The sequence below is a fragment of the Pseudomonas helleri genome (genome assembly GCF_009600315.1).
GTDB lineage: Bacteria > Pseudomonadota > Gammaproteobacteria > Pseudomonadales > Pseudomonadaceae > Aquipseudomonas > Aquipseudomonas helleri_A.
The window spans coordinates 1-48080 of sequence record NZ_WIWC01000041.1; the positions used below are offsets into that span (position 1 = coordinate 1).

General features: G+C 58.0%; 40 protein-coding genes and 2 tRNA genes. 16 read left to right on the forward strand and 26 right to left on the reverse strand.

The features are described 5' to 3' along the window. The first annotated feature begins 246 nt into the window (after positions 1-246). Positions 247-1269 carry a DUF1338 domain-containing protein gene (locus tag GHN86_RS19115; RefSeq protein WP_153381524.1) on the forward strand — a complete coding sequence of 341 codons (1023 nt, stop codon included), beginning with the start codon at positions 247-249 and terminating at the stop codon, positions 1267-1269. Positions 1270-1333: 64 nt separating this feature from the next. Here GHN86_RS19115 and azu read toward each other — a convergent pair whose 3' ends face one another. Continuing rightward, a complete protein-coding gene (gene azu, locus GHN86_RS19120; protein ID WP_153381522.1) occupies positions 1334-1780 on the reverse strand; it encodes an azurin in 447 nt (148 codons plus the stop codon). A 331-nt stretch (positions 1781-2111) separates the two neighbouring features. Here azu and GHN86_RS19125 point away from each other — a divergent pair, with 331 nt between their 5' ends. Next, a complete protein-coding gene (locus GHN86_RS19125) occupies positions 2112-2318 on the forward strand; it encodes a hypothetical protein (RefSeq protein WP_153381520.1) in 207 nt (68 codons plus the stop codon). 328 nt (positions 2319-2646) lie between these two features. Here GHN86_RS19125 and GHN86_RS19130 read toward each other — a convergent pair whose 3' ends face one another. The 8 genes from GHN86_RS19130 to rnr all read right to left on the reverse strand — a co-directional run bounded on the left by GHN86_RS19130 (position 2647) and on the right by rnr (position 12433). After that, positions 2647-4953, reverse strand: a complete 2307-nt coding sequence (locus GHN86_RS19130) for a YgiQ family radical SAM protein (protein ID WP_153381518.1) — start codon at positions 4951-4953, stop codon at positions 2647-2649. A gap of 137 nt (positions 4954-5090) precedes the next feature. Further along, positions 5091-6485, reverse strand: a complete 1395-nt coding sequence (dnaB, locus tag GHN86_RS19135) for a replicative DNA helicase (protein WP_016783319.1) — start codon at positions 6483-6485, stop codon at positions 5091-5093. A gap of 136 nt (positions 6486-6621) precedes the next feature. Further along, on the reverse strand, positions 6622-7068 hold the full coding sequence (rplI, locus tag GHN86_RS19140) for a 50S ribosomal protein L9 (protein ID WP_003439047.1): 447 nt from the start codon (positions 7066-7068) through the stop codon (positions 6622-6624). Positions 7069-7087: 19 nt separating this feature from the next. Beyond that, positions 7088-7984: a hypothetical protein gene (locus tag GHN86_RS19145; protein ID WP_153381516.1), complete on the reverse strand. Its 897-nt coding sequence runs from the start codon at positions 7982-7984 to the stop codon at positions 7088-7090. Positions 7985-8020: 36 nt separating this feature from the next. After that, positions 8021-8251: a 30S ribosomal protein S18 gene (rpsR, locus tag GHN86_RS19150; protein ID WP_003171373.1), complete on the reverse strand. Its 231-nt coding sequence runs from the start codon at positions 8249-8251 to the stop codon at positions 8021-8023. 28 nt (positions 8252-8279) lie between these two features. Continuing rightward, the gene (gene rpsF, locus GHN86_RS19155; protein WP_003439045.1) at positions 8280-8705 is read right to left on the reverse strand and encodes a 30S ribosomal protein S6; all 426 of its coding nucleotides are present in this window, start codon (positions 8703-8705) and stop codon (positions 8280-8282) included. Between the two features lie 297 nt (positions 8706-9002). Then, positions 9003-9770: a 23S rRNA (guanosine(2251)-2'-O)-methyltransferase RlmB gene (gene rlmB, locus GHN86_RS19160; protein ID WP_153381514.1), complete on the reverse strand. Its 768-nt coding sequence runs from the start codon at positions 9768-9770 to the stop codon at positions 9003-9005. Continuing rightward, on the reverse strand, positions 9767-12433 hold the full coding sequence (gene rnr / locus GHN86_RS19165) for a ribonuclease R (protein ID WP_153381512.1): 2667 nt from the start codon (positions 12431-12433) through the stop codon (positions 9767-9769). The genes rlmB and rnr overlap by 4 nt, the downstream gene beginning before the upstream one ends. Positions 12434-12657: 224 nt before the next feature. Between rnr and GHN86_RS19170 the strand changes: the two genes are divergently transcribed. The 8 genes from GHN86_RS19170 to GHN86_RS19205 all read left to right on the forward strand — a co-directional run bounded on the left by GHN86_RS19170 (position 12658) and on the right by GHN86_RS19205 (position 21373). Continuing rightward, positions 12658-12744, forward strand: a tRNA-Leu gene (locus tag GHN86_RS19170). 165 nt (positions 12745-12909) lie between these two features. Further along, positions 12910-12996, forward strand: a tRNA-Leu gene (locus GHN86_RS19175). A gap of 206 nt (positions 12997-13202) precedes the next feature. Beyond that, entirely contained in the window at positions 13203-13709 is a 507-nt protein-coding gene (locus tag GHN86_RS19180; RefSeq protein WP_323369477.1) for a sigma-70 family RNA polymerase sigma factor, read from the forward strand. Continuing rightward, positions 13702-14676, forward strand: a complete 975-nt coding sequence (locus tag GHN86_RS19185) for a FecR family protein (protein ID WP_153381510.1) — start codon at positions 13702-13704, stop codon at positions 14674-14676. The genes GHN86_RS19180 and GHN86_RS19185 overlap by 8 nt, the downstream gene beginning before the upstream one ends. 113 nt (positions 14677-14789) lie before the next feature. Then, positions 14790-17567, forward strand: coding sequence for a TonB-dependent receptor (locus tag GHN86_RS19190; RefSeq protein WP_153387137.1), 2778 nt, complete (start codon positions 14790-14792; stop codon positions 17565-17567). Between the two features lie 8 nt (positions 17568-17575). Further along, on the forward strand, positions 17576-18673 hold the full coding sequence (locus GHN86_RS19195) for a cytochrome-c peroxidase (RefSeq protein WP_153387139.1): 1098 nt from the start codon (positions 17576-17578) through the stop codon (positions 18671-18673). 121 nt (positions 18674-18794) lie between these two features. After that, positions 18795-19820 carry an iron ABC transporter substrate-binding protein gene (locus GHN86_RS19200; RefSeq protein ID WP_153381503.1) on the forward strand — a complete coding sequence of 342 codons (1026 nt, stop codon included), beginning with the start codon at positions 18795-18797 and terminating at the stop codon, positions 19818-19820. Beyond that, positions 19820-21373, forward strand: a complete 1554-nt coding sequence (locus GHN86_RS19205; RefSeq protein ID WP_153381501.1) for an ABC transporter permease — start codon at positions 19820-19822, stop codon at positions 21371-21373. The genes GHN86_RS19200 and GHN86_RS19205 overlap by 1 nt, the downstream gene beginning before the upstream one ends. 128 nt (positions 21374-21501) lie before the next feature. Here GHN86_RS19205 and GHN86_RS19210 read toward each other — a convergent pair whose 3' ends face one another. From GHN86_RS19210 to GHN86_RS19265, 12 genes are all read right to left on the reverse strand, one after another. Beyond that, entirely contained in the window at positions 21502-23436 is a 1935-nt protein-coding gene (locus tag GHN86_RS19210) for a methyl-accepting chemotaxis protein (protein ID WP_323369476.1), read from the reverse strand. A gap of 133 nt (positions 23437-23569) precedes the next feature. After that, on the reverse strand, positions 23570-24865 hold the full coding sequence (locus tag GHN86_RS19215; protein WP_153381499.1) for an adenylosuccinate synthase: 1296 nt from the start codon (positions 24863-24865) through the stop codon (positions 23570-23572). A gap of 54 nt (positions 24866-24919) precedes the next feature. Further along, positions 24920-26107 (reverse strand): ATP phosphoribosyltransferase regulatory subunit, encoded by a 1188-nt coding sequence (locus tag GHN86_RS19220; protein ID WP_153381497.1) that lies wholly within the window; start codon positions 26105-26107, stop codon positions 24920-24922. 325 nt (positions 26108-26432) lie between these two features. Then, positions 26433-27311, reverse strand: coding sequence for a protease modulator HflC (gene hflC / locus GHN86_RS19225; protein WP_153381496.1), 879 nt, complete (start codon positions 27309-27311; stop codon positions 26433-26435). Next, entirely contained in the window at positions 27311-28492 is a 1182-nt protein-coding gene (gene hflK, locus GHN86_RS19230) for an FtsH protease activity modulator HflK (protein ID WP_153381494.1), read from the reverse strand. The genes hflC and hflK overlap by 1 nt, the downstream gene beginning before the upstream one ends. 96 nt (positions 28493-28588) lie before the next feature. Next, positions 28589-29890, reverse strand: a complete 1302-nt coding sequence (gene hflX, locus GHN86_RS19235; RefSeq protein ID WP_153381492.1) for a ribosome rescue GTPase HflX — start codon at positions 29888-29890, stop codon at positions 28589-28591. Positions 29891-29902: 12 nt separating this feature from the next. Next, complete coding sequence (hfq, locus tag GHN86_RS19240) at positions 29903-30163, reverse strand: RNA chaperone Hfq (RefSeq protein WP_003439025.1); 261 nt, start codon at positions 30161-30163, stop codon at positions 29903-29905. Between the two features lie 90 nt (positions 30164-30253). Further along, positions 30254-31234, reverse strand: coding sequence for a tRNA (adenosine(37)-N6)-dimethylallyltransferase MiaA (miaA, locus tag GHN86_RS19245; RefSeq protein WP_153381490.1), 981 nt, complete (start codon positions 31232-31234; stop codon positions 30254-30256). After that, positions 31234-33147, reverse strand: coding sequence for a DNA mismatch repair endonuclease MutL (gene mutL, locus GHN86_RS19250; protein ID WP_153381488.1), 1914 nt, complete (start codon positions 33145-33147; stop codon positions 31234-31236). The genes miaA and mutL overlap by 1 nt, the downstream gene beginning before the upstream one ends. Beyond that, a complete protein-coding gene (locus tag GHN86_RS19255; protein ID WP_153387145.1) occupies positions 33147-34556 on the reverse strand; it encodes an N-acetylmuramoyl-L-alanine amidase in 1410 nt (469 codons plus the stop codon). Before GHN86_RS19255 ends, mutL begins: the two co-directional genes overlap by 1 nt. A gap of 14 nt (positions 34557-34570) precedes the next feature. Further along, entirely contained in the window at positions 34571-35041 is a 471-nt protein-coding gene (gene tsaE, locus GHN86_RS19260) for a tRNA (adenosine(37)-N6)-threonylcarbamoyltransferase complex ATPase subunit type 1 TsaE (protein ID WP_323369472.1), read from the reverse strand. After that, the gene (locus tag GHN86_RS19265) at positions 35029-35889 is read right to left on the reverse strand and encodes an NAD(P)H-hydrate dehydratase (protein ID WP_153381486.1); all 861 of its coding nucleotides are present in this window, start codon (positions 35887-35889) and stop codon (positions 35029-35031) included. Before GHN86_RS19265 ends, tsaE begins: the two co-directional genes overlap by 13 nt. A gap of 62 nt (positions 35890-35951) precedes the next feature. Here GHN86_RS19265 and queG point away from each other — a divergent pair, with 62 nt between their 5' ends. Further along, the gene (queG, locus tag GHN86_RS19270) at positions 35952-37055 is read left to right on the forward strand and encodes a tRNA epoxyqueuosine(34) reductase QueG (protein ID WP_153387141.1); all 1104 of its coding nucleotides are present in this window, start codon (positions 35952-35954) and stop codon (positions 37053-37055) included. A gap of 76 nt (positions 37056-37131) precedes the next feature. Here queG and GHN86_RS19275 read toward each other — a convergent pair whose 3' ends face one another. Both GHN86_RS19275 and orn read right to left on the reverse strand, forming a co-directional pair. Then, positions 37132-37743, reverse strand: a complete 612-nt coding sequence (locus GHN86_RS19275) for a trimeric intracellular cation channel family protein (RefSeq protein ID WP_153381482.1) — start codon at positions 37741-37743, stop codon at positions 37132-37134. Between the two features lie 164 nt (positions 37744-37907). Continuing rightward, a complete protein-coding gene (orn, locus tag GHN86_RS19280) occupies positions 37908-38450 on the reverse strand; it encodes an oligoribonuclease (RefSeq protein ID WP_153381480.1) in 543 nt (180 codons plus the stop codon). Positions 38451-38556: 106 nt separating this feature from the next. Between orn and rsgA the strand changes: the two genes are divergently transcribed. After that, entirely contained in the window at positions 38557-39588 is a 1032-nt protein-coding gene (rsgA, locus tag GHN86_RS19285) for a small ribosomal subunit biogenesis GTPase RsgA (protein WP_122785089.1), read from the forward strand. Between the two features lie 62 nt (positions 39589-39650). Here rsgA and motB read toward each other — a convergent pair whose 3' ends face one another. Both motB and motA read right to left on the reverse strand, forming a co-directional pair. Beyond that, positions 39651-40649 carry a flagellar motor protein MotB gene (gene motB / locus GHN86_RS19290; RefSeq protein ID WP_153381478.1) on the reverse strand — a complete coding sequence of 333 codons (999 nt, stop codon included), beginning with the start codon at positions 40647-40649 and terminating at the stop codon, positions 39651-39653. Between the two features lie 3 nt (positions 40650-40652). Beyond that, entirely contained in the window at positions 40653-41504 is an 852-nt protein-coding gene (gene motA, locus GHN86_RS19295; RefSeq protein ID WP_153381476.1) for a flagellar motor stator protein MotA, read from the reverse strand. 163 nt (positions 41505-41667) lie between these two features. On the opposite strand from motA, the gene GHN86_RS19300 reads away from it, so the two are divergent. From GHN86_RS19300 to asd, 3 genes are read left to right on the forward strand one after another with little or no spacing between them, the layout of a single operon-like run. Beyond that, the gene (locus GHN86_RS19300) at positions 41668-43206 is read left to right on the forward strand and encodes an HDOD domain-containing protein (RefSeq protein ID WP_153381474.1); all 1539 of its coding nucleotides are present in this window, start codon (positions 41668-41670) and stop codon (positions 43204-43206) included. A 42-nt stretch (positions 43207-43248) separates the two neighbouring features. Beyond that, complete coding sequence (rhdA, locus tag GHN86_RS19305) at positions 43249-44076, forward strand: thiosulfate sulfurtransferase (protein WP_153387143.1); 828 nt, start codon at positions 43249-43251, stop codon at positions 44074-44076. Between the two features lie 9 nt (positions 44077-44085). Continuing rightward, positions 44086-44952 carry an archaetidylserine decarboxylase gene (asd, locus tag GHN86_RS19310; protein ID WP_153381470.1) on the forward strand — a complete coding sequence of 289 codons (867 nt, stop codon included), beginning with the start codon at positions 44086-44088 and terminating at the stop codon, positions 44950-44952. Positions 44953-45112: 160 nt separating this feature from the next. Here the strand turns inward: asd and serB are convergent, their stop codons facing one another. Further along, the gene (serB, locus tag GHN86_RS19315; RefSeq protein WP_194286265.1) at positions 45113-46327 is read right to left on the reverse strand and encodes a phosphoserine phosphatase SerB; all 1215 of its coding nucleotides are present in this window, start codon (positions 46325-46327) and stop codon (positions 45113-45115) included. Positions 46328-46459: 132 nt separating this feature from the next. On the opposite strand from serB, the gene GHN86_RS19320 reads away from it, so the two are divergent. Next, positions 46460-47998 carry an AhpA/YtjB family protein gene (locus GHN86_RS19320; RefSeq protein WP_323369471.1) on the forward strand — a complete coding sequence of 513 codons (1539 nt, stop codon included), beginning with the start codon at positions 46460-46462 and terminating at the stop codon, positions 47996-47998. The last annotated feature ends 82 nt before the right edge of the window (positions 47999-48080 follow it).

Below are 48080 nucleotides of genomic sequence, written 5' to 3' on the forward strand. Positions count from 1 at the left end.
CTTCGCTAACTGTTCGCTATGTCTCCGAACAAAGTGTTCGCGATGTCCCCGGTCCATACACTCCCAAAGGGAGAGGGAGCTGATTTACTGTTGCTTTTAGTCCCCTCTCCCTCCGGGAGAGGGCTAGGGTGAGGGGCTCTTCGTCCAGCCAGAAAAAACGGAATGACCCCGCTGCTTTTTTTCGCTTGCCGCCCCCGCCCTCAAACGCTTTGATAGACGCTCACCTCGTCACCAGAGCCCTGCCCCATGCCTGCCTTTGAAGGTTTGTTCACCCTCGTCGAATCCGCTCTCGGCCAACCTGCGGCCCAATGGCTACGCGACCATGTCGAAGTGCCCGACGCTTTGCAACACTTCAACTGGAGCGAACAGGCAGTGCATCGGGTCTGGCTGGCTGAAGCTCTTAATCTGTATTTACTGCACAAATTGGTCAATGCCGTGCCCGACGGTCTGCGCTACGTCGAAGAACAAGCGCAACAAGGTCGCAAAGTCGTGTTCGATCACGGCGCTATTCGGACCGTGGACTGGCCACACAACGGCCAACTGCCCCGTGGCCGTCAGGCATTTTCCCGAATACTGGAGCCCTTGGGGTTTACCGATGTGCGCACCTACCCACTGACCAAGCTGAATATGACCGGCTGGGGCTACCGGCAGATGGACCTGCCCGAGGATATTGCGCAATTCTTCGTCTCGGAATTACATCCCGGACGCTTTAGCGAAAAATTCCAGCAGGCCGTCAGCCGCGTGGTCGCCTCCAGCCTTGACCCTCTTCACGACGAACACGTGCACATCCTCGAACGCCTGCACCTCACCCAGCATTGCAGCCTGCAAGAAGCCAACAGGTTGTTACCCGCGCTCTACCGGGCGTTCGAGCGACAACATGGCGTAGTGTTGGAAACCGACTATCAATGCCTGCTCAACGAAAGCGCTGAAATGGCCTGGATTGCCACCGAAGGCAACAGTTTCAATCACCTCACTGACCGTGTGTCAGATCTACAAGCTTGCGTCACCCAACAACGCGAACTGCAACGGCCAATGAAAGACAGCATTGAGGTGTCCGCATCAGGAAGGGTCATGCAAACGGCTTATCGCGCCTGCACCGTGACGCGAGGTTTGATCGATGCGGGCGGTCAGCTTTGCGAACATTCAGTGCCAGGGTCGTTTGTCGAGTTCATTGAGCGCAAGGTCGACCCGGAGACGGGGCGTATCGACTTGAATTTCGACAGCAGCAATGCCCAAGGCATTTTCAAAATGACTGACTCAAAAGCCTGACCCGGAATGTAAAAAGCCCTGACAGCGCACGGCACGTCAGGGCTTTTGAGAGCGACCCGGATTCTTATTTAAGAACCACAGCGCCTTTCATCATCGAGTTGTGGCCCGGGAAGGTGCAGAAGAATTCGTATTCTTCACCCGCCTTGAGCTTCGATACATCGAAGGTCACGGAATCTTTCTCGCCAGCACCAATTACTTTGGTGTGAGCAATTACGCGCTCGTCGCCATCCTTGAGGTAGTTCTTGTCCAGACCGGCTGCAATCCCGTCTGTGGAGACAGCCTGCATGTCAGCTTTTTTGCTCAGCACCCAGTTATGGCCCATCACGTTTTTAGGCAAGTTGCCGGAGTGTTCCAGGTTAACGGTGAAGGTTTTGCACGACTTGTCGATGACAATTTCTTTGGTGTTGAATGACATTTGATCAGTCGAATCGACCGTCACTGCACACTCGGCTGCCAGCAAATGGCCGCTGGCCAGGGTCAACAGGGATACCGCAACAACTTTGGCAAACATGGTTTTTCTCCAAGGCAGGGTACAAAAAATCCATAATTTGTATACAGGTTGCACGAAAAGGGTCGCATTGCCAATGACCCACGTCATGCTTGTTGTGTATAAAAGACATTATGAACCCTCTAGACGAACCGCAAACGCTCAACCTTACGGCTTCACTGATCGATAACGCCCAACAGACCGCAGAATTAATCCACCTTGTGTTTTTTGAGCGGTGTAGAGTCGTGAAAGCCGCGCAAAAGATCGCCTTGCAAAAACCCAGCTAACGGCTAAGCACTAATACAGGGCAGAATACGCGCCGCTCAACTTCCCTTCGAGCCCCAGAGGATCGCCCATGGCCAAACCAAACTATAACTTCGCTAAGCGTCAAAGAGACTTGGCTAAAGAGCAGAAGAAAGAGGAAAAGCTCGCGCGCAAGAAAGCCGCAGCTGAAGAAGGCACTGTAGAGCCTGGCACTGAAGCCGATACCGACGTCGATGCTGAAGGTGAAGTGGTCGCTGAAAACACCGACACCCCAGAAGAAAAAGCTCCAAACGCGTAACCCACACGGCCCGGTTATCCACAACCCGGCCCACAGGATCTGTGATCAGGATCAGCAGCACGCCTGCTGATCCTCGCAGATAGCCTGAGCGCCCGTCAGACGCATCTAACTCCACATCCTTACTCAGCGACAGCTCATAGCCTACAAACGCGTGGCAGGCTTCCCAGCGCCCAGAATGCACAACGCCAGCCCGAAGGCTGGCGTTGCACACTTTCTTCCGTAGCAGCTGCCGCAGGCTGCGATAAGGACCGAAGGGCCTTCGCTCTAGAAAAAGCGCGACCCCTTCAGGCTCGATCGCATCCTTCGGCAGCTGCTACGAAATTATGGCTTAGCGCGGCACAGCTGGTTTACGGGTTGGCTTTTGGCCTTTACCACCCTTGGCCGCTTCATGACGCTCTTTGGCCGCCTGCTTGTTACGGGCAAATGCCGCAGCCTTGGCCTGCTCGCGTTTATCCCACGGGTTACCACCGTCGCTGGCACGTGGCGGCAAGCCAGTGTGCTGGGTCAGGATTTTGGTGGTCTTCTCTCCAGCCACTTTATGGCTGCCCACAGGCGTCGAATTTTTACGACGGGCACTTTGATAGCTGTCAGTGGCCGGCTGGTGCAATGGGATCAACTGATCTTTGCCCGAACCGATCAGGTCAGCACGGCCCATGCGGGTCAGTGCTTCACGCAGCATTGGCCAGCCTTTCGGGTCGTGGTAGCGCAGAAACGCCTTGTGCAGACGACGCTGCTCTTCGCTCTTGACGATGGTGACCGAGTCGCTCTTGTACGTGACCTTGCGCAGCGGGTTCTTGCCCGAGTGGTACATCGCGGTGGCGGTAGCCATTGGCGAGGGATAGAACGCTTGCACCTGATCCGCCCGGAAGCCGTTGCCCTTGAGCCACAGCGCCAGGTTCATCATGTCTTCGTCTTTGGTGCCGGGGTGAGCGGCGATGAAGTAAGGGATCAGGTACTGCTCTTTGCCTGCTTCCTTGGTGTACTTCTCGAACATGCGCTTGAACTTGTCATAGCTGCCAATGCCCGGCTTCATCATTTGGTTGAGCGGACCTTCCTCGGTGTGTTCCGGGGCGATCTTGAGGTAGCCACCTACGTGGTGCGTTACCAGCTCTTTGACGTATTCCGGCGACTCGACCGCAAGGTCATAACGCAAGCCGGATGCAATCAGAATCTTCTTCACACCCGGCAAGGCACGGGCGCTACGGTACAGCTGAATCAGCGACGAGTGGTCGGTGTTCAGGTTCGGGCAGATGCCAGGGAACACGCAGGATGGCTTGCGGCACGCGGATTCAATTTCCGGCGTTTTGCAGGCAATGCGGTACATGTTCGCGGTTGGGCCACCGAGGTCGGAAATGACGCCGGTGAAACCGGGCACCTTGTCGCGGATTTCTTCAATCTCACGAATGATCGACTCTTCGGAACGGTTCTGGATGATGCGGCCTTCGTGCTCGGTAATGGAGCAGAAGGTGCAGCCGCCGAAGCAGCCACGCATAATATTCACCGAGAAACGGATCATGTCGTAGGCCGGGATTTTTTCCTTGCCGTACGCCGGGTGTGGAATACGTGCGTAGGGCATGCCGAACACGTAGTCCATTTCTTCGGTGGTCATTGGAATCGGAGGCGGGTTGAACCACACATCCACTTCGCCATGCTTCTGCACCAGCGCACGGGCGTTACCCGGGTTGGTTTCGAGGTGAAGAACCCGGTTGGCGTGAGCATAAAGAACAGAGTCGCCACGCACTTTCTCAACCGACGGCAGACGGATCACCGTCTTGTCGCGGGTCATGCGCGGGCTGGCCAGAATTTGCACCACTTGGGCTTCGTTCGGGTCTTCAACCGGGCCTTTTTCCTGCTCGATGGCGCAGGCTTGAGTGTCCTGGGTGTTCACGTACGGGTTGATGATCTTATCGATCTTGCCCGGACGGTCGATACGCGTGGAGTCGACTTCGTACCAATCTTTAGGCGTATCGCGACGGATGAACGCAGTCCCGCGTACATCGGTAATGTCTTCAATCTTGTGGCCGTACGACAAGCGTTGGGCAACTTCGACAATGGCACGCTCGGCGTTGCCATACAGCAGGATGTCAGCGCAGGCGTCGATCAGGATCGAGTTACGCACACGGTCCTGCCAGTAATCGTAATGCGCGATACGGCGCAGGGACGCTTCAATCCCACCGAGCACGATCGGCACGTGCTTGTAGGCTTCTTTACAGCGCTGGCTGTACACCAGGCTCGCGCGATCCGGACGTTTGCCAGCCATGCCACCTGGGGTGTAGGCGTCATCGGAACGGATCTTTTTGTCGGCGGTGTAGCGGTTGATCATCGAATCCATGTTGCCGGCCGCGACGCCGAAGAACAGGTTCGGCTCGCCCAGCTTCATGAAGTCATCTTTGGACTGCCAGTTCGGCTGCGCAATGATGCCCACACGGAAGCCCTGAGACTCCAGCAAACGGCCAATGATGGCCATGCCGAACGACGGGTGATCGACATACGCATCACCGGTGACGATGATGATGTCGCATGAATCCCAGCCAAGCTGATCCATCTCCTCCCTGCTCATCGGCAGGAATGGCGCTGGACCGAAACATTCGGCCCAGTACTTCGGATAGTCAAATAGTGGCTTGGCTGCTTGCATGTCGATGACCGGTGTTGAGTGCAAAAAAGGGGCGCGTCATTTACTAAGAAATTCGCGGTCGCGGAATATAGCACAAAAAATAACCAATTCCGACGGCGATGGTCGGAATTGGTGGGTGCGGTTACAAACGCAACGACTTAGTCGTCGTCGAAGTTGTAACTGCCTGGCGCCAGGTTTTCGAAGCGCGTGTACTTGCCGATAAACGCCAGGCGCGTGGTGCCGATAGGGCCGTTACGCTGCTTGCCGATGATGATTTCGGCAATGCCTTTGTGCTCGGTTTCGGGGTGATACACCTCGTCCCGGTACACGAACATGATGACGTCGGCATCCTGCTCGATGGCGCCGGATTCACGCAAGTCGGAGTTGATCGGGCGCTTGTTCGGCCGCTGCTCAAGGGAGCGGTTGAGCTGCGACAGGGCAACTACCGGGCAGTTGAACTCTTTGGCCAGCGCCTTGAGGGATCGCGAAATTTCGGAGATTTCGTTGGTCCGGTTATCACCGCCCGAGCCAGGGATCTGCATCAATTGCAGGTAGTCGATCATGATCAGGCCGATGTCGCCGTGCTCACGCACCAGACGACGCGTGCGCGCACGCATTTCAGACGGGCTAATGCCCGCCGTGTCATCAATGAACAGCTTGCGGTCATTGAGCAGGTTGACCGCCGAAGTCAGGCGCGGCCAATCGTCGTCTTCAAGGCGACCCGCTCGGACCTTGGTTTGGTCGATACGCCCAAGCGACGACAGCATACGCATGATCAGCGATTCACCTGGCATCTCGAGGGAGTAAACCAGTACCGCTTTCTCGCTGCGCAATACGGCGTTTTCAACTAGGTTCATCGCAAAGGTGGTTTTACCCATCGATGGACGACCGGCGACGATGATCAAGTCCGCCGGCTGCAAGCCGCTGGTCATGCCATCAAGGTCGGTGTAGCCAGTGGACAGGCCGGTGATGGCGTTGTCGGTGTTGAACAGGGTGTCGATGCGGTCGATGGCTTTGGTCAGCAGGTCATTGACGCTGACCGGGCCGCCGGTTTTAGGCCGGGCCTCGGCAATCGCAAAAATCTGACGTTCGGCTTCGTCGAGAATCTCTTCAGCGCTGCGCCCTTCCGGGTTGAATGCGCTGTCGGCGATCTCGGTGCTGATACCGATGAGCTGTCGCAAGGTCGCACGCTGACGCACGATCTGGGCATACGCCTTGATGTTGGCGACCGACGGTGTATTTTTCGCCAGCTCACCGAGGTAGCCCAGGCCACCCACTTGCGACGTCTGACCTTCCTTGTCCAATTGCTCAGCAAGGGTCACGACGTCAATCGGGGAGTTCTGGTCCGCCAGTTTGGCGATGGCGCGGAAGATCAGGCGGTGGTCATGTCGATAGAAATCACCGTCCGAGACCTGATCCAGTACGCGTTCCCAGGCGTTGTTGTCCAGCATCAAACCACCGAGCACAGCCTGTTCGGCCTCGATGGAATGCGGAGGCACCTTCAGGGCTGCGGTTTGTAGATCATATTGCTCAGGAGCGGAGATATCGTTCATGGCCACTTGGTTAATTTTTTAAAAGCAGGAGTTTGAAAAATCAGGAACAGCAGAAAGACAAAGGGCACGACCTGTAAACAGGATCGTGCCCGATGTTAACCGTCTGACACACAAGGTGCCAGTCAGTTAAGACTGCTTAAGCAGCTACCACAACAACGCGTACGGTTGCTTCAACTTCGGCGTGCAAGTGCACAGCCACGTCGAATTCGCCAACGTTGCGGATAGTGCCGTTCGGCAGACGAACTTCGCTTTTTGCAACTTCAACGCCAGAGGCGGTCAGTGCATCAGCGATGTCGTGAGTGCCGATCGAACCGAACAGCTTGCCTTCGTCACCAGCGGTGGCAGTGATAGTCACTTCCAGCTCAGCCAGTTGGGCAGCGCGTGTTTCAGCCGAAGCTTTCTTGTCAGCTGCTGCTTGTTCCAGCTCAGCACGACGCTCTTCAAAAGCAGCCAGGTTGGCAGCAGTTGCAGCGGTAGCTTTGCCGTATGGCAGCAGGTAGTTACGACCGTAACCGGCCTTAACATTTACTTTGTCGCCCAGGTTGCCCAGGTTTGCGACTTTTTCCAGAAGGATCAGTTGCATGTGAAAATCCTCTTAACTTTTAACCTTCACCGTCCGCAGAGCCTTTATCAGCGTCTTTCGGCGCCAGACGTCCGCGAAAATCAATCAGGCTGTCGACAATGGCCAAAACCACGAGCAACGGATAGATCAGCTGCATAAACAGCAAGAGCGTGACGTACATCCCCACCAGCCAAAACTTGGCCAGTCGCTTTCTCGCCACCAACCCGTGTATCAGGGCCAGCCCGGCGAAGAACAACGCTACGCTGCACAACGGCGTAAGCATGGCCATTTGAGGACCGAAGTTCGGCCCTACAAGCATGCACGCCAGCAACAGTAACGCTGGACCCAGCGGTAGGCGGATGCTGCGAAATTCGCTGGCAAAACCGCCCGGGTTGTACAACAGCGCTTGCCAGTAACGCCCAAGTATCAGGCTCAGCACGCTGACGACCTGCATCAAAGCTGCTATCAAACCGGTAAGGACGGGTGCAATCAGTGCTCCAAGGCGCGCTCGCTCTACGTCAGATAACTTGTCGTAGAGACCATTGAGGACCTGCGGCAGGAGTTTTTCCAACTCCTGCGCCATCGCACCAATGGGTTCGCGGAAAACCGTACCCAGGATCACGCCATACACCACACCCAACGCTACGCTGACCAGCAGCACGCGATACCAGGGCTGACCGGCGCGCAAAAGCATCGCCAATCCCAGAGTGCCCAACAACACCATCAAGGTGCGAGGCTCTCCGAGAAACCACCAGACCAAGGCCGGCAGTAACGCCCATGAGAGGATGCTCAAGGCATCTCTCGGACCGCGCCGCAGAAGCACAAGGCACCCTGCAGCAGCACTCAACCAGAACAAAAACGGCAATGCCGCACATCCGGCCACGATTAACGTGGCCTGTACACGGCCTCGCATGATGAACTCAGCTAAGGCGCGCATACTTTCAATCCTTTACTACCTGTCGACTGCCCGGTCTCAGCGGCCGTGGCTGTCGGTGTAGGCCAGCAGGGCCAGGAAGCGGGCGCGCTTGATAGCGGTGGCCAGCTGACGCTGATAACGAGCTTTAGTACCGGTGATACGGCTTGGAACAATTTTGCCGGTTTCGGATACGTAGGCTTTCAGAGTGTTGAGATCTTTGTAATCGATCTCTTTCACTTCTTCTGCTGTGAAGCGGCAGAATTTACGACGACGGAAGAAACGTGCCATGTAATTGGCTCCTCAAAAGGTCCGTGGATTACTCGTCAGCGTTATCGCTGGCGTCGCTGTTATCGCTGTCATCGCCATCGGCGCTGTCAGAATGCTCAGGACGGTCACGACGCTCACGGCGCTCACTGCGGTTCTCTTCAGCCTTGAGCATCTCGGACTGGCCAGTTACGGCTTCGTCGCGACGGATGACCAGGTTACGGATCACAGCATCGTTGTAACGGAAGTTGTCTTCCAGCTCAGCCAGGGCTTTGCCAGTGCACTCAACGTTCAGCATCACGTAGTGAGCCTTGTGAACATTGTTGATTGCGTAGGCCAGTTGACGACGGCCCCAATCTTCCAGACGGTGGATTTTGCCGCCGTCTTCTTCGATCAGCTTGGTGTAACGCTCTACCATGCCGCCGACTTGTTCGCTTTGATCCGGGTGGACCAAAAAGATGATTTCGTAATGACGCATGAATGCTCCTTACGGGTTGTAGCCTGCCGCTAACTAAAAAGCGGTCAGACAAGGAGTGAATGACACTTGTGTGTCTTGCCTAGAGAGGCACATATGCGCCCGCCATGACGGCAAGGGGCGCAATTGTAGAGAAGGGACAAGAACGGCGCAAGGCAATTGGTGATTATTTGAACAATCTTGCCGTACGGTGACCTGTCGCCGCTGTCGCAGACTGCGATAAGGCCGCAGGCCTTCAAGCTTGAGTCGTCAAGCCGAGCGCTGCGCGCTCGATCGCAGCCTTCGGCAGCGACTACAGGTTTACTTTTTCTTGGCAGGGGACTTGGCTTTCACGCTGCGCTGACGCAGGGCTTCGAACAGGCAGACGCCCGTCGCTACCGATACGTTCAGGCTGCTGACACTACCGGCCATTGGCAGGCGCACCAGGTAATCGCAATGTTCACGCGTCAGGCGACGCATGCCTTTGCCTTCGGCACCCATGATCAGGATGGTCGGACCGGTCAGGTCTTGCTCGTACAGCTCCTGCTCGGCTTCACCCGCCGTACCGACAACCCAAAGACCGCGCTGCTGCAGCTTCTTCAAGGTCGCAGCGAGGTTGGTGACTGCAACCAATGGAATCACTTCCGCAGCGCCGCAGGCTACTTTTCGCACAGTCGGGGTCAGCGTCGCCGACTTGTCCTTCGGCACGATGACCGCCAACGCACCAGCCGCATCGGCAGTACGCAGGCAAGCACCCAGGTTATGCGGATCGGTCACGCCGTCCAGCACCAGAATCAACGGCGCGCCTTCGGTACGGTCCAGCAGCTCATTGAGCATCGCCTCGCCCCACACCTGGCTTGGGCTGACATCGGCCACAACACCTTGGTGAACGCCCTCGACCCAGACGTCCATTTCGCGACGCTCGGCATTACCCACGGGCACACGGCTCTCGTCAGCCAACGCGATCAGGGTTTGAACACGAGGATCGCTACGACCCTCAGCCAACCACACTTGTTTCACGCGCTTGGGGTGATGACGAAGCAACGCTTCTACGGCGTGAATACCGTAGATTTTTTCCAACTGACTCATGACTTGGCCTTAGGTTTGCGCGACCCGCTGCTTTTGGCAGCAGGCGCGGCGCCCGTTTTTGGCGGGCCTTTACGATGTTTGCTCGGTTTGGAAGGCTTGCCTGCATCTTTAGCAGGTGCCGCCCTACCCGACTTTCCCGGCTCCGATGTCCGACCGCCGCTTTTCGATTCGGCCAGCAGCGCCTGCTTCAACTCACGACTTTTGCGCAGTTCGGCATTTTTTGCCGCTGCGTCGCCCGGACGATAAGTCTCGTCCGCATTTTTCGCAGGCTTTTTGGCCGGAGCACGACGGCTGGTTTTCGCAGGCTCGGCCGGCTTTTCAGTGTCGTAGCCGCTTGGCTTGCCAGCCGGCTTGGTTTTGGCTGCCGGTTTGTCAGTGCCACGATTCTTGCGACCAATCGGTGCGCTGAGGGTTTTCTCGGCCATTTCGAAGTCGATTTTGCGCTCGTCCAGATCGACACGCATAACCCGCACTTCAACGGTATCACCCAAACGGAAACTACGACCGGTGCGCTCACCCGCCAGGCGGTGATGCACAGGGTCGAAGTGGTAGTAGTCACCCGGCAAGGCGGTGACGTGCACCAAACCCTCGACATAGATGTCAGTCAGCTCAACGAACAGACCAAAACCGGTAACTGCTGTCACAACACCCGGGAACGACTCGCCAACGCGGTCCTTCATAAACTCGCACTTGAGCCAGTTGGTCACGTCACGCGTGGCTTCATCGGCACGGCGTTCGCTCATCGAGCACTGCTCGCCGAGTTGCTCCAGCGCGGCTTCGTCATATGGATAGATGCGCGCTTTCGGGATGGTCATCGCGCCAGCACGGCGAACGTGCGGGGTGTCCATTTTGGAATGGATCACACTGCGAATCGCCCGGTGCGTGAGCAAGTCCGGATAGCGACGAATTGGCGAAGTAAAGTGGGTATAGGCTTCATAGTTCAGGCCGAAGTGGCCCTGGTTATCAGCGCTGTACACCGCCTGACTCAGCGAACGCAGCATCACGGTCTGGATCAGATGGAAATCCGGACGATCCTTGATGCTGGCCAGCAAGGCCTGGTAATCCTTCGGCGATGGGCCGTCCTTGCCTTTGTGCAGGCTCAGACCCAGTTCACCGAGGAAGGCGCGGAGTTTTTCCAGACGCTCAGGCGGCGGACCATCGTGAACACGGTACAGCGCAGGAATTTCGTGCTTCTTAAGGAACTCGGCGGTGGCAACGTTGGCCGCCAGCATGCATTCCTCGATCAGCTTGTGCGCATCATTACGAGTGGTTGGGCGAATTTCGGCGATTTTGCGATCGGAACCGAAGATGATTCGGGTTTCCTGGGTTTCAAAATCAATCGCGCCACGGGTATGACGTGCCGCCAGCAACACCTTGTACAGCGAGTAAAGCTGCTTGAGATGCGGCACCACGTCAGCGTATTCGCTGCGCAGTTGCTTGGCTTCGGCGGTTTTCGGTTGCTCCAGAATGGTGCTGACCTTGTTGTAGGTCAGACGCGCCTGGGAATGAATCACCGCCTCATAGAACTGGTAGTCAGTCATTTCGCCGGTTTTGGAGATAGTCATCTCGCAAACCATGGCCAAACGGTCAACGTGCGGGTTCAGCGAGCACAGTCCGTTGGACAGCTCTTCGGGCAGCATCGGAATTACGCGCTCAGGGAAGTACACCGAGTTGCCACGCACTTGCGCTTCGGTATCCAGCGCCGAGCCGATTTTCACGTAGCTGGACACGTCAGCAATGGCCACGTAGAGCTTCCAGCCACCGGAGAACAAACGCAGCTTGCCCGGCTTGGCTTCACAGAACACCGCATCATCGAAGTCGCGTGCATCTTCGCCGTCAATGGTGACGAACGGAAGATGACGCAGGTCGATGCGTTTTTCTTTGTCTTTTTCTTCGACTTCCGGCTTCAGGCGACGCGCTTCCTTGACCACGGCTTCTGGCCAAACATGCGGAATGTCGTAGGTGCGCAGGGCGATGTCGATTTCCATGCCCGGCGCCATGTAGTTACCCACGACTTCAAGCACATCACCTTGCGGCTGAAAGCGCGGCGTCGGCCAGTGAGTGATCTTCACCTCAACAAATTGGCCAATCTTGGCGCCCGCATTGCGGCCCGGCGTGACCAGCACTTCTTGCTGGATCTTCGGGTTATCGGCAACCACAAAGCCGATACCGCCTTCTTCAAAGTAGCGACCCACGATGGTCTCGTGAGCACGCGAAACCACTTCAACAATCACGCCTTCACGACGACCACGGCGATCAAGCCCCGAAACTCGGGCCAGCGCGCGGTCGCCATCGAACACCAGACGCATTTGCGCCGGGCTCATGAACAGGTCGTCGCTGCCGTCGTCCGGGATCAGGAAGCCGAAGCCATCGCGGTGACCGCTGATGCGGCCCAGGATCAAGTCGAGCTTGTCGACCGGCGCATACGTGCCGCGGCGTGTGTAAATAAGCTGGGCATCACGCTCCATCGCACGCAGGCGACGACGCAGGGCCTCGATTTGGTCTTCAGTCGTCAGACCAAACTCTTCCACCAACTGTTCGCGAGCAGCAGGCGAGCCACGCTCGGCCAGATGCTGAAGGATCAGTTCGCGGCTAGGGATAGGGTTTTCGTATTTTTCCGCTTCACGTGCGGCCTCGGGATCGAGGGTCTGCCAATCGGCCATTAGATAGTTTTCACCTTGTCTATATGCGGGTTAGTTTGGCATACGCGTATTGAAACGGGAAATTTCGGACTCACTCAGAGCCTTAATAGTCCTTTCTGACACGCTTTGACACTGCCGCCCCACCGTTCGCGAAATATTTGCAATATTTTTAATCACAACGCTTTACAGGTCAAAGGGTCATCCGTATAGTGCGCGCCATCGACAACGGCAACGTTGAAGATGCTGCCCAGATGGTGAAATTGGTAGACACGCCAGCTTCAGGTGCTGGTGATCGCAAGGTCGTGGAAGTTCGAGTCTTCTTCTGGGCACCAATTCAGAGTTGTAGGTTAGTACAACCTACACACTCACACAAAAACCCGCGAAAGCGGGTTTTTGCATTCTAAGCCGCTGATTTAATAAAACTAAAACAGGGGTTTACAGATTTAAAAGCTGTCCGTATAGTGCGCCACATCAACAGCGGCAACGTTGCTGATACTGCCCAGATGGTGAAATTGGTAGACACGCCAGCTTCAGGTGCTGGTGACCGCAAGGTCGTGGAAGTTCGAGTCTTCTTCTGGGCACCAATTCAGGTTTGCAACCAACAGGTTGCAGAACCACTCAAAAAGCCCGCGAAAGCGGGCTTTTTAGTTTCTGCAATTCAAGCCCCCCCCCCTCTTCTCTATTGGCCTGATGCCTTTCATCAGTACACCAACGTTGCATTTGATAATCCATCTCACTCGCACTAATATCCGGCCACCTTCAGATCGCCTATGCGTCTTCCTGGATTCGAGTGTCCGACAACAACGAAAGACTACAGCTCTACCTCATGCATCGACATGCTCTGGTGGACTATGCCGCACCCATCGTAGGCTGCCGCGCCAAAGCCGAGGATGTGGTTCAGGACGCGTGGCTACGCTTTAGCCAAGGTGCCGACAACCTCATCCCGCTCACGCAGCCGGTCGGCTACCTGTATCGAATCGTGCGCAATCTGGCCTTTGATCTGAATCGTCGCGTCACCCTGGAAAATCGCCACACATCCCGTGACGAGTTGCTGGATGAGTACGTTTCCAATGCCCCATCCCCCGAGCAGGAAGCCTTGCATCTGGACGAGCTGCGCAAATTGCAACATGCTCTGTCGCGCCTGCCGGAACGCACTCGGCAGGCATTCGTCCTGCATCGACTGCAAGGCCTGACGTTTCAACAAATAGGTGCCCAACTGGGTATCTCTGTGAGCCTGGCCCACCAATTGGTCCGCGACGCCCTGACCTACTGCGCGGAACAACTGAGCGATGACTGATAAACCGCCCCCGAATCTGATCTGGGAAACCGCACTGGACTGGCTGCTGCTGATTCAGGAAAACCCCCACGACGCCGATTTGGCCCGCCGCCTGAATGACTGGCGTGCCAGCGCTGCTGAACATGACGCGGCGTGGCGTAAAGCGCAGAAAGTCTGGCAACTCAGCGGGGCCGCCTTGAGCTTGCCAAGCGAACCGGCTGCCGGCACCACACAGATCGAGCCCCGCACCTTTTCACCCCGACACTTTAGCCGCCGTAAACGTTCATGGATTGGCGCGGCCGCAGCCGCCTGCGTCGTGATGCTCTTGCTGCCGGACTGGCAAGCACTGCGGGCTGATTACCACAGCCATACCGCCGAACACCGTGACATTACACTCAGCGACGGCAGCCATATGTTGCTCGACAGCAACAGCGTGGTCGACGTGCAGTTTGACCCCGGGCAGCGGCAAGTCACGTTGTTGCGCGGGCAAGCATTTTTCTCGGTTAAATCCGAGCCCGACCGCGCTTTTTATGTCAACGCCGGGCCAGTGCGCGTGCGCGTCACAGGCACTGCTTTTGCAGTCAGCGTTGAGCAGGGCGAAGTCCATGTCAGCGTCGAAAGCGGCACCGTTGCGGTTAAAACCCCCTCCTCCTTGGCGTCATCCAGCCTTCACCATGGCGATCATCTGAACTACAGCACTCTGGATAACCAGACCCGAGTGGCGCAGTGGCCTGACGAATACATAGCCCCTTGGCGCCGCTGGCAACTGATTGCCGTAGACCAATCAGTGGACGATGTCATCCAACAGCTGCGTCGCTATCAGCCAGGCCTGATCGTGTTGACAGACAAAGCACTGGGCCAGCGTCGGATTACGGCCGCCCTGAACCTGCGGGATCCAAAACGCGCACTGCAGGCCGCTATCGCTCCACTGGGTGGAACTGTGCAGGACCGCCTGCCTTTCACCTTGATCGTTTCCGACGCCCCCTAAATCTTTTTTCATTTATTTCTGGAAATCTTCCGACGCCGAGAGTCTTTACCTAAGAACGTCACTGATAAAGATTCGCATTAGTGACAAGGGCGTTTCTTTTCGTAGGTCATCTCATGCCTTCTCCGCGTTTGCGTTGCGTCAGTCGTACTGGTTACCGATCGTTGTCTCTAGCCCTGTTGCTGGGCTTGCCCACACTGACTTTCGCAGCCTCCCCTGTGTCTGACTCCCAGAACAGTCGCGAGCTACAACAGCATTTCCAGATTGCCGCGCAACCACTGAGCGCGGCATTGATTGCGTTTTCACAGCAATCGGGCTGGCAGGTCAGCGCGGAAAGCACCCTGCTCACCGGCCTGAACAGCGCGCCGGTGGACGGCAGCATGAGCCCGGAAAAAGCCTTGGCGCGACTGTTGCGCAACAGTGGCCTGCAATGGGAAGTGACCTCGCCCGAGAGCGCTTCGATCCTGCCACCAGCAGAAAGCGATGTACTACAGATCAAAAGCACGCCGATTACGGCGATGGACTCCGTGTTCCAGGGCGAACAGGTGATTGATCGGCAAATGATCGAGAGCCTGCCTTCAGGTAACGGTGACATCACCAGCCTGCTGCGCACCAACCCTAACGTGCAATTCGACAACAATCAGCTGAGCAGCAAGACGCCCGGCGAAATTGCACCTGCCGACATCAGCATCAACGGCGCCCGACCTTGGCAAAACCTGTTTGTGGTCGATGGCATGAGCATGAACAACGACCTCGATCCCGGCAGTAGCACAGACAATTTCTCTGAGATTTCGGGGCGCAGTCAGGGCCTTGCGCTGGACACCGACTTGCTCGAAGACATCAAGGTCTATGACAGCAACGTCCCCGTCGAATTTGGCGGCTTTAACGGCGGCGTGGTCGAGGCCAATACCCGCGACCCCAAAAAGGACTTTCACGGCAAGGTGTCTGTGCAAATGTCGCGTTCGGAATGGACCCGCTATCACCTCAACGAAGATGATCCGGATCTTGAAAACTTCGAAGCAGGCTTCGGAAACAACAGCCAACCCGAGTTCAAGAAAATCATCACTCGCGCCACCCTCGAAGGGTACTTGACCGACAACTTCGGCTTGATGGGAAGCTTCTCCCGCAAAGACTCGACTATCCCGACACGGGTATTCGCCGCCTCCAACCAAAATGAATCAGCCGACGCCGCGCAAGTTCAGACCCGACGCATCGACAACTACTTTCTCAAAGCCGTCTGGCAGGTTAATGAAGACTGGAAGCTGGACGTCAGCCTGACCCACGCCCCGGAAACTGCGAAGACGTTTGGCCCTGCCTCGATCTATTCGGCCCGGGAAATGGAGGCGGGAGGCGACAGCTTGAGCGCACGTTTGGTGTGGAATGCGCCGCTGGCCCGAGTTGAACAAAACCTCAGCTGGAGCGAACTGAATACGTCACGCTACTCCGAAAGCGATTACCTGATTTTCTGGCGTTCATCCACGACCAAAGACTGGAGCACTTCAGCGGTTGCCTCCGAGGGCGGTTTTGGCGACATCGAAGAAACCCAAAAAACCCTGGCTTACAAGCTCAAGGCCGACTGGAACAGTTTCAATTGGCTAGGCCTGGATCACTCCATACAAACCGGCCTTGAGCTGTCGCAAAGCTCGGCCAGTTATGAACGCAACAAGCCCCATAGCAGTTACACCGTCGCCTCCACCAGCACATGCGTGGGCAACGATCCTTATTGCTCGATTGGCACCACCAAAGAGGGATGGCCCGGGCAATACGCCAACAAGATGACTGTCAGTCAGGGCAAGGTCGCCTTCGACACCCGCTCGTGGGCGTTATACCTGCAAGACGAAATGCGTTACGGACGGCTCACCGTCAGACCCGGCGTACGCATCGACGGCGACGACTACATGAACCAGACCACTGTCGCGCCTCGTCTCGCCATCGAGCTGGACGTGTTCGGCGATAACAAGACCCGCATCACCGGCGGCGCCAACCGCTACTACGGGCGCAACCTGTACGCCTATCGCCTACGCGACGGCATCGCCGCCATGGGCACCGAATACAGTCGTATCAACCAGGCTTCTGAATGGGTGAAGGATAAGCAAAACGCCAATGACAGCAAGTTCAACCAGTTGAAAGTGCCGTATGACGACGAGCTGACCCTGGGCCTGAGTCATGTGCAATGGGACACCGAGTTCGCCGTCAAATACGTCAAACGCATGGGTCGCGAGCAAGTCAGCCGCGCGTGGGGCTCGCAAATTGGTGAGCCGTCAGAAGACACCAGCACACTGGCCGCCAACTACTACACCTATTACAACGGCGGCAAAAGTGACGCCGACATCTACACCCTGACCATTACCCCGCTGCAAGCCTTTACGCTGGGCAGCACCCGCACCTCGGGTCAGTTCGCCATGGACTGGAGCAAAATCAACAACACCGGCCTGTCGAGCTATACCGCCAGCATCGGCGCGACCTATGTTGAAGATCCGACGATCCAGTACGACGGCAAGTTCATGAAGTATTCCGACATGCCCGCAACCAATTACAACCGCCCCTGGACTGCGCGCCTGACCACCATCACCGAAATTGAGCCCTTGCACCTGACCTGGAGTAACTTCCTGCGCTATCGCGACGGTTATCGTCGAATTGCCGTCACCGGCAAAAAGGTCCAGTACGAGGGCAAGGACGCCTATGTGTGGGCCGAAACACCGTTTTCCGGGGCGCTGACCTGGGACACCCGCATCGCGTGGGAAGTCCCTACGGCCAAAGACCAGGCAGTGTTCGTCAACCTCGACGTGACCAATCTGCTGGATAAGCAAATCGTCGGCGCCACCGAAACAAGCGGCCTGCCCACCTATGAAGTCGGCCGCCAATTCATGCTGGAAGTAGGGTACAAATTTTGAATCGCCTGATGTTCTGCCTCAGTCTCGCAGCGGCGCTCAGCAGCCCGAGCGCGCTAGCCGCCACTGCCTGCGATGAGAAGGCTGGCGATTACGCTACTTGCATCGCCCCGTTATATCGCCAACCCATCGCCCAATGGCCTGCGCCGCAAGTGGATGCCGATGTTAACTGGCAGGAAATGGCCGCCCTGCCCGACCACGCGCCCGCACCACCCGAAAACCCGTTCAGCGACGCCAAGGCCGAGCTGGGCAAAAAACTCTTTAACGACCCCAAGCTATCGCGCTCCGGGCAAATTGCCTGCGCTTCCTGCCATGAAGCCGACATGGCCTTTGCCGATGGTCGTCGCGTGTCTTTTGGCCATGACCGCCAGAACGGTCGACGCAACGCCCCCAGCCTGGTGATGAGTGGCTACAGTTCCATGCTGTTTTGGGACGGTCGGGGCGGCAGCCTTGAGCAACAAGCCATGCACCCCATCGTCGACCCGGTGGAAATGGCCTTCGATATTCCGCAATTGCTTGAACGGCTCAATGCAGATCCCGACTACCGCGAACAATATGCGCAGATTTTTGGCGATGGCCCGATTACCACCGAACGCACCGGGCAAGCACTGGCTACGTTCCAGCGCACGCTGGTCAAAAGCACGCGCAACACCGCCTTTGAGCAATTACTGCGTGGGCGTCCACAGCGCATGAACGATGAACAGCTCTACGGCCTGCATCTGTTCCGCACCAAAGCCCGCTGCATGAACTGCCACTTCGGCCCGGCCCTGAGCGACGAACAGTTCCACAACGTCGGCCTGAGCTATTACGGACGCGCAAAATACGAGGACTTGGGGCGCTATGAAGTGACGCGCAAGCCGGAAGACGTGGGCGCCTTCCGCACACCGTCTTTACGGCTGGTGATGAAAACCGCGCCGTGGATGCACAACGGCCTGTTCGTCAACATGGAGGGCACGCTGGCCTTCTACAACATGGGCATGCCGCGCCCGCGCCCCAACGCCGAGCAAGTCAATGACCCACTGTTCCCGACCACCAGTGAGCGTTTGAAACCGCTGGGTCTGGACAAGGTTGAACTCAAGGCATTGCGCAGTTTTCTGGATACGCTGTAGCCGGGCAAGCACCACAGTTCGTCGCAGGTGCGCAATTGGACGCTGGGTCAAGCGTACTTGAGAAACAATATCGTTTATTATTGTTTCAAGTTTTGTAGTACCCCAGCGAGGAACCCAGCGAATGATGCTCCGAAATACCCAGCTTGCAACATTTCTACTGCGCAGTTTGTCCATCGCAACGCTTGGCCTGACCCTGCTCGCTCCCGCCGCTTACGCAGCCGACCCTGTCACCTTGACCCTGTACAACGGCCAGCACAAAGAGGTTGGCGACAACCTTGCTGCTGCCTTTGAAGCCAAGACCGGCATCCACGTCAACGTGCGCAAAGGCAGCAGCAACCAGTTGGCCAGCCAGATCGTCGAAGAAGGCGACCGCTCGCCTGCCGATGTGTTCTACGCCGAAGAATCGCCACCGCTCAACAGCCTTGGCGAACAGGGCCTGCTGGCCAAAGCCGACGACAGCACCCTGCAAGCGCTGCCCAAGGAATACGTGGCGGCCAATGGCACCTGGATCGGCGTAACCGCGCGTACCCGCGTTGTCGCGTTCAACCCCAACAAGATCAAGGAAGAAGAACTGCCCAAGTCGGTTCTGGATTTCGCCGGCCCTGAATGGCAAGGCAAAGTGGGTTTCGTACCGACCAGCGGCGCATTCCAGGAACAGGCCGTGGCCATCATCAAGATGCATGGTCGTGACGCCGCTGAAGAATGGCTGACCGGCCTGCGCGCCTTCGGCAAGACCTACACCAACAACATGGTGGCACTTAAAGCCGTCGAGAACGGCGAAGTGGCCGCGGTACTGGTCAACAATTACTACTGGTTCGCCTTGCAGCGCGAGAAAGGCAAGCTGGACTCCAAACTGCACTACTTCACAGATGGCGATGCGGGCGGCTTGATTACCGTGTCCAGTGCTGGTGTGGTCAAGGCCACCAAGCACCCTAAAGAAGCTCAGCAATTGCTGGCATACATGGCCAGCGAAGAAGGCCAGCGGGTGATCACCAACACCACCGCTGAATACCCGATGCGCAAAGGCATGGTGTCGGAACGCGGCCTCAAGCCGTTTGAAGAACTGCAAGCCCCTAAAATCACCCCGGCCGACCTTGGCAACGCTGACGAAGCGCTGGAGCTTGAACAAGAAGTAGGCCTGCTCTGATGCTGTCTGCCGCCCAACCTGCGCGCTTTACCCTGAAACGTAAAAGGCCTTCGATCTGGCTGCTGTTGCCCGTGCTGTTTCTGGTGGGCCTCAGCCTGTTGCCACTGCTGTATGTGGGCACAAAGGCCTGGCAAGCCGGATGGGCGCAAGCGGTGCATCTGTTGTGGCGGCCGTTTGTCTTTGGCCTGATGCGCAACACCTTGCTGCTGATGGTCGGCGTGACTGTCACCTGTGCGCTGGTGGGTTTGTCGCTGGCCTGGTTGCTGGAGCGCAGCAACTTGCCGGGCCGGCGGCTGTGGGGCGTGATCCTGTGCCTGCCGTTTGCCGTTCCGGCGTTTGTCAGCAGTTTTACCTGGGTGTCGCTGAGCGCCAGCTTTGAGGGGTTGGGCGGGGCCATTCTGGTGATGAGCCTGTCCAAATACCCGCTGATTTTTCTGCCGGTGGCGGCGACCTTGCGCAACCTCGACCCGGCGCTCGAAGAATCGGCTCGCACCTTGGGCCAGAATCGCTGGGGGGTGTTTTTTACCATCACCCTGCCGCTGCTCTGGCCCTCCCTGCTGGCCGGATCGCTGCTGATTGCTCTGCATATGCTGGTGGAATTCGGCGCATTGTCGATCATTGGTTTGCAGACGTTTACCACGGCGATTTATCAGCAGTTCGAATTGGAGTTCAGCAATGCCAATGCGGCAATGCTGTCAGCCGTGTTGCTGGTGATGTGTTTGAGCCTGCTGTGGCTGGAACTGAAAGTGCGTGGCAAAGGCCGTCATATTCGGATTGGTCAGGGTGCAGCGCGGCGTGCCGAGCAAGTACGGCTGGGCAAGTGGTCGTTGCTGGGTCAGGTGTATTGCCTGGCACTGGCAGTGATTGGCAGCGGTGTTCCGCTGGGCATGCTGGTGTACTGGCTGGTCAAAGGCAGTTCTGCGGCGTTCCCGATGGCCGAGATTGGCGAAGCGCTGGTTTCGTCGTTGTCACTCGCGCTGGGCGGCGCGGCGCTGTGTCTGGTGCTGGCGGTGCCGGTCGGCTTGCTGGTGGTGCGCTATAAAGGCCAACTGGCGATCTGGGCGGAACGTTTGCCGTATCTGCTGCATGCCCTGCCAGGGCTGGTGATTGCCTTGGCGCTGGTGTATTTCTCGCTGCATTACGTGCCAGCGCTGTACCAGACCTCGGCGTTGCTGTTGATTGCTTATGCTCTGCTGTTTTTGCCGCTGGCGCAGGCGCCGATCCGCACGGCGCTGAACAAGGCGGCTCCGCAGCTTGAAGAGGCGGCTCGAACACTGGGCGCCTCGTCGTTCACGGCGTTTTGCCGGGTGACGTTGCCGATCATCTTTCCAGCACTGGGGGCGGCGTTCGCGCTGGTGTTTCTGGATGCAATGAAGGAACTGACAGCGACGTTGCTGCTGAGCCCTACAGGGTTGAATACCTTAGCGACGCAAGTGTGGTCGCATACGTCGAACATTGAATTCGCGGCGGCAGCGCCCTATGCGGCGCTGCTGATTTTAGTGTCAGGGTTGCCGGTTTACTTGCTGACGACGCGGATGTATTTGAGCCGCTGAATACGCCTGCCCTCACCCCAACCCTCTCCCAGAGGGAGAGGGGGCTAGATTGAGGCGTTTCGCAAATCCGCTTTTGCCTTTAGTCCCCTCTCCCTCCGGGAGAGGGCTAGGGTGAGGGGCTTTTGATCTCAAGCCCGAAACTGCCCCAAACTCGCCTTCAACTGCGCCGCCAAACCATCCAGCACTTTGCCACTGGCCGTGGTTTCATTCACCGCCTGCGCCGCCCGCTCGGACTGCGCATGAATAACCTCAACTCGCCCCCGCACCGCATGCGCACCCTGCGCCTGATGCACCGCCGCTTTCGTCGCATCACCAATGGCCGCGTGCACTTGTTCAACCGACGCTTGCACCGTTTTCTGCAATTGCACACTGCCACGTAGCACCGCCAACCCTTCATCGGCCTGACGCCCCGCCAGCCCAATGGCCGTCACCGCCTCTTTCGCGCCCTGCTGCAAGGCCACTATATGCGCCTGAATATCGCCCGTTGAACGTTGCGTCTTGCTCGCCAGCGCCCGCACTTCATCGGCCACCACGGCAAACCCGCGCCCGGTTTCGCCCGCCCGCGCCGCCTCGATGGCCGCGTTCAAGGCCAACAGGTTGGTCTGTTCGGCAATCCCGTGAATCACCGTCAACACCACTTCAATTTGCTCACTCTGGCGAGCCAGCCGCTCTATCACCTTGGCACCCTCGCCCACTTGCCCCGCCAAGGCTTCAATCAATCCACCAACTTGCGCCGAGGTACGGGTGTTTTCATCGGTGGCCTGACGAATATCCAGCACTTGCTTAAGTGCCGCCTGCATCGCATGGCTTTCAGCCTGCGCATCGTCTGCCATGGTCGACAGTGCGGCCAGACTTTGTGCCACTTCGTCACGCTGCAATTGCGCGGCGGCATTGGCCCCGGCATTGCGTACAGTCATGGCGCCGATCTCGACCCCGGTTCGCTGCGCCACATCGCCGGCCTCGCGCACAATCGGTTGGAGTTTGTCGATAAACCGATTGACCGCTGCGGCCATGTCGCCAATTTCATCCTTGCTGTGCAGGCCGACACGCTTGGTCAAATCGCCGTCGCCCGCCGCCAGATCATTCAGTGCGCCGATCAGCAGCAGCAATTTGTTCACCACTCGCCGCCCCAGTACCACGGCCAACAACAAGAGCACGCCCAAGCCGACAATCGCCAAGCCCACACCAATCCGCCACCGCAATGTATCCGCCGCCTCACGCACGGTCTGTGCGGTATTGGCTTGCATCTGCGCGGCCGCCGCTTGAGCCGACTGCAAACGGGCGCCCAAGGCCGCCGAGCTGTCGCTGGCAGCACCTTGCAGGCTTTCGCCGACCAACTGCTCACTGTTGACGATCAGTGTCGCAAAGCGTTTATCCAGCGCCGCCAGATCCTCTTCCAGCGACGCCGTGGAAACACCCATCAGCACTTTGCCGATTTCGACACCATTAGGGCTGATGGGCGCTTCGAGGTAGTACACCGCCGGGTCGTTACGGGCCGCGCTCAAGACCTTGTCCAAGGCTCGCTCACCTTGGCCCTTTTCCAACAGGGTTTTGTTGATCGGGTTGTCACGATTGAGATAGCGCGTCAGGTGCTGACCTGCCGCATCGTCATACACCACAAACAACACATTGGGATTACGTTGAGCGCGGCGGGCAAACTCAGACAGGGTGGGCACATCGTTGTCCCAAATGGCCCGCGGTGCCACAGCCGCCAGTAACTGCGCCATGTCGTTGGCTGAGTCCTTGAGGTTCTTTTCCATCAAATCCCACAGCTGCGTCTGCTCTTCTTTCAAGCGCGGCGCCAGGCCCGCGGTTAGACGCTGGCGAGTATGGGCTGACAGCTCATCAAGGCTGTTTTTGACCTCCTGACTGGCCTGCTGCAACTCAACCGTCAGTTTTTGGCTGTCTGCGCCCAGACGCGCGTCCAGATCAGCTTCTAATGCGGTCACGGTGCTCCGAGTCAGTGCAACCGCCACCAGCACCTGCACCAAAAGGGCGATACCGAGGGTAACGAACACAGGCCTTAACAAGCGACTTTGTAACAGTGAGAGAACGGCAGACACAAGAAACCCCTCTACATGCGTGCCATTATTTTGATGGCACTTTTATGGAGGTTTCTACAGCAAGGGTCGTGCCGCTTGGCGGACAGAAACAACAAAGGGCCCCGAAGGGCCCTTTGCTTTACATCGCTACGACTTAAGCGAACGGGTGACGCAGAACGATGGTCTCGTTGCGGTCCGGGCCAGTCGAGATGATGTCGATCGGCGCGCCGATCAGCTCTTCTACACGCTTGATGTAGGCGCGAGCATTCGCTGGCAGAGCTTCCAGGGTTTTGGCACCCACGGTCGACTCAGTCCAGCCCGGTACAGTTTCGTATACCGGTTGCAGGCCTTCGTAGCTGTCTGCATCAGTCGGCGCGTCAACCAGCACGGTGCCGTTTGCATCTTTGTAGCCGACGCAAATGTTGATGGTGTCCAGACCGTCCAGCACGTCCAGCTTGGTCAGGCAGATGCCCGAGATGCTGTTGACGTCGATAGCGCGACGCAGGATGACGGCATCGAACCAGCCACAACGACGGGCGCGGCCCGTGGTTGCACCGAACTCGTGACCCTGTTTGGCCAGGTGAGCGCCAACGTCGTCGAACAGTTCAGTCGGGAACGGGCCCGAACCCACGCGAGTGGTGTAAGCCTTGGTGATACCCAGGATGTAGTCCAGGAACATCGGACCCACGCCCGAACCCGTTGCAACGCCACCAGCGGTGGTGTTGGAGCTGGTTACGTACGGGTAGGTGCCGTGGTCGATGTCGAGCAGCGAACCTTGCGCGCCTTCGAACATGATGTCTTTGCCAGCGCGGCGCAGGCCGTGCAGCTCAGCGGTCACGTCGAGCATCAGCGGCTTGAGCAGCTCAGCGTATTCCTTGCACTCGGCCAGGGTCTTGTCGAAGTCGATGGCCGGCTCTTTGTAGAAACCTACCAACATGAAGTTGTGGTATTCCACCAGTTCACGCAGCTTGGCTTCGAAGCGCGGCATGTTCAGCAGATCGCCAACGCGCAGGCCACGACGTGCCACTTTGTCTTCGTAAGCCGGGCCGATGCCGCGACCGGTCGTGCCGATCTTAAGCTCGCCACGCGCCTTTTCACGGGCCTGGTCCAGCGCCACGTGGAACGACAGAATCAGCGGGCAGGACGGGCTGATACGCAAGCGCTCACGCACCGGTACGCCTTTCTCTTCCAGCTTGATGATTTCACGCAGCAAGGCGTCGGGAGCGACCACGACACCGTTGCCGATCAGGCATTGCACGCCTTCGCGCAACACGCCCGACGGAATCAGGTGCAATACGGTTTTTTCGCCGTCGATCACCAAGGTATGGCCAGCGTTGTGGCCACCTTGGTAACGCACTACAGCGGCAGCATGTTCGGTCAGCAGATCAACGATCTTGCCTTTGCCCTCATCACCCCATTGGGTGCCCAGGACTACGACATTCTTACCCATAACACTTGTCCTCATTCGCGCAAACTTGGTGCCGGCAATTGCCGGCAGGAAAACTCAAGAAACCAGCGGCACTACTTGCCACAGGCCATTCTGCTGAATCAATTGGCGGTCGCAGTCAGCCTCTTGGGCCCCAGCCTGCTGCTGCCCAGGCAATGCCTGAACCACACGCTGACCTTCACTGCGAAGCTGGCAAACCTGCTGCCAGAGTGCCGCATCCGTGCTGTCGGGCATCCATATACCACCAGACGGCAACTCGACTTGCGCACGCCCCAGGGTCACCAGGGTTTTCAAATCGGTCGAAAAGCCGGTTGCCGGCCGGGCACGCCCGAAGACAGCACCGATGTCGTCATAACGGCCGCCCTGAGCGATGGAATCCCCAACGCCCGGTACAAATACCGCAAACACTACACCTGTGTGGTAGTGGTACCCGCGCAACTCGCCCAGGTCGAAGTACAACGGCAACTGCGGGAAACGCACAGACAACCCTTGAGCAATCGCTTCCAGGTCGTCCAGCGCCGCCAGCACTTGAGCCGGAGCCTTGGCCAGACGCTCGCGCGCGGCAGCCAGTACTTCGTGCCCACCACACAAATCAACCAAAGCCTGGAGCATGCCCGCCAAATCAGCTGGCAAACCTTCGGTCAAGGCCGTTACTTCGTCGATCGCCTTGCGTTGCAGGGCGTCGAACAATTGTTGTTCAGTTTCAGCCGACAAGTTGGCCGCACGGGCCAATCCGCGGTAAATACCGACATGCCCCAGGTCCATGTGGACATCAGGCACATCTGCCAGTTGCAGCATCGCCAGCATCAGGCTGATGACTTCAACGTCGCTGCTCGGGCTGGCATCGCCATACAACTCGGCACCCAACTGAATCGGGCTGCGCGAGGAAGACAAGCCGCGCGGCTTTGCATGCAGCACGCTGCCGGCATAGCACAGACGGCTCGGGCCTTCACGACGCAGGGTATGCGCATCAATGCGCGCCACTTGCGGCGTGATGTCGGCACGAAAACCCATCTGGCGACCCGTTTGCGGGTCAATAACCTTGAAGGTACGCAAATCGAGATCCTGACCAGCCCCTGTCAGCAGAGACTCCAGGTATTCGATATGCGGGGTGACGACGAACTCATAGCCCCAGCTCTGGAACAGATCCAACACCTGACGCCGCGCCACTTCGATGCGGGCTGCTTCAGGTGGAAGTACTTCTTCGATGCCATCTGGCAGAAGCCAGCGGTCTACCGTTGCCATTACGCCATTCCCCTATGATCCGGGCGGCTTGCCAGCAGGCGAGCCTTGAGTAAAGCAGAACGTGGCTGCGTCTTGAGCGCGCACAGCAAAAAAGCCTGAAGCAACAGGCTTACACAGCACATTCCTCGAAAAAATCTGCCGACGCTCTATCAGCCGTTCGGTCAATCAAACATGCAGACGCAAAAAAGCCGGGAATTTCCCGGCTGCCGCATCATACACACGTTTTCTAAAAGGATCACCCCGCCAGGCAATTTGCCCGCCCGGCGGAGTGAATGCATGCGCCCGATTGTGATGCCAGAGGCCGGCAATCGGACGGCATGACGCCTTACTGTTGCGCGGGTTTGGATTTTTCCAGGTAGCGGAAGAAATCGCTGCTTGGGTCCAACACCAGCACGTCGCTCTTGTTCGCAAAGCTTTCGCGGTAAGCGCGCAGGCTGCGATAGAACTTGTAGAACTCTTGATCCTGGCCGTAAGCCTTGGAGTAGATCGCAGCAGCTTGAGCATCACCATCACCGCGCAGCTCTTCGGACTGACGATACGCTTCAGCCAGCAGAACACGACGTTGACGGTCGGCGTCAGCACGAATGCCTTCGGCCAGCTCGTTACCCTTGGCCCGATGCTCGCGTGCTTCACGCTCACGCTCGGTGCTCATGCGTTCGAAAACGCTGCGGTTTACTTCTTTTGGCAAGTCGATGGCCTTGACGCGAACGTCGACCACTTCGATGCCCAGCTCTTTTTCAGCCATTTTATTCAGCGATGCGGTGATGTCAGCCATCAGTGCATCACGCTCACCCGACACCACTTCGTGCAGGGTGCGCTTACCGAACTGGTCACGCAGGCCGGATTCCAGACGACGCGACAGGCGCTCGTCAGCAATCTGCTTCATGCCGGAGGTAGCGGTGTAGAAGCGCTCGGCATCTTTCACACGCCACTTGGCGAAGGCATCCACCATGACCGCTTTCTTTTCCAGCGTCAGGAAACGCTGCGTCGGCGCATCCAGCGTCATCAGGCGGGCGTCAAATTTGCGCACCTGGTTGACGTAAGGAATCTTCACGTGAAGACCCGGCTGAACATCGGCCTGAACCACACGGCCAAAGCGCAGCAGAACGGCACGTTCAGTTTGCGAGACGATGTAGAAGCTGTTCCAGGCAACGATCGCCACGACAACGGCAACAATAAGGGCGATCAGCGATTTATTGCTCATCAGCGACTCTCCCTGGTACGCGGTGGTGTCGGCAGATCCGTGCTGGTGTGCGAGCCAGAATCACTGGTGCTCGCCGCCGCTGCCGAACCCGTTGCCGGGGTGCTGCCATTACGGCCTTCGATCATTTTGTCCAACGGCAAGTACAGCAGGTTGCTCTGGCCGTTTTTGTTACCGGTCACGAGTACTTTGCTGGTGTTGCTGAAGACTTCCTGCATGGTGTCCAGATACAGACGATCACGCGTGACCTCTGGAGCCTTGCGGTACTCGGACACCAGTTTGGTAAAGCGGTCAGCCTCACCTTTGGCGCGCGACACCACTTCGTCGCGATAACCGTTGGCATCTTCGATGATGCGCTGCGCCTGACCACGGGCTTCCGGCACTACACCATTGGCGTAGCTTTCAGCCTGGTTACGGGCACGCTGCTCGTCTTCACGGGCACGAATCACGTCATCAAAGGCCTCTTGTACTTCACGCGGTGCGGCTGCGTTTTGTACGTTGACCTGAGTCACGGTGATACCGGTCTTGTAGGTATCGAGGAAGCGCTGCAAGCGTTCCTTGATCTCGATAGCCATTTGCTCACGACCTTCGGTCAGCACCTGATCCATCGAGGTGGAGCCCACGACATGGCGCAGGGCACTGTCGGTGGCTTGTTGCAGGCTGACTTCCGGTTGATCAACGTTGAGCACGAAATCGCGCAGGTTGCTGATCTTGTACTGCACGGTCAGCGGCACTTCGACGATGTTTTCGTCTTCAGTCAGCATTTGACCCTGCTTGGTATACGCACGCTCACGCGTCACGTTTTCCATGTACTTTTTATCGAACGGCGGGAAGTAGATGTTCAGGCCCGGCCCTACAGTGTCGTAGTACTTGCCCAGGCGCAGCACGACGGCTTGCTCCTGCTCATCGACTACATAGACTGCGCTGTACAGCCAAACGGCTGCCAATGCGACCAGGCCAATGCCCAGCAGTCCGAAACCGGCACCCTTGCCGCCCGACCCGCTGTCACCGCCACTGCCGCCCGTGCGTTTTTTTCCACCACCGAACAACCCATTCAGGCTTTCCTGCAGCTTTCGGAAGGCTTCGTCGAGATCTGGTGGTCCCTTGCGGTCGCCATTTTTAGGACGTTTGCCGCCCCAGGGATCTTGATTATTCGAGTTGCCACCCGGCTCATTCCAAGCCATAGCGCTCTCCATCTGATAAAGCAAAGACGCGCCCACGGCGCGCCGACCAATGCTACAGAATGCCTATCACAGCGGCACAGCCGCTTTGCGAGGCTTTTATTGCAAAGTGTGTTCTTCGATGAATTCCAGCGGCTGCATCCCTTCGCGGCTGACCAAGCGGTTTAGCTCGGATCGCGGCAGGCGTACGTCCAACAAACTGGCCCCCTCATCGTCATGCGCTTCTTTTTGCACAACACCCAGTTCGAAGAACTGTGCCCGCAGTCGAGCAAATCGCTGCTCAAGACGCAAGGTGCCAACGAACAAATCATTGCCCAGCAACTCGGCGATGGCCTGTTCCAGCAACTCAAGCCCTGAACCATCGCGCGCCGACAACCATACCCGCTGGGGCTTGCCGTTGGCATCGCGCTGAATCTGCGGTTCGACAGCTTCAAGCAAATCGATTTTGTTGTAGACCTCGAGGATCGGCAAGTCCTGGGCGCCAATCTCGCCCAGCACCACCATCACCTGCTCAATCTGCTGCATGCGCTCAGGTTCATGCGCATCAATCACGTGCAGCAACAAATCGGAATTGCTCGACTCTTCGAGCGTAGACCGGAAAGCTTCAACTAGCTTGTGCGGAAGGTGACGAATAAAGCCCACGGTGTCCGCCAGCACGATTGGCCCCAGGTCGCCCAGATCGAGGCGGCGCAACGTCGGGTCGAGGGTGGCAAACAACTGGTCAGCGGCAAACACGTCAGAACCGGTGACCGCATTGAACAGCGTGGACTTGCCGGCGTTGGTGTAGCCCACCAGTGACACCGTAGGAATGTCGGCGCGTTGACGCCCTCTACGGGACTGCTCACGTTGGCTGCGGACTTTTTTCAGACGAGCCTTGATCTGGCTCATGCGCACACGCAACAGACGTCGGTCGGTTTCGAGCTGAGTTTCACCCGGGCCGCGGCTACCAATCCCCCCACCTTGACGCTCAAGGTGAGTCCAGCCACGGACAAGCCGCGTGCTCATGTGGTCAAGTTGGGCCAGTTCGACCTGCAACTTGCCTTCATGGGTACGGGCACGTTGAGCGAAAATGTCGAGAATCAGCCCGGTACGGTCAAGCACGCGACACTCGAAAACACGTTCGAGGTTACGCTCCTGACTGGGCGTGAGGACGTGATTGAAAATCACAATGTCGACCTTCTCGGCCTTGACCAGGTCGCGTAATTCCTCGACCTTGCCAGTGCCAATCAGGTACTTGGCCGATGGCCGATGACGCGGCACGTTAAAAAACGCGACGGTCTCGGCGCCTGCCGATTTGGCTAACTCCTGGAACTCCTGCGGATCTTCGCGCGCCTCAGGGTCCTGTCCTTCCAAGTGAACAAGGATTGCTCGTTCACCACCACCGTGGCGCTCAAAGAACAAAGGAGACTCCTATCAAGCGTTACCTGGCTCAGCGTCTGCCAGTTCCGATTCTGCTGCGCTAGGCAGGCGAATTGGACGTACGGGTACGACTGTTGAGATAGCGTGTTTGTAAACCATTTGGCTTACGGTGTTTTTCAGCAGAATCACGAACTGGTCGAAGGACTCAATCGTCCCCTGCAGCTTGATGCCGTTAACCAAATAGATGGAAACGCCAACCTTCTCTTTACGCAATGTATTCAAGTAAGGGTCTTGTAGCGAATGCCCTTTTGACATATGCCGCACTCCTGTAAGGAAAAAAAATAGAAACAAAAATTAAATGGCTTATGTCGCCACATCCATAGGATAGACGGCATTCCCTAAGACTCAGGTCAATATGGAGACCGATTCCAGGTATTTCAAGGCTCGTGGCAGATTGTCGCAGTCGAGGCTGTCCAGCCAATGTAGACCATCCCAGCTGCGTAACCAGGTGAACTGACGCTTTGCCAATTGGCGCGTAGCAATGATGCCGCGCTCCTGCATCTCGGCTGCCGTCAGTTTGCCGTCCAGGTAATCCCAGACTTGTCGATAACCTACAGCACGTATAGACGGCAACCCGGCATGCAGGTCACTTCTATTACGCAAGGCTACGACCTCGTCGATGAACCCCTGTTCCAGCATTTGCCCGAATCTTTGTGCAATTCGTTCATGCAACACCTGACGATTCGCCGGGGCGATGGCCAGATGCGCGACAGTATAGGGCAATTGGCTGCGCCCAGAAGCCGCTGCTTTAGTAGATTGTTCAGATTGTTTTTGTCGATGGGCCGTCATGGTGAGGCCACTGACCCGGTAAACCTCCAGCGCACGCGTCAAGCGCTGTGGATCATTGGGGTGAATGCGCGCTGCAGACTCCGGATCGATGGCCGCCAACTGGTCGTGCAACGCTTGCCAACCGAGGCGCTGCGCTTCTTCTTCAAGCTGGGCGCGCACGTCGGGATCGGCCGCTGGCATGTCCGCCAGACCGTCGATCAACGCCTTGTAATACAACATGGTGCCGCCCACCAGCAGCGGCGTATTACCGCGCGCGGTGATTTCTGCCATGACTTTCAGCGCATCGGCCCGAAAGTCCGCCGCTGAATAGCTTTGCGCCGGATCAAGAATATCGATCAGTTGATGCGGGTGTTGGGCCAGTATTTCTTTGGATGGCTTGGCGGTACCAATGTCCATGCCGCGATAGACCAGCGCCGAATCAACGCTGACCAGCTCGCACGGCAGCACCTTGCTCAGCTCAATCGCCAGATCGGTTTTACCGGCAGCCGTGGGGCCCATCAAAAAGATGGCCGGGGGTAAAGCGTTGGAACCTGTCATCAGCGACCGCGCAAAAAGAGTTTATCCAGGTCGTCCAGGCCCATTTGGGTCCAGGTCGGACGACCATGATTGCATTGACCGCTACGTTCGGTGTTTTCCATGTCACGCAGCAAGCCGTTCATTTCCGGGATCGCCAAACGGCGATTGGCCCGGATGGCACCGTGGCAAGCCATCGTGCCGAGCAATTCGTTGAGGTGGGCCTGTATCCGGTCACTGGTGCCGTATTCCATCAAATCGGCGAGCACGTCATGCACCAGACGCTGGGCCTCGGCCTGTTTGAGCAGCGCAGGAATCTGGCGGATCGCCAGGGTTTCCGGACCAAGGCGTTGCAGCTCAAAGCCCAGACGCTGAAACCACTCGGCATGCTCTTCGGCACAATCGGCTTCACGCTGACTGACCGCAATCGACTCCGGCACCAACAACGGCTGCCCGCTCAAGCCTTCGCTGGCCATAGCGATCTTGAGGCGTTCGTACATGATTCGTTCGTGCGCCGCATGCATGTCCACCAGCACAAGCCCTTGGGCGTTCTCGGCAAGGATGTAGATGCCCTTGAGCTGGGCCAGTGCAAAACCCAGCGGCGGGATATCGCCCTGCCCGTCCGGCAACGGCGCCGCATTGGCTTCAGGCAAAGGGGCGAAAAACTCTCGATAGGCATTTTGGGCTTCTGCCACAGGCACTGAAGGGGCTGAAGATTGCGGACGATATTGATACTGATAACCCGCCCCCGCACCTGAACCCGCCACATGCTGCGTCGGCGCAGACTGCGGCTGCTCCAGCACATTGGCCGCCAGACGCATTTCACCTTGCGGGCCGAACTCACCGGCGTCCTGCCCTGTCGGCCGCTCGGTCCCCGGCACAGGCGCTGGCGCAGCCAATTGGTCTTCGGGTCTTACATCGCCAAGGGCGCGGTGCAAGGTGCCATACAAGAAGTCATGCACCATGCGCCCGTCACGAAATCTCACCTCGTGTTTAGTGGGGTGAACATTGACGTCGACCACGGAGGGGTCAACCTCAAAAAACAGCACGAAGGTTGGGTGACGGCCATTAAACAGTACGTCGCGATACGCCTGACGCACCGCGTGGGCCACCAGTTTGTCGCGCACTGCACGACCATTGACGTAGAAATACTGCAAGTCAGCCTGGCTGCGCGAGAAGGTCGGCAAACCGACCCAGCCCCACAAATGCAGACCGTTGCGCTCCACTTCAATCGGCATTGCCTGTTCCAGGAACGCCGTACCGCACACCGCCGCCACACGCCGGGCGCGAGCCGTGTCGTCGCGCGCCTCATGCAGATTGAGGATGGCCTTGCCGTTGTGGCGCAGGTTAAAGGCCACATCAAAACGCGCCAGCGCCAGACGCTTGATCACTTCTTGCAGATGATCGAACTCGGTTTTCTCGGTTTTGAGAAACTTGCGCCGCGCCGGCGTATTGAAAAACAGGTCACGCACTTCAACCGACGTACCCACCGGATGCGCGGCAGGCTGAACCCTGGGCGCCATGTCGCGACCCTCGGTTTCAACCTGCCACGCTTGATCGGCGCCACGGGTGCGCGAGGTCAGCGTCAGGCGGGCCACCGAGCTGATGGAGGCCAACGCTTCCCCACGAAAACCCAGGCTCATCACCCGCTCAAGGTCTTCGAGGTCGCGAATTTTACTGGTGGCGTGACGCGCCAGTGCCAGCGGCAGGTCGTCGCTGGAAATTCCGCGACCATCGTCGCGCACCCGCAACAGCTTGATCCCGGCCTGCTCCACATCCACGTCAATGCGTTTGGCGCCGGAGTCGAGGCTGTTTTCCAGCAATTCCTTAATCACCGAAGCAGGGCGTTCAACTACCTCGCCCGCCGCAATCTGGTTAGCCAGTCGCGGGCTGAGCAGCTCAATGCGTGCACTGTCGTTCAACTGCCCGTCGCTCATTATTGGGCCGCCAGGGTTGTCGCAGGGATATGCAGGCCCTGACCAATTTTCAATTCATCGGTTTTCAAGTTGTTGGTGCTGCGCAATGCCGTCACTGGCACTTGGTAGCGCACAGCAATCATCGCCAGCGTTTCGCCGGGGCGGACGGTGTGCTCGCGGGCACCTTGGGCAATTTTTCCGGTGTCGCGCAGCCAGGCAATGTAAGTGCCCGGCGGCGGGTTTTGCTGGAAGAATTGACGCACGCCGCTGCTGATCGAACGGGCCAGCGCTTGCTGATGGCTGCTGGAGGCCAGCTTGGAAGCTTCATTGGAGTTCGAGATAAAGCCGGTTTCAACGAGGATCGACGGGATGTCCGGCGACTTGAGCACCATAAACCCTGCCTGCTCAACACGCTGTTTGTGCAGCGGCGTGACCCGGCCAATGTTGCTCAGCACTTTTTGCCCGACGTTCAGGCTGGAGGTCAGCGAAGCGGTCATCGACAGGTCCAGCAACACGCCTGCCAGCATGCGGTCCTTGTCATCCAGACTGACGTTGCCCGCCCCGCCGATCAAGTCAGAACGGTTTTCACTGTCGGCCAGCCAACGCGCGGTTTCAGAGGTTGCACCCCGTTCAGACAAGGCAAACACCGACGCACCAAAAGCAGCCTTGGACGGCGCCGCATCGGCGTGGATTGAAACAAACAGGTCAGCGCCCTTCTTGCGGGCGATTTCGGTACGCCCACGCAACGGAATAAAGTAGTCGCCGGTACGGGTCAATTCGGCTTTAAAGCCCTTCATGCCGTTGACCTGACGCTGCAATTCTTTGGCAATGGCCAACACCACGTCTTTTTCGCGCTGACCGGCGGAGCCGGAAGCACCCGGGTCTTCGCCGCCGTGACCGGCATCAATGACCACCACCACGTTGCGCTTGCCGCTCGGAATAGACGGCAAGGCCACGCTCGGTTGAGTCGGGGTCACAGGCACCACCGGCACCTTCGCCACATTGGTGGCCGGCAAACTTGGCGTGAGGTCCGCGCCTTGATCGTACAGGTCGACCACCAGACGGTTGCCGTATTGCGCATTAGGCGCCAGCACAAAGCTCTTGGGGGTGACGGCTTTTTTCAGGTCGATCACTACACGCAAATCGGTCGGGGTGCGCTGCGCCGAACGCATGCTGGTGATCGGCGTATTCGCAGTCTGCACATTCAAGGGGCCTGCCAGCGTCGCCCCATTGATATCAATCACCAGACGATCAGGGGCGGTCAGCGTGAAGACGCTGTGCTGCACCGGGCCTGTGAGGTCAAATACCAGCCGTGTGTTGTCCGGGGCACGCCACAAACGCACGCTTTTTACTTGCGTCGCCGCCACCGCATTCACGGCCATGACACTCAGCAACAGACCCACGACACTCACTAACGCGCGAAAGCGCATACCTAACCCCGTCATTAATTGTTTTCCGATGCCAATTTGGCACACCAGGATTCACCGCGTGAACCGTGGGGCGTCAGCGTCAGCTCCCGCCCGGTGTTATGCGGCCTAATGGTAATGGTCAGGTCCGGCTTTGGCAAAAAGCCTGCACCTTTTTCGGGCCACTCAATCAAGCATAGAGCGTCATCGTCGAAGTAATCGCGAATGCCCAGATATTCCAGCTCCTCGGGATCGACAAGACGATACAGGTCGAAGTGAAACGCTCGTACGTCGCCGATCTCGTAGGGTTCAACCAGTGTAAATGTCGGACTCTTAACCGCGCCTGTATGGCCCAAGCCCCGAATCAGACCACGAGACAGCGTGGTTTTGCCCATACCCAGATTGCCATCAAGAAAGATCAGGCCGTGACCTTGAGTGACCTTTGCCAGGCGCGCGCCAAAAGCGGTCATTGCCTCTTCATCGGCCAGTTGCAGTGTTATTTCTTGCACGGTGCATGTTCCTCCAACAACTGACGAATGGCTGGAATCAAATCACTGGCCGCCAGCCCACGGCCCAATTGTCCTTGCTGCTCGCCTGCACGGGCATGCAGCCACACGGCCAGACAAGCCGCTTCATAAGCATTCATGCCTTGCGCCAGGAGTGCGCCTACCACGCCGGCCAACACATCACCCAGCCCCGCGGTGGCCATTGCCGGATGGCCGTGATTGCACTGAGCCAACTCGCCTTGCAGTCCCGCAATCAATGTACCTGCCCCTTTAAGGACGCAGACCACTGAGTATTTTTTAACCAGCGCTCTGGCCGCCGCAGGGCGATCCGCTTGCACCTGCTGCGTACTGATGCCCAGTAAACGCGCAGCTTCGCCGGGGTGCGGGGTCAATACGGAGCCTTGCGCCAACGCCAGGTCGGTGTTGGACAACAGATTCAAGGCATCGGCATCCCACACCTGCGGCATTTTTGCCTGAGCGACGGCCGACAACAGGCTACGCCCCCACGGCGCCTGACCCAAACCCGGGCCAACCACCACTACCGAGGCTTGCGCCAGTAGGCCCATCAGCTGATTGGCCGACTGCACGCCCACGGCCATCACTTCCGGCAAGCGGGTCAGGGCGGCGGGTACGTGTTCAGGCCGGGTTGCCAGCGACACCAGACCCGCGCCACAGCGTAGTGCAGCTTGGGCACTCAAGGTAATCGAGCCACCAAAACCGCGGTCCCCGCCGATCAATAGCACATGGCCGAACTGGCCTTTATGGGCATTCGACGCACGCGCAGGCAGGTGCGCCAGCGCGCTGGCATTGAGCACGCGCGGCTCAGGAAAAAGGTGTTTGGTCTGTGGCATACGTGTCGGGCTCCGATGTCTGGCAGAATTATACGCATCTCAGCTCCGGTTTCTCTTGCCTCATGCCTGCTATTACTGCCGACCTCCCCGCTCTCGCTCAGTCCATCAAGGAATGGGGCCGCGAGCTGGGCTTTCAACAAGTCGCCATTGCCGGCCTCGATCTGGGCGAACACGAGCAGCACCTCGAACGCTGGTTGGCCGCCGGCTATCACGGCGACATGGACTATATGGCCGCCCACGGCAGCAAACGTTCACACCCCGACGAATTGGTGCCCGGCACCTTGCGGGTGATTTCCTTGCGCATGGACTACCTGCCCGGTGACACGCACATGGCGCAATTGCTGGCCCAGCCCGAGAAAGCTTACGTGTCTCGCTACGCGCTGGGGCGCGATTACCACAAGCTGATTCGCAAGCGCGTGCAGCACTTGGCTGATCGTATTCAAGCTCAGATCGGCCCGTTTGGCTTTCGCGCCTTTGTCGACAGCGCCCCGGTGCTGGAAAAAGCCATCGCACAAAAAGCCGGGCTGGGCTGGATTGGCAAAAACACCTTGGTGCTCAATCGCAAGGCGGGTAGCTACTTCTTCTTGAGCGAACTGTTTGTCGACTTGCCGCTGCCGGTGGACGAGCCGCACGAAACCGAGCATTGCGGGCGTTGTACCGCTTGCCTGGATATTTGCCCCACCAATGCCTTTGTCGGGCCATACGTGCTGGATGCGCGTAAGTGCATTTCGTACCTGACCATTGAGTTGAAAACTGCGATCCCGGAAGAGTTGCGCTCGATGATCGGCAACCGGGTGTTTGGGTGCGATGACTGCCAGATTGTTTGCCCGTGGAACCGTTTTGCCCGCACGACAGCCGAAGGTGACTTCAAGCCCCGGCATAATCTGGACAACGCGGGCTTGGCCGAGCTGTTTATGTGGGATGAAGACACATTCTTGAGCAGCACCGAAGGCTCGCCATTGCGACGCGCGGGGTATGAGCGATGGTTACGTAACCTGGCGGTGGGACTGGGCAATGCGCCCTCGACCATTCCCGTGCTCGAAGCGCTGAAAGCACGGCGTGACTACCCGTCGGAGTTGGTGCAGGAGCATGTGGCGTGGGCGCTTGCGCAGCATGAAAAGCGCTTGCCCTCACCCCAACCCTCTCCCGGAGGGAGAGGGAGCTAATCTTCGGGGATTTTGCATCCGCATGCGGTCAGTCCCCTCTCCCTCTGGGAGAGGGCTAGGGTGAGGGTGCTTTTAACTAATGCTCGTCGTTATAAACGAACTTGGGCATTTCCCAGTTAAAGCGAATCGCCAGCAAGCGCAGCAGCAACCCGCCGAACAAGGTGACAAGAATCGCCTGATCCTCGGGCATCCCGAAGAACGTACACAGCAGGAAACACCACGCCGCTGCAAACGATACGCTGGCATAGAGTTCACGGCGGAAGATCAGTGGAATGTCGTTGCAGAAAATATCCCGCAAGATACCGCCGAACACGCCGGTGATCACACCACTGACCGATGCCACCAGCATGCCCTGCCCCATTTCCAGGGCGGTCATGCAACCGATCAGAGTGAAGGCCACCAGCCCTAGCGCATCCAGCACCAGAAACAGCGAACGCAGATGGCGCATCAAGGGTGCGATAAAGATCGTGACCAGGGCCGCAACGGTGGTGAGCACCAGGTACTCGGGATGTTTGACCCAGGTGAGCGGATAATGCCCCAGCAACATGTCACGTACCGAACCGCCGCCCAGTGCAGTGACGCAAGCGATCAGCACCACTCCGAACCAATCCATCCCGCGCCGTCCGGCAGACAGCGCGCCGGTCATGGCTTCAGCTGTAATGGCGACTAAATAAAGCATCAGCAACATGTCGGCGATCCTTGCGATAAGGCGCGCAGTCTACTCATTTGGCACATGCACCAACAGAGGGCAGCAGCGTGCTGACACATTGCCTGGCAATTGCCGCGGGCGACGTCCGATTGTGAAGCGATCGCCCAGCCTGAGCACCGACACGGCTACGTATCAGCCCACTCTCAGAACTTGATGAAGTGTTTGCGATAATGCTGCAACTCGGCAATCGACTCGCGAATATCGTCCAGCGCCAAATGCGTGCCTTTTTTAACCAGACTGTCGCGCACTTCCGGAGCCCAGCGCGCCACCAGCTCTTTGAGCGTGGAGACATCGAGGTTGCGGTAATGAAAGTAGCGTTCAAGGTCTTTCATGTAGGTGTACAAAAAGCGCCGATCCTGGCAAATGCTGTTGCCACAGATCGGCGATTTGCCTTTGGGCACCCATTGCTCAAGGAAGGCGATGGTCTGTGCCTCGGCCTCAGCCATGGTCGTGGTGCTGTCCTTAACCCGCTGGGTCAGACCGCTACCGCCGTGGGTACGGGTGTTCCACTCGTCCATGCGCGCCAGCACTTCATCGCTGTGATGGATGGCAATGACCGGGCCTTCGGCCAATGTGTTGAGGTTGCTGTCGGTGACGATGGTGGCCATTTCAATAATGACGTCGTTGTCAGGATCCAGACCGGTCATTTCCAGGTCGATCCAAATCAGGTTCTGCGCGTTTTGCATAATGGCCTCCAGTGCTTAGCCCAGCAGTTTAGCTTAGGCAGGTTGCCCACGTGCTAAACTCGCCAGCGTTTCACCCTCCTTATCGTTTTATCAACACGGAACACCCATGGCCAAACGCCAGCTCAACCGTCGCCAAAACTGGCGCATCGAAAAGATCCAGGGCGAGCGCGCTGCCCGCGCCGCCAAACGTGAATCCAGTGCCGTCGAAGCGCTTGAAGGCGGCGATTTAGGCGCCGAACAGCTAGGCCTGGTGATCGCGCACTTTGGTGTGCAGGTCGAAGTCGAAGCCCAGGAAGGTGAGCTTAAAGGTCAGATGTTCCGGTGCCATTTGCGCGCCAACCTGCCCGCACTGGTCACTGGCGACACGGTCGTATGGCGCGCCGGCAATCAGGGCATCGGCGTTATCGTCGCCCAACTGCCGCGTAAAACTGAACTGTGCCGCCCAGACAGCCGTGGCCAGCTCAAGCCGGTCGCCGCCAACGTCGACATGATCGTGATTGTGTTTGCGCCCATGCCCGAGCCGCACGCCAACCTGATTGACCGCTATCTGGTAGCGGCTGAGCACGCCGGGATTCGTCCCTTGCTGCTGCTCAACAAGGCTGACTTGATTGACGAGCAAAACGCCCCGGCGCTGAACGCGTTGCTGGGTGTGTATCGTCAGCTGGGTTATCCGGTGCTGGAAGTATCGGCGCATCACGGTGACGGCATGCAACAGTTGCAGGCGCAACTGGACGGCCATATCAGCGTGTTTGTGGGTCAGTCGGGCGTGGGTAAATCGTCGTTGGTCAACAGCTTGCTGCCCGAGGTCAATCTGCGGGTGGGGCCGTTGTCCGAAATCTCGGGCCAAGGCACGCACACCACCACCACTGCGCGGTTGTTCCACTTTCCAGGCGGCGGCGATCTGATCGACTCTCCGGGTATTCGCGAATTTGGTCTGGGCCATGTCAGCCGGGCCGATGTTGAAGCGGGCTTTATTGAGTTCAACGACTTGATTGGTCGCTGCCGCTTCCGCGACTGCAAGCACGACCGCGAGCCGGGCTGCGCCTTACTGATGGCGCTGGAAGATGGCCGCGTGCAGCAACAACGCATGAACAGCTACCGTTCGATTATTGCCAGCTTGCCTGAGTCGAGTTACTAAACGGCCAAAGCCCCTCACCCTAACCCTCTCCCAAAGGGAGAGGGGACTGAACGCGTTTGGATTCAGTGTGAGGGCAGCGCCGGGTCATCAAACAGATTCAGCTTCTGGCGCTCTTCATGCATCGGCGGCGGCTGTTCACCCGGTGGCAAGGCGACCGGGTCAACCGGCGCTTTGGGCAGCGCCTCAGCCTTGACCGGCTCGGCCCCCTGGCCACCTTCAATCGCTTGCTGGGCCCGTTTGTTCAGCACCACGATGTCGATACGACGGTTCACCGGGTTCGTCGGGTTGGCCTTGTCGAACGGCACCGATGAGGCATATCCCACCACCCTGGCGATCTGGCTTTCGGGATAACTGCCCGTGACCAGCGCACGACGGGCCGCATTGGCACGGTTTGCCGACAATTCCCAGTTCCCAAAATCACCGCTCCCCGAATACTGCGTGGCATCGGTGTGACCGCTAATGCTGACCTTGTTTGGAACCGCTTTGATGGTGTCTGCCATGGCCAGCAGAATATCTTCGACGTACTGCTTGAGCCGTGCACTGCCAACGTCAAACATCGGCCGGTTTTCAGCGTCCATGATCTGAATGCGCAAGCCATCCGGCGTGATTTCAAACAACAACTGGTCTTTGAATTTGCGTAACTGAGGGTTTTCTTCGACCTTGTTTTGCAATTCTTGCAGCAGCAGTTCGAGACGCTCTTTTTCCACTTGCTCCGCCACACTTTCGGCCTGATCAGGATCGATCTTCTCGTTGTTGATCGTGTCGGGCTGGGGTTGCAGTTTTTCTTCCGGGTTCAGCGTGTTATCCGGCGCCAAGGCGGGTGTACCGCCCAAATCGATGGTGTACGGCGAACCGCTTTCAGTGAAGCCGACCGGGTCTTTGAAGTAGCCGCTAATCGCAAGCTTTTGCGCCGGGGTGGCCGCAGACATCAGCCACAGCACCAGAAAGAACGCCATCATCGCCGTGGCAAAGTCGGCAAAGGCAATCTTCCAGGCGCCGCCGTGATGGCCAGCGGCAAAGCGCTTGACGCGCTTGATGATGATCGGCTGATTGTTTTCCATAAATCAGCGACCGCGAACCACTTGCTCAAGCTCGGAAAAGCTTGGACGGTGCTTGGGGTACAGCACTTTGCGGCCAAACTCGACCGCCAGCGACGGCGGCATGCCCGAGGCAGAAGCGACCAGCGAAGCTTTGATGGCTTCGTACACGTTGATTTCTTCTTTGGCATCGTGAGCCAGCGACGTGGCCAAAGGCCCGAAGAAACCATACGCGGCCAGAATACCGAAGAATGTACCCACCAAAGCAGCACCTACGTGCTGGCCGATGGCAGTTTGATCGCCTTCACCCAGCGATGCCATCGTCACCACAATACCCAGAACGGCGGCCACGATACCGAAACCTGGCATGCCGTCGGCAATGCCGTTAACGGCGTGAGACGGGTGCTCCAGTTCTTCCTTGAGGTTGAACAATTCCATGTCGAACAAGCCTTCCAGCTCGTGGGGCGCCATGTTGCCCGAGGACATGATGCGCAGGTAATCGCAAATAAACGCGGTCATGCGCTCATCTTTAAGAATGGTCGGGTATTTGGCGAATATCGGGCTGGCGGCTGCGTCTTCGATGTCAGCCTCAATAGCCATCATGCCTTCGCGGCGGCTTTTATTGAGAATCTCGTAAACCAGGCCCAGCACTTCAAGGTAGAACGCGTGGGAGAACCGCGAACCGAACATGCCCAGCGATTTTTTCAGCACGTGTAGGGTCATGTAGCCCGGATTGGCCTGCAAGAACGCACCCAGCGCAGCGCCGCCAATGATCAAGACCTCAAAAGGCTGAATCAGCGCCGCGATCTTGCCGTGGGAGAGCACGTAGCCGCCGAGTACACTCGCGATCACGACGATAATGCCGATAATTTTAGCCATAAATATAAAAGTACTTATTCAGTCGGGTTCGGGGTGATTGCAGCGTCACTAAAACTCTTCTTCTCCCTATCGGCAAATCTGCGCCAGACTGTAACGCGTAAAAGCGAAAAACATTCAGCCCAGTCCGGGCGTGCCCTCCCTTTATGATGATCGCGCTCCTTTTATGGCTAATAAAATCCCTGCATCGACATCAGTACCAACCACGCTGAACGCTTGGGTTCAGCGCCTAAACGACGCTCAGTTGCCCATTGCGCAACACAACTACGTGCAGGTAAGCGCGGCGATCAATGACAGTCGCCGCTCGTTGCGCGATATTGCCGAGGTCATGCAAGACAGCCCGGCGTTGGCGTTGAGTTTGATTCGCGAAGCCAATCAGCATGTGCAAAGCAGCCTGAGTGAACCGGCTGAAAGCCTGGAAGTGGCCATCAACCGACTGGGGTTGAAACGCACCCTGGTACTGCTTGAGGGCTTGCCTGCTCTGGCGCCGGAGGATATGCCACTGGCTTACCGGCAAATCCAGCTCATCAGCCAGCATGCGGCGCAACAAGCCATCGGCCTGTTCGGCAATCGCCTGGCGCGGCTCTGGCAAGAGATTTACTGGGGCAGTTTGTTGTTCCTCTCACCCTTGTGGGCCATGGCGCTGACCCACCCTGATCAGCTCGAAGAATGGGAGCTGCGAGTGCTTCACCGGGGTGAGTGCGCCGCCCAGGTTGAACTCAAGTTGTTCGGCGTGCGCCTGTTTGAGATTTGCAGGGCACTGGCTGAGTTATGGCGGTTGCCTGCATGGGTGTTGCACGGTTATACCGTGGTCATAGAGCAACAGCACACGCTGGTCAGTGTGCTGCATATTGCTCGCGACCGGCATCATCCGCTTCGCCAGCAACAGCGTCTGGACGCCGACCCGGCGTTGCGAAGCTGGCTCAACCAGCCGGCCAACAGCGTGCTGCTGGCCAATGGCTTGGCACTGTCGGCCCAAGCCGCATGGGATACACCGCACAATCGGCGCTGGCAATTGCTGACCAGCCTGTACCTGCAAATGCCGCTGGATGACGTGCAACAGCTTGTTCACCAAAACGCCGTCAGCAGCGGCCGGTATCACTCGCTGCCCGAACTCTGGCATCCGGCACAGGCACTGCTCTTGCCGTGGGATGCACGCCGCACGCTGCAAGGCAATCAGCCCGCCGCGCCGCCTTCAGCCGAAGCGCTGGTCCTGTGGCGCAAACACTGTTCACAGCTTTTGGCCGAACCGAGCACGTTTGCCAATGCGATGCACCTGACCACCTGCGCTCGCGAAGCCTTGGTGGCCTGCGGTATGCGCAGACTAGTAGTGTTGATGGCGGACAAGACATCGAGTCATCTGCGGGTTTTTCAGATCTGGGGATTGCCCAAAGAAGTGTTCGATCTGACCTTCAACGTCAGCGAGAGTCCCGGCCTGCAACGTTTGATGGAGCAACCGGCACAACTGCGCCTGACCCCCGATAACAACACGGTAATTAGCGGCGCCCTACCTGACGACCTGCGCCGTCTGTTTCCCGGCGAGCATCTGCTGCTACGCTCGCTGAGCAATAATGGCCGTGTGGTCATGCTGATGCTGGCCGACCAGGGCGGCGGAGCGCTCAACGAGACCAGCGTGCAAGCGTTTGGCAAAACCGCGCAATGCATTGAGAAAGCCCTGCACAGCTTTACCAACCGCGGGCGTTAGCGCTTGCGCTACAATCCCCTCTTTTTTCGCTCTGGAGAACCCATGCCTGACTTCTCTGGCTTGCCGTTAGTGATCGAACCCGACGACCTGGTCGCACGGCTTGATGCCCCCCACTTGATTGTGGTCGACCTGACCAGCGCAGCACGCTATGGCGCCGGGCATATTCCGGGCGCCCGCTTTGTCGACCCAAAACGCACGCAACTGGGTCAGCCTCCGGCACCCGGCCTGCTGCCGACGCACACGTCTCTTGAAGCATTGTTCGGCGAGCTGGGCCACACAGCCAACGCGGTTTACGTGGTGTATGACGACGAAGGCGGCGGCTGGGCCGGGCGGTTTATCTGGTTGCTCGACGTGATCGGGCACAAGGCCTATCACTATCTGGATGGTGGCCTTCACGCCTGGCTCGCCGGGGGTGGGCCCCTGTCCACCGACGTACCTGCACCTGTCGGCGGCCCGGTATCGTTGACGTTGCATGAAGAGCCCACCGCCACCCGCGAGTACCTGCAAAGCCGTCTGGGTGCAACCGACCTGGCGATCTGGGATGCGCGCGCACCCGCCGAATACACGGGCGAAAAAGTATTGGCCGCCAAAGGCGGGCACATTCCCGGCGCGATCAATTTTGAATGGACGGCAGGCATGGATAAAACCCGTGACCTGCGCATTCGCACCGACATGGCGCAGATCCTCAAGGATCTGGGGATCACGCCGGACAAAGAAGTGATTACCCATTGCCAGACTCACCACCGGTCTGGCTTTACCTATCTCGTCGCCAAAGCACTCGGTTATCCGCGCGTCAAAGGCTACGCCGGCTCCTGGGGCGAATGGGGCAACCACCCCGACACCCCCGTCGAGCTGCCTGTCAAACACTAAGGACCTGTAATGAAAAAGCGTTTGTTTCTCTTGAGTCAGTACTTGCTGCCCCATCACCTGCTGTCGCGTCTGGCCGGCTGCATTGCCGAGTGCCGCGTGCGCTGGTTTAAAAATGCGTTCACCACCTGGTTCGCCAAACGTTACAACGTGGACATGTCCCAAGCGCTGGTTGAAGACGTCACCGCTTACGAACACTTCAACGCCTTCTTCACCCGCGCCCTGAAAGACGGCGCCCGCCCGCTGGATCAAACCCCCGGCGCGGTGTTGAGCCCTGCCGATGGTGCGGTCAGCCAATTGGGTGCGATTGAACACGGTCGTGTATTTCAGGCCAAAGGCCACAGTTACAGCGTGCTGGAACTGGTGGGTGGCGATGCGGCGGTTGCGTCACAGTTCATGGGCGGCGAATTTGCCACCATCTACCTTTCGCCCAAGGATTACCACCGCGTGCACATGCCGCTGGCCGGCACCCTGCGAGAAATGATCTACGTGCCGGGTCGCTTGTTCTCGGTTAACCAAACCACCGCCGAAAACGTGCCAGAGCTGTTTGCCCGTAACGAACGTGCCGTGTGTATTTTTGATACCGAACGCGGCCCGATGGCCGTGGTATTGGTGGGCGCCATGATCGTGGCGTCGATTGAGACGGTATTTGCCGGTTTGGTTACGCCGCCTAAACGCGAGCTGAAAACCTTCCGTTACGACGAAGCCGCCCGTGCGCCGATTCACTTGGAAAAAGGGGCTGAGCTGGGCCGCTTCAAACTGGGATCAACCGCCATCGTGCTGTTCGGGCCAGAGCAGGTCAAATGGGCCGAAGGCCTGAGCGCAGGCTCGCCGGTGATGATGGGTCAGAGCATTGGCGGCCCGGCTCACGCCGAATAACCCGCGACTCATACTGACTTCGTAGCAGCTGCCGAAGGCGGCGTCCGGCGGCATAGCCGTCGTAGAAACTAAAATCGCGGTGAATCAAACAAACCGTGAGTTCAGATTTCACGATTGCTTCGCAATCGGACGCGGCCTTCGGCCGCTGCTACGACATCATTTAACCCTGACTGTTACGGTCACGCTGTCCCAACAGGTACAGCACGCCATCCAGACCCAAGGTCGAAATCGCATGTTTGGCCGACTTCTTGACCAGCGGCTTGGCACGAAAGGCCACACCCAGCCCTGCAATCGCCAACATCGGCAAATCGTTGGCACCATCCCCGACCGCAATGGTCTGTTCCAGACTCAAGCCTTCCTTTTGCGCCAGCTCGCGCAGCAAGTCAGCCTTGCGTTGTGCATCGACAATCGGCTCGACCGCCACGCCCGTCACTTTGCCGTCTTGCACGGCCAGTTCGTTGGCGAACACGTAATCAATCCCTAATTTGGCCTGCAATTGCTTGGCGAAGTAGGTAAAGCCGCCTGACAAAATGGCCGTCTTGTAGCCCAATCGCTTGAGTTCTGCGAACAGCACTTCAGCGCCTTCGGTCAAGCGCAGTGACGCACCGATCGAGTCCAGCACGCTCACGTCCAAACCCTTAAGCAGCGCCAGACGCTCTTTAAAGCTGGCTTTGAAATCCAGCTCGCCGGCCATCGCGCGCTCGGTGATTTCGGACACTTGATCGCCCACCCCGGCCGCTTTCGCCAACTCGTCGATCACTTCGGCTTCGATCAGGGTGGAGTCCATGTCAAACACGGCCAACCGGCGATTGCGTCGGAACAGCGTGTCTTCTTGCAGCGCGATATCGACGCTGAGTTCCTGGGCCAGATCAAAGAACGCCGCACGCAGAGCGTCGATATCAGCCACGTCACCACAGACGCGCAATTCGATACAGCTTTTGCTCAGTGCAGTAGGTGCGTCCAGCGACACTCGGCCTGACAGACGATCCGTTTGCTCGATATTCAAGCCATGCTGACTGATGACCGACGTCACGCGCTGCAGTTCGTGGGCCGTGACCTGACGACTCATCACGGTCACGACGTGGCGTTTCTGGCTTTGTTCATTGACCCACTGCTGGTAGTGCTCTTCGGTAATCGGGTCAAACACCAGTTGCAGTCCTTCTTTGGCGATCAAGGGCTGCAGATCTTTAAGCACGGCCGACACCTGATCGGCGCGGGGAATCTCTACCAGGAACCCCAACGACAAAACGCCGTGGATGGCGGCCTGACCGATGTCGAGAATATTCACCCCATTGCTGGCCAAAACGCCGGTAATGGCAGCGGTGAGACCTGGACGGTCTTCACCAGTGATGTTTATCAGGACGATTTCGCGCAAGGCACACCCCCATTCGCTAAAAAAAACGCATTCTACCCCCATTCAGTGACCATCGGGCATCGCCAAGGCTTTGCCGCCTCAGGGCTGATCGCTATACTGCGCTCCAACTTAACGGACTAAGAGCCGCGCTCAGTGAACCGGCCATTGCCTGTCAAAAACGATAATTTCTTCCTGCTGATCTTCCGGGCCTTGCGCGACCGTCGCGTTCCGATAGCTCTGCGCATTGCCACCCACAACGTGATTCTGGTCGCGTTGGCGCTGGTCATTTATGCCGTGGTCATGGGCCTGCAATTCAAGCAGGCCATGCACGAGCAGGCCGATGCGCTGGGTCAGAGCCTGACCACGCAGACCGCCACGTCGGCGACCGAGTTGCTGGTGTCCAACGACATCCTCAGCCTCAATGTGCTGCTCAACAACCTGACCAAAAACCCCTTGGTGGCACACGCTGCTATTTATAGCGTCGATAACCGCATCCTCGCCGAGGCCGGGCAACGCCCTAAAAACAGCCTGCTGGGTGAAACCGAAGGCGTGTACCAGACCAAGATCACCTTCCAGGATGTGACGGCCGGGCACCTGCGTATCAGCCTGGACATGAACCAGTTCGAACAGCCGATGACCATCAGCTTGCAGAGCATGGGCATTCTCAGCGCCATTTTGCTGGCTCTGGCCTTGGCCTTAAGCCTGCGGCTGGGTCGCAACATCACCACGCCCCTGTTGCAACTGCGTGTGTGGCTGCGCGAACCGGACCCTTACACACCAGCGATCACCCGTCAGGATGAGATTGGTGATCTGGCCCGCCAACTGCACACCCGTCTGGCCCCACCTGCTCCAGAGCCTGAACCCGAGCCGGAACCCGAAGAAGATTTTGACGACAGCGAGTATGAAGAAGCGGACGACCAGGAGCCGACCTTCGAAGTCCGCAACCTGAGCGATCCGACCTTCGATGAAAAACCGGCGGTGCCGGCACCCAAAGCGGCGCCTCGGCAAGTGATCAGCACCGAAGAAGATGAGGACGAGGACGACCCGTTTTCAGATTTGCGCGACACCGGCACCGCCAGTGTGGCGCCTGAAGCTGTAGTCAAAGCTGAGCCGACTGCGCCGCAACCAAGTGCGGTACTGGCCGTGCAACTGGGCGCGCAAGAGCAACTGCGACGTTTGCCTCGCGCACGCTTGATGGAGCTGCTGGAGCGGTATCGAGATTGCCTGAATCAGGCGGCGTCGCTGTATCAAAGCGAGCTGCACACCCTCAATGATGGCAGCACGCTGATGCTGTTCCACAGTGAAGACAGCGGTGAGGACTACCTGACCAATGCCATCTGCTGTGGCGAGTTGCTGCGTGCCTTGGGCCATGCCTTGCAGATCGAAGTGGCTGACAGCGGCATTACGTTGCAATTGCAGCTGGGTCTGGTGCTGGGCGAAGGCCTTAACGGGTTGAGCCAGATTGACTTGTTGCTGACTGAAACCGCACAGGATGCACTGGCGCTGTCGCAACACAGCCGCAACCTGTTGCTGGTAGAGCGCAAAATCAGCGATGACCCGCTGATTCGTCAACGCGCCCGTATCCGCCCGATTGCCAGCCCTGAAGGTGCCTGCTGTGTAGAGCGCCTGATGGAGCCTTACCCTTCCATGCTTGAACGCCAACTGGCGCGCATGCATGAGACGCGCGGTTAACACAAAAGCCCCTCACCCTAACCCTCTCCCTGTATGGACCGGGGACATCGCGAACAGAATGTTCGGAGACATAGCGAACACT

Coding starts and splice junctions, on each gene's coding strand:
- GHN86_RS19115 (WP_153381524.1), top strand. CDS start 247: ATGCCTGCCTTTGAAGGTTTGTTCACCCTCGTCGAATCCGCTCTCGGC.
- azu (WP_153381522.1), bottom strand. CDS start 1,780: ATGTTTGCCAAAGTTGTTGCGGTATCCCTGTTGACCCTGGCCAGCGGC.
- GHN86_RS19125 (WP_153381520.1), top strand. CDS start 2,112: ATGGCCAAACCAAACTATAACTTCGCTAAGCGTCAAAGAGACTTGGCT.
- GHN86_RS19130 (WP_153381518.1), bottom strand. CDS start 4,953: ATGCAAGCAGCCAAGCCACTATTTGACTATCCGAAGTACTGGGCCGAA.
- dnaB (WP_016783319.1), bottom strand. CDS start 6,485: ATGAACGATATCTCCGCTCCTGAGCAATATGATCTACAAACCGCAGCC.
- rplI (WP_003439047.1), bottom strand. CDS start 7,068: ATGCAACTGATCCTTCTGGAAAAAGTCGCAAACCTGGGCAACCTGGGC.
- GHN86_RS19145 (WP_153381516.1), bottom strand. CDS start 7,984: ATGCGCGCCTTAGCTGAGTTCATCATGCGAGGCCGTGTACAGGCCACG.
- rpsR (WP_003171373.1), bottom strand. CDS start 8,251: ATGGCACGTTTCTTCCGTCGTCGTAAATTCTGCCGCTTCACAGCAGAA.
- rpsF (WP_003439045.1), bottom strand. CDS start 8,705: ATGCGTCATTACGAAATCATCTTTTTGGTCCACCCGGATCAAAGCGAA.
- rlmB (WP_153381514.1), bottom strand. CDS start 9,770: ATGAGTCAGTTGGAAAAAATCTACGGTATTCACGCCGTAGAAGCGTTG.
- rnr (WP_153381512.1), bottom strand. CDS start 12,433: ATGGCCGATTGGCAGACCCTCGATCCCGAGGCCGCACGTGAAGCGGAA.
- GHN86_RS19185 (WP_153381510.1), top strand. CDS start 13,702: ATGACTGATAAACCGCCCCCGAATCTGATCTGGGAAACCGCACTGGAC.
- GHN86_RS19190 (WP_153387137.1), top strand. CDS start 14,790: ATGCCTTCTCCGCGTTTGCGTTGCGTCAGTCGTACTGGTTACCGATCG.
- GHN86_RS19195 (WP_153387139.1), top strand. CDS start 17,576: ATGTTCTGCCTCAGTCTCGCAGCGGCGCTCAGCAGCCCGAGCGCGCTA.
- GHN86_RS19200 (WP_153381503.1), top strand. CDS start 18,795: ATGATGCTCCGAAATACCCAGCTTGCAACATTTCTACTGCGCAGTTTG.
- GHN86_RS19205 (WP_153381501.1), top strand. CDS start 19,820: ATGCTGTCTGCCGCCCAACCTGCGCGCTTTACCCTGAAACGTAAAAGG.
- GHN86_RS19215 (WP_153381499.1), bottom strand. CDS start 24,865: ATGGGTAAGAATGTCGTAGTCCTGGGCACCCAATGGGGTGATGAGGGC.
- GHN86_RS19220 (WP_153381497.1), bottom strand. CDS start 26,107: ATGGCAACGGTAGACCGCTGGCTTCTGCCAGATGGCATCGAAGAAGTA.
- hflC (WP_153381496.1), bottom strand. CDS start 27,311: ATGAGCAATAAATCGCTGATCGCCCTTATTGTTGCCGTTGTCGTGGCG.
- hflK (WP_153381494.1), bottom strand. CDS start 28,492: ATGGCTTGGAATGAGCCGGGTGGCAACTCGAATAATCAAGATCCCTGG.
- hfq (WP_003439025.1), bottom strand. CDS start 30,163: ATGTCAAAAGGGCATTCGCTACAAGACCCTTACTTGAATACATTGCGT.
- miaA (WP_153381490.1), bottom strand. CDS start 31,234: ATGACAGGTTCCAACGCTTTACCCCCGGCCATCTTTTTGATGGGCCCC.
- mutL (WP_153381488.1), bottom strand. CDS start 33,147: ATGAGCGACGGGCAGTTGAACGACAGTGCACGCATTGAGCTGCTCAGC.
- GHN86_RS19255 (WP_153387145.1), bottom strand. CDS start 34,556: ATGCGCTTTCGCGCGTTAGTGAGTGTCGTGGGTCTGTTGCTGAGTGTC.
- GHN86_RS19265 (WP_153381486.1), bottom strand. CDS start 35,889: ATGCCACAGACCAAACACCTTTTTCCTGAGCCGCGCGTGCTCAATGCC.
- queG (WP_153387141.1), top strand. CDS start 35,952: ATGCCTGCTATTACTGCCGACCTCCCCGCTCTCGCTCAGTCCATCAAG.
- GHN86_RS19275 (WP_153381482.1), bottom strand. CDS start 37,743: ATGTTGCTGATGCTTTATTTAGTCGCCATTACAGCTGAAGCCATGACC.
- orn (WP_153381480.1), bottom strand. CDS start 38,450: ATGCAAAACGCGCAGAACCTGATTTGGATCGACCTGGAAATGACCGGT.
- rsgA (WP_122785089.1), top strand. CDS start 38,557: ATGGCCAAACGCCAGCTCAACCGTCGCCAAAACTGGCGCATCGAAAAG.
- motB (WP_153381478.1), bottom strand. CDS start 40,649: ATGGAAAACAATCAGCCGATCATCATCAAGCGCGTCAAGCGCTTTGCC.
- motA (WP_153381476.1), bottom strand. CDS start 41,504: ATGGCTAAAATTATCGGCATTATCGTCGTGATCGCGAGTGTACTCGGC.
- GHN86_RS19300 (WP_153381474.1), top strand. CDS start 41,668: ATGGCTAATAAAATCCCTGCATCGACATCAGTACCAACCACGCTGAAC.
- rhdA (WP_153387143.1), top strand. CDS start 43,249: ATGCCTGACTTCTCTGGCTTGCCGTTAGTGATCGAACCCGACGACCTG.
- asd (WP_153381470.1), top strand. CDS start 44,086: ATGAAAAAGCGTTTGTTTCTCTTGAGTCAGTACTTGCTGCCCCATCAC.